The sequence below is a fragment of the Scytonema sp. NUACC21 genome (genome assembly GCF_054684315.1).
This window is the reverse complement of record NZ_BAAFZH010000100.1, coordinates 57672-115342: the sequence shown is the minus strand read 5'-3', so window position 1 is coordinate 115342 and position 57671 is coordinate 57672. Positions and strand designations below refer to the sequence as shown.

Genomic DNA, 57671 nt, shown 5'->3' with positions numbered 1-57671 from the left:
TCAGCCAAGCTAGCCTGAATCATGCAGACTTGAATGGGGCGAATTTATCGGAGGCTAACCTAAGTGGAGCCAATTTAAGTGGAGCCGTATTAGATGGAGCAGTTCTAGATGGAGCTATACTTGATAACGCCAATCTCAGTCAGTCTGATTTAACTGTTGCTAACCTGATAACTGCAACTATGAGCGAGGCTAACCTACATGAAGCTAATCTGAGCGCTGCCAACCTAGATGGAGCCGATTTAAGCGGAGCCGATTTAGTTGTAGCCGATTTGAAAGATGCTAATTTGAGTCAGGCTGAGCTTCAGGACGCTAATTTAAATGGAGCCAATTTGGAGGGCGCTAATTTGGAAGGAACGATTCTGGATTCCGAGCAATCATAACTTCATTCTGTCGCTCTGAAGAAAGAATAATCGTAGGTTGGGTTGAACAAAGAGAAACCCAAAGTTTATCCAATTGTTGGGTTTCGTGGATGGAGTTGTTGGGTTTCGTTCCTCAACCCAACCTACGGGGTTAAAAATCGGTAGATGATTAAGTAATTTTGCTGTAATTTATGCCATAAAGCTAGAATTTCAACAAGACTATGGGACGAATGCCACGTTACAGCAACTGAAAGATGAGTGCTGATTTAGCCAAGCAGGTTAAGCAACTGCAAGCAACCCTAACGAAAATGCAAGTGACGCTGGATGCCGTACAATCATCATAGCACTGACAGCAAGCGCTTTTGAAGAACAACAAGCAAGTATCTTGGCTGCGGGGTGTGATGATTTAGTTCGCAAACCATTTCGGGAACAGATTATTTTTGAAAAGCTAGCTGAGCATTTGGGTGTACGCTATCTGTATGCAGAGGAGCAGGAAAGTACACAAGTCCAAGAACAGAGAAATGGGGAGCTACAGCAAAGCGTGAAACTTTCAGATCTCGGTAACATCATGCCTGCTGAATGGATGGTACAACTACACCAAGCAGCTATTGAAGTTGATGGAAATCGAATTGCTCATCTTATCGCAGAAATTCCTGAAACTTATTCAGAAACAGCAGAGGTTTTGATGGATTTATTGCGTCACTTCTGCTTTGACGAAATTCTGAACTTAGTTGAAGGGAGGATGGCTTAGTATTTCACCATTGAATTGAGAGTGTCAACTTTCTGCTGTTTCGCCTTGAGATCCCTCAGAAACAACTTCCGATGCAGTTTCCGGCTCTGTAATGACATCGGGTTTTGGCTTAGCGGGTTTTGGACCACGCGCTAAGGCAGGATTAACCTGCTGCTTGGATTCCTTGGCAAAAGATCCTTTCTTACCTTTACCCGAAGAGCGACGCTCAGAAGAATCTGCTTTGCGATCGCCAATTCGTTTTATGGGTTTAGCATTTGACTCTACAGGAGGCAGAGAATCTGAATTTTCAGAGGTGTTGTCTGAATCAACTTTAGGCTGACGATCTGATTTTTTAATTGGGCGTTCTACCATTGTTCACTTTTGTTTACTCCTTATATATAGTACAGCACTTCAGCAATAGCAACGAATATCTTCGCCGCATTCATCAGCCAAATAGCAAAGGGCACGAAATCGCAAACTGGTAACTTGCTCATAGAAAGGATTTAGTTTACACAGGGGTGGAATATGTGCTAATTTGCGACCAAACAGGTAAATATCCCGCTCAAAGGGACATTGAACTGGAATGACTTTACATAAAAAGTGTGCAATTTTGGGGTTAGCGATCTCAATACAATCAAGCCATTGACGAATGGGTTCAAGTACAGCCTTACTGTCAAATTTCAACTTAGTAAAGTAGTTGTGGCGATAATTGTTTCTGGGGAAATCAAGCATTGCGGTGTCTCCTTTAACTGCTGCTACTAAGCAGTTTAAATATAAATTCATAAAATAGCACTATCCGTAAAATATAAGTTGTTTTTATAATCTATAACTTTAACTAATTTCAACAGAAGTTCACTTCTCATCCGATAGACTACCGTGTCACACAAGTTGGATTTACCCCCCTTAATCCACGCCACTTGCTACAAGTCACCGAAACCCCGTTCTTGGGGGGAAACAAGAAATCAAGTTCCCAAACCTCGATTGGGTAGCTTGTTCTGTTTGTGGCAAAATACAGCATCCCAAACAGAAGAAACAAGAAATTAACTTCCCTCCCCCTCTCCTCGAAAGGGCTAGGGAGGGGTAAAACTAACGCTAAAACTTTCGTCTGTGAGCTATTTCAGCAAGCGGTAGTAGTAGGGTGGGCAGTGTCCACCATTCATTCAAATGGCTTATGATTGATGTTTCATTTGTTTAACCATAAGAAACCATTTCATGTTGCCAATCGCTGGAATAATGTTTTTACTGTTCTTGCCTGCTTGTCTTTGCATATTGAGACAAGTTATTTGGGGTCAAGAAATAACGCATCAACTCCTGGCTGTAGGGATGTTTTTGTTTTGTTTAGAGCAAGCCCGGATGGCAACCAAGGATTTGCAACAAATCGCTGATGCCAAGAAGCAAGTTCAAGATACTCGTTTGGATAATTTCTCCACGATCGCGATTAGTACAATTTTTCTAGAACTTTTAGGATTTTATACATCATCAGTTTGGCTGGGATGGGGTTCGTTGTTGATTTTACTGAGTCAAGTTTGGTTTAACTTATTTGCAGGAGTAAAAATTTATCCACTAGCAGAAAATGTCCTTCAAACTTGGAAAATTTCTGAACGTCTGCCAGTATTAATTGCTGATATTCTGGGACTAGTTTTAGTGAGTCTTTGGATGTTGCAGATTGCTTCTTTCTGGATAAGCTGGGCTCTTTTTGGAATGGCGCTCGTCTACTGTAGTATCAAGTTATTTTTGTTTTTCAGGCAGAGTATATTTGTTGGGCAACGAATTATTTGACTGGCACAACAGATAAAATTTTAATGAACTGCCCTAAATGCGGTTTCACAACAAATTGTGATGTCACCACAGTAATACTCATACAATTCCCAACTGTATTGACTTCTTCCTTTATTTCCTCTACCTGCTTCTACTTCTTGCCCTCAGACGAGCATTTTGACCATAAAAAATCTATGTATAAACCACATTTTCTTCATTTAATCTTCATCATATGTTTAGAATATATCCAGGAATTATTGGAGAGATTTTGTTTTTTTTAAGTATGAATTAAATCAAGAAAAATGTAAATTTACTGATGTAAAAAACATTGAAAAAAATGAAAATCATATAATACAAGTTTAGGGTTAGTCAATTGCAAAGTTTTTTAGAATTTCTGCCATACAAACGTTACAACCGAAAAATCAAACATGAAGAAAGCAATTGTAATGAAGAGTTAAGCAAACTCTGCTTTTTAGAAGAAACGCTATTAACGAAATCAATAAATATTTTTTATTGGTAATGAATAGAACCCTTGTTTTACATAAGTTTATAAAACTTTGTAAGCTACTGAGGGTTGTATAAATCTTGAGTCTTCCCCTAATAAACCTACAAAGGTTCAAATAAGGTGAAGTTTCTGAGTGCCGCACTAAATTGACTAAGCAGTTAAAAAAACGAAATCTTGTATTAAATCCAGACGAGAGATCCTATGACTAATCCCAAAGCTCTTTTACAAGGAAGTAATACTGAGTTATTCAAGAACTTTGCGTTTAACAGTACCGGAGGCTCAAAAATAGCCCAACAGATATCAGTTGCAGACGCAACGATCCAAATGCTAGAAAATTTGGGTGTGCGCCGAGCTTTTGGTCTTATGGGAGGTGGTATGGCCCACCTTTGGAGAGCACTATTGAACAGTGATATGCAGGTATTGAATTTTCGCCATGAAGGAGGAGCAGCTTTTGCCGCAGTCGAAGCTTACTTTGCCAGTGGCTGTCCTAATATAGTGTTTACTACAACAGGTCCAGGCATCAGCAACACCCTCACAGGCTTATTGGCTGCTCGTAATGAAGGTGCAAAGGTGATTCTTTTATCGGCTAGTACGTCAGCATCACAGCGCGGACGTCGTGCAATTCAGGAAACCAGTATTGAGACATTGCCCAGTGCAGGAATTTTTACTCCTGGAATGCCGTTCAACTATGCAACCATTGTTGAATCTACAGCTCAACTCCCACAAATTTTTCGCCAACTGGCTACTGGTTTAGCACAACCAGGAGCGTTTGTTGCTCATTTGAGCATTCCCAACGATGTACAGTCAAGTTTAGTTGATAGTATGTCCTTGCCCCAGCTTGATTTTTCTAGTTATCGGGTGACACCTTCCCCGAAAGCGATCGCTCAATCTGTTGAATTATTATCTTCTGGACGCTTTGCTATTTGGGTTGGGTTCGGAGCACGTGATGCAGCAGAAGAAATTCGTCAACTTGCCGAAAGAACAGGTGCAGCAGTTATGTGCTCACCCCGTGGTAAAGGCATTTTTCCTGAAAATCATCCCCAGTTTGTCGGTGTCACAGGTTGGGGTGGTCAAGATTCTGTCATCACTTATATGCAAGAGCAAACTCCTTTACGTACACTCGTACTAGGAACACGTCTTGGTGAAGCAACTTCTTTCTGGCGTCAAGAGATGCTTCCCCCGAGAGGCTTTGTACATGTAGACATTAACCCAGAAGTACCAGGAGTAGCATATCCCCATGCTGAAACTTTCCCCGTTCAATCTGATATCAAAACTTTTGTACAAGAACTCTTGAAGCAATTACCAGCTTCTTCTTGTACAACAACATTATCGTTACCTCGTCCAGAACGCAAAGTAATGGAACCTAGTCCAGACTATCTAGTACGACCAGAAGTTTTAATGGAGGAAATTCAAAAAGTAATTGTTGAGGGTAGCGATGCCCTAGTTATATCAGAGGCGGGCAATTCGTTTATTTGGGCAAATCATCTACTGCAATTTTCGCAACCAAATCGTTACCGAGTCAGCACCGGATTTGCCGCAATGGGTCAAGCCGTCACCGGAGTTGTAGGTGCAGCACTAGCCCGCAATAGTAAAGCTGTAGCTATTGTTGGGGATGGAGCAATGCTAATGAATAACGAAATTAGTACAGCTGTAAGATACAAAATTCCTGCCGTCTGGATTGTACTCAACGATGGCTATTACAATATGTGCTATCAAGGCATGACATCGTTGGGATTTCAGGGTGCAGATGCGACAATTCCACAGACAGATTTCGTCTTAATTGCCCGTGGTATGGGAGCAGCTGGTATCAGAGTCGAGAAAGAGTCAGATTTGCACGCAGCGCTGGAGCAAGCGATCGCCTCCTCTGTTCCTTTTGTAGTAGATGTAGTAATCGATCCGAGTCGAAATGCACCTTCTCAAGGACGTAATCAAGCTTTAACAGCACCAGAAGTTCAATCAAGTGTAGTTACGAGCCTCACAAATTTCCATTAGTTGGAACCTTTAGCACGAGCGTTAATCCAGTATCACGCTACTTGCTACAAATTTAAGAACTAAAACAACGCATTAGAAAAGACAGAGTCCCATAATTGTACCCTTCAGCAATGCTACCTCCTGCCTTCTGCCTTCAGCTTTGATTTTTGACTTTTGACTAAGATACATTTAAGGAGTTAACAGTGGAAAAAAATACGTTTGCTGCATCTGCTTTTATTGCCACCTCAGCAGAAAACGCTTTCGAGTACCTTTGCAGCTTAAAAAACTTGGACGATTGGACACTCTTTAGCCGGATGAAAGAGCAAATTGACGAAGATACCTGGCTTGGAACTGCATCTGCCTATCAGAACCATCTCTACTATCACGTAAAAAAGCTGAAACACCCTCTATTTTACGGCATTGAGTGGCACTGCGGGTTTGAATATAATAAGTACTTCCAAGTATACCCTGTTCTGCTATTTCCTCCAAGCTACATCGAAACGGGAACAGATGAGGAGGGTGTATACTTCCATTGGGTAAGCTTTGTCGATCCCAAACGACGGACTCCGATGATGGGCGAGGCAGTTGGTACAATACATACTTCTGAGTGTCGTTCTCTCAAGGCTATTTTGGAGCGCAAAGCCGGTCATACCGCAGCAGTGATGGGACGCAATTATATAGATAGTGAAACTATCTATATTGATGCTCCTATTGAAACGGGAGTCGAATACTTATCAAACCTGCGAAACATGAACGAATGGTCACATCTGCTCCGTCCATATGGTGAGATTTCCCCTCAATCAGGTGAGTTTCTCGATGAATACGACCAGAAGGTAAAAGTCACACTGCAATTGCATCATATGGATAAATACTACTTGCTTGAACAAGACTACTTCTATCCTGACTGCGGATTTCTTCAGCGCTCCCCCGTGCTGCTTGTCCCCACTGCCTATGCTTTTGGTGATTCTTCTGCCTCTGGCTTCATCCAGCATCGGATCTCATTCTGGAAAGTAAACCAGCCTTTACCTCGCGGCAAACTTCAGATTGAGGACTTTATGTCTGAGAGCATAAATATCAAGCGTTTGCTAGAAGGCAAAGCTGGCAACTTGGATACATTTGCCCGTGGAAGAAGCTATGTACCAAAAGCTTAGTGGGGCTTTGAAACTTTCTCATCTAGTCAATCGCATCAATGTTTTGATTTAAGTATTTGGATAAAATTTTAATTTTTTGGACATATGAAGAATAAGCAATTTCCTATTCTATTTCTCACATTTTGTGTTGCCTTTATTTTTGGATCGCAAGCCGCCAAAGCTGCATCGTTGACAGTAATTGCCGATGGTCTCGATAATCCACGGGGTCTCAGTTTCGGTCCTGATGGTAGTCTGTACATTACAGAAGCCGGTACTGGAGGAAATGGTGCTTGCATACCATCACCTAGTGTCCAATTGGCTCCTTTATGTATGGGCAACAGTGGTGCAATTACTAGAATTAAGGATGGTAAACAAGAACGTATATTGACAGGGTTCTACTCTCTTGGATATCAGCCCACGGGTAGTGAAGCCAGTGGAATCCAGGATATCAAATTTGATTCCGAAGGAAACGCTTATCTTATTTATGGTTTTGCAGGCGATCCAGGACGTCGTAATTCTCTACTCAACGCTCCTGAAATGGGACAATTCCACAAAATAGATTTGAACACAGGTTTGTTGACAAGTATTGCAGACCTGGCAAATTTTGAACTCAATTACAATCCGGATCGAGGTGATTTGATTAGTAACCCCTATTCTGTAACAATTAAAGGCAATCTAGCTTATATAGCTGAAGCGGGCGCGAACATTGTATTTACTGTGGGACTTGATGGTACTAACTTGACACCAATTCCATTCCCCCGTCAAACCGTAGAAAATGCCGACTTCCCACCTTCTATTCCTCTTTCAGAGCAACCAGATGAGCTTGTTCTTCAATCAGTGCCTACAGCTATTGCAATTGGTCCTGATGGTGCTGTATATGTCAGTGAATTAACTGGTTATCCCTATCAAGAAGGTGTAGCACGTATTTTTAGACTTGGGGATGATAATAAACCAGTAGTTTACGCTGATGGCTTTACACAATTAATTGACTTGGACTTCGATACTGCCGGAAACTTGTATGCCTTGCAGTACAATAATGAGTCGCCTTGGAAAGGTAGTACAGAGGGTTCTCTGATCCAACTTGCGCCTGATGGTACTCGCACAACTCTTTGGAGTGGCAATGGCATAGAGTCAGCCGGTGCCTTTACTATCGGTCCTGATGGCGCTTTTTACATCACCACCGGAGCCGATCTCCCGGCTACAGGGAAAGTAGTCAGACTTGATACTAAATCGGTTCCCGAATCTAGTTCTACAGCAGCTTTATTAGCAGCTAGCGCTATAGGTACTGTTCTGATACTGAAGCGCAAACCCAAACAACTATCCCAGACATTATCCCTGACTCACGACAACCAGGTTAAGGATGCTGATATTGCTTATTTCCAAGCTTGACATAAAAGGGATCGTCAGCTAAGCAACACAACAATGCTAAACTACCCATACTGAACTTACGTTACACCGGCTCCGCCCCAACATGAATGACGTATGAGTATCAATTCCTTTAATTCCTTGATACTCATACTTTGGGGCTACTTGCTTCCCGTGTTATTAAGGTGTGGGCTTTTAGTAGCCCTAATGATTTAAAGTGTAAATTAATACTTTATTGCTGGCGCGATCGCGGTACTATTTGTACGTGCTCTTTATAAACAAACCAGGTTTGTTGCCTAACCCGATTGCTGGAATTGTTGCATCTAGAAGGTAAATTCTGAAAAGTGACTTCCCAGTAATCTTGAGACCTCTCGACGTTACCATAGTAATTTGACCTGCGTTCGCTGTCTCGAACTGCTGCTTGTCTTGGGTCTTGATAAGACAAGACAACCAATCTTGTATTTGGGTTAGCAAAACACCTTTCACTCTCCAAATAGATTTCAGGTGATTGTCTAAACCAGTTTCCCGGTCTCTTGAAATAAGTTCCTTGAGGTGAAGTCACCGTTAAAAACCATGATGAAGTCGTTTGCGAAGATACGCTACTGGGACTCATGACACCCAGTACTCCACAAGTTGCAACCAGACAAGAAAGCAATCGTTTTGGATGCAAACGGGTATTATTAAGACTCATAAACACATTTCTTAAGTACACGAAAAATTATTTGTGTATTAGAAAAGATACTACAGTTTATCGCTTCTGTGACTACTGTTTTGAATAATGAGCAGATCTTCCAGTACACATCGGCAAAGATAAGGCTACTGTTGCACGCTGATTGTAAAGCTGGTTGTATTAGCGTGCTACTTTCATACTTTAGCCTTTATACTTCTCCGGAGGAGACGCTACGCGAACAGCCTTTTTGTACTAGCCTCGAAGTGACTCGACAGCCGCACTACTGGATTGATGCTGTTGCAGGGATTTGTGAAATGTTATGAACGCTAGGGCACTAACTGCTATTAGGTAGATACGCTGCAACCAGGCATTACTTAGCTTGAGAGTCATACGACCTCCGATAACTCCACCTATAAACATGGCAAGACTAAGAATTACTCCTAACTGGTAATCTATGATTCCTTGTTTCATAAAAATAAGGGTAGCTATCAGTGAGGAAAACACATTAATCAGTTTAGTTGTTGCTATTGCTTCAACAAAGGTCATCCGGAATAGCATAATGTATGTTGCTGTGAGTAAAGTTACGTAACCACCGCTGAAAAATCCTCCATAAATTCCCAGTATAAAAGTCGCTAAATAGCCTCCAATTTCTGTTATTGTTGAAGGGATATTATCAAGTAGAATCACTCCAGTATTTCGATTTATAACTGAAAACACAGCGGCGGCGATCGCCGATATAGAAATAATAAATGGCATTGACTGAGATGGAATAATAAAAACAAGCAATGCCCCCAAAATTGAACCAGCTATTGTTAAAACTATCAGTAGTGGTAAGCGTCTAGTATTAATCACTTTTTTCCCAACAAAAGGTAATGTTCCCCCAATACTCATAAATGTTAAGGCCATCATATTAGTAGCAATAGCTGTTCGGGGCTCGACTCCAAATTCAAACATTAATGGCACAGTAATCAGAGATGTGCTACCAGCAATTACGCTAATAATGCTTGTTATCAGAAAAATTCCAGCAAGAATAATGACTTGAGAAACAGTCATAAAATGAATGATTTATCTAAAATTTCAATTAGTATTTTGAAAGTTAATTCAAGATTTAGCAAGTACTTAAAGACTAAAACTTATTTTTACCAACGTGGTTGGAAAAATAAGTAAAGTTGGTAACAACTAAATTGGTAAAAAAAAAGAGATGCTGATAAATTTATCAGCATCTTGACTAAGGGAAAATCAAAAAATGCAAGTTAGTACTTATAAAGTATCTTGAAAATGGACAAAATTTTAAGTTCTTAATTGCAAATTAAACATCTGCTCTGGCTGCATATACAAAAGCACAGGGGTTGCCGCATCAAAAAATTACTACTTTTGATAGATGTAAAAAACCTGGCTTAAGATGATTTAGCCAGGGGTAGTTCATAAAGCCAAAGCGATAAGTATTTATATCGGAAATTATCAATGTGTCATTCACTATGGCTCCTTACACAAACGAGCAGGTAAGATTTCGCTATAACGGCGGAACTCTGACAGATACTGCTCTAAAACAACAAACTGAGGTAGATTAAGGCTGTAGTAAATCCAACGTCCTTCTTGTCGCGAGCGAACTAAACTTGCTTCCCGAAGAGTTTTCAGGTGAAAAGATAATTTTGACTGCGTGACCCCTAAGACATCACACAAGTCACACACACAAAGTTCTTTGTCTCGCAAGAGTTCCACTACACTAACCCTAAGTGGGTCGGAAAGGGCATGAAAACCAGAGACGATGAGATCGGAAATAATAGCTGGGGAGCTTTGCATCAATTACTTTTGATGGTAGGGGTGTCTGATTCTATTCTGAACCAGAAATGGTGACTTGTCTGTTGAACAGATATGTCGAGGACTAACTGTAAACAGAGAGATCGCTCTATGTTGCTGTAGGATAAATACTAACGGAACCTATGCCTCTAAAGAAGTGGAGTTTTTTATTCTTCAAGTGCAAAATCTTCTTTACGAGCACCACAAACGGGACATATCCAATCTTCTGGTATATCTTCAAATGGTGTCCCCGGTTCTATACCACTATCTGGATCGCCTACTTCTGGATCGTATTCATAGCCACAAAGCGTGCATACATACTTTTCCATAGCTCCTCCACTGATGATTGGTTGGCTGTGCCTCAATATTACTTTATACTTTGTAAGTTGTAATTTGTAATTATTCATTTAATTACAAATTACAACTTAGGAATTACAAATTATTCAGAGGTGTGCCCAACCATCCACTAAAGTTTTTCTTTTGTGTGGGAGATGGTTTTGCTTGTGGTTTTACCTGATATTTACTGGGACGTGGAGAACCCAAGATAACAGGTAGAGTGCGGAGTTCTTCATGATGGAAAACTGTCACTTGGATGGTATCGTTTGGTTGGTAATCTTTCAGCCTCTCGCTTAACTCATTTCCCGTGACCCGTAGACCATCAATAGCGAGCAACTCATCTCCAGGGTCAATTCCTGCTAATTGTGCTGGTGAACCTGCTTCAACGAACTTGATAATTTCCCGTCCGCGATCGCTACTGACTTTTGTACCCAGGTATGGTTCCTCGTCAGTTTCCACAACTAGTTGCAAGCCAAAGGGTTCTAGGTACTCATTGAAAGGCAAATCTTCAGTTCCATCAATATAGCGTTTGAAGAAATCAGTCAAATCTACTCCTGCAACGGACTCAATCGCTTCCTGCAACTGTTCTGGAGTATAACCGATTTCATCTTTGCCAAATTCATGCCACATTTTGACCATGACATCATCAAGAGATTGCTGATTGCCATTGTGAGAACGAATCAGCAAATCTAGCAATAACGACACCAATTCGCCTTTGAGATAGTAGGATATTTGGGAATTACCGCTATTTGCATCCTGACGGTATAGTTTAATCCAGGCATCAAAACTTGATTCTGATAGGGGTTGTACTTTGCGCCCTGGAGTGCTTTCGTGGCGGGTGATTTCCTTACTCAAATTGCTCAGAAAGGATTTCGCATCATAAATTCCTGCCCGTAGGGGTATCAGTAAGTCGTAGTAACTTGTTGTACCCTCACAGAACCATAATGAAGGCGTATAGTTTTCTTGGTCGTAGTCAAAAACTTCCAATGCCTGAGGACGAATGCGCTTGACGTTCCACAAGTGAAAAAACTCGTGTGCTACGAGTTGCATAAAGCGTTCGTACTTGTCGCGATCGCGAAATCCGAACCGGTGATAAATCAGAGAGCAGCTGTTTTTGTGTTCTAATCCACCATGAGCCTGATTGAATAAATGCAGCAAAAAGACGTATTTTTGATATGGCAATCCCCCAAACATTTGCGCTTCTGTACAGACAATTTTTTTTATGTCCGCTATCATTTGCTGCACGTGAAAATTTCCTTTTCCCCAGATGGCTAGTTCATGAGGTTTTCCTAAAACATCAAACTGATATAACTGATGGTTGCCAATTTCAAAAGGGTTATCTACAAGAGTATCAAAATCTGAAGCATAAAAACAAAATTCTTTTTCTGGGACTGGTGGTAATGCTGTAGTTACCCGCCAGTCTGGGTGTGGTGGTACAACGGTCACCTCAATTGGGAATTCTTCCCAACCCGGTATTCTAAAAAACAGCGCTGCACCATTAAAATAGCCGTGGCTACCGTCCAAGTGATTGGTTCGCACTGTGAGTTCGTTAGCAAAAATGCGATAAGTAATGGTTACTTCTGATGCACCATTTGTTTCGATCTGCCAATGATTTTTACTTATTTTCTGCCAAGGCAACGCCTTATCTTGAGCAAATGCAGTAAGATCCTGCAAATGTCTGGCATATTCCCGCACTAAGTATGAGCCTGGAGTCCATACTGGAAATTTCAGATCCAAAATTGAGGATGGGTAGCCCGCAATTTTCAGAGTCACCTCAAAGAGATGCGTTTCTGGTTGGGGCATTGCCACCTGATCGTGAATTGTGGGTGCGGTTTGTGCCTGATAAGTATTGCTCCGCAGTACAGTTGCTTTAGTCATCAGTGGTTGTGTGTTAGGAGATATGAATTACTAGTTACGATTTACTAGTTAATAGTCATTAGTCAACAATCAATAGTCAACAGTCAATAGTTACGAGTAAAAAAACTTGCTCTCTTATACAGTCTTCAGTACTGTTTTTAAAGTTTTTAGTTAAATAAAGCACTTGATAAAATCAAGAGTGGAACTGTACGCAGTCGTGTGACTGGCGAACAGATACAGCGTCTTTTAGTTGTATCATATTAACCTATTGTATGGTGAGTATCTTACTTTTAAAAGTATAAAAATTAACTTTTATTGGAAAAAATTATGTGAAATAGAAAAATCGGCGTGCGATCTTAAAACCAGCTTAATGTATAAAGATGTACAGATAGTCTAACAACGACGTTAGAGCATAAAAACAGGTGAGACGGACATCAAAGGCATTATATGAAGAAATGTAAATATAGTTAAAACCTTATTAAGAATAAATGACAAATGACGACCACAGCTTGTTGACTATCTACTGATAGATGTAATGATCAAGATTTTTGAAGAAAAAAAGATAATGTTTTTTTCCTTGAAAGTTTTCCGTACTTTACTTTGCACTAACTTACACTTTGCCAGCTAGATTTATCAACTGTTTAAAATTAATCAAATGAATAAGCTGATTGACATTATCTATTTTAATCCAACCCTTTTCATGTAGTTTTTCCATAATTTTTTTAGTTTCTTCGACGCTTATTTCCGTAACATCTGCTAAATCTTTGTAAGGAATATTATATATTTCTTTCCCTTTTTCTAAAGACTGACCATAACTTTCACCCAGGGTCACAAGAGTGTGGGCTAATTTCACTGCTGGTGGAGAAGAGCGCATTTGCAAGCGGACGTTAATTTGCCGCAATCGCCGCACCATCAGTTGCAGCATCCGGTGATGTAATTGAGGGTCTTTAAATAATATTTGAATAAAGCGTTCTCTTGAAACACTCAGCAACTTGACAGGTGAAAGAGCAATGACATCAGTCGAGCGCGGAGATTCATCCAAAATTGCCATTTCTCCAAAAAAATCGCCCCGACCCAGGATTGCTATGGCTACAGAATCTTCACCTATTGTCCGGCGGACTTTAACCCAACCAGACACCAGAAAATAAAGTGCATTACCCCAGGCATCTTCCATGAGAACAGCTCTTCCAGCGGGATATTCGTGGTCAATAGCAACAGAAAGCAGCCATTCTATTGTTTGCGGGTTGGCTGTGCTCATCAAAGGAAAAAGTTCACTAAAAACCTCTGTCTGCATTGAAATATCTATAAAAATAAAAATGTACTAAGTTAGCATGAAATTTCATACAAGCCCCGTACCAAGTCATAATTTGGCATCGGGATCGATTTTGGTGAGAATGGCTATAGCCCAAGCATCAGCCATCTAAACCTCCCTTGGTACTCCTGCCTGTGGAGGGTACTGGGATGCCAGCCCGATGGAATCAGGAAGTTTTAACAGTGAGGTTAAAAGCTCCCGACCACATTGCTTGTGGTTGGCGGGAGAGGGTCACAGACATCAATACCTCCTTTTGGCGATCCCTGGCTAACAGCTAGGTTTCTATTACAACACAATAATTATCGAATCGAAATCAGCGGTTTTACCGAGTTTATCCGTTGTCCGTTGTCCGTTGTCAAAAGTCCTTTTTCTTTAGTCCAATTGGTCTCTAACTAATGACCAATGACTAATGACTAATCACCAAAATCAGCCTTCATGAGTCAACAGTCAGTGCTATTTTTATTTTTTTTTTGGGCTGCTAGTTCTGGAATATCTGTCAGTATCTTAATCTGTTGATCTAAATTTTCCAGTACTTTGTTTAAGGTGTTGAAAGCTTCTAATTGCCCATTATCGAGTTTGTAATTGAGAGCAAGACGTTCTTTGAGTTCCCGTAACTTGTAGCTCAATTGCTGGGAAATTCCTACAGCATCACGGCTAAGACGTGCTAACTGTTGTTGTTGATAAAACTTTAATGCTGCTCCCCGCAAAACCTGTAGCGTTGCCTCTTCGCCATACATTCCTGGCATGACTCGCAAGCGAAGTAATAAGCGGTTTTGTTGATAGAGGCATTCTTTCTCTACTTGTTTTGGCTCTACAACAGTCATCATGGGTAGAGAGGCAAAACGCTTCAATTCATTTAGGACTCCTTGAAAAACGGAGAGTGGTACTTTTTCTAAGACGGATTGCAAAACTCCATTCTCACTCCAGAGTATTCTGCCGTGGTAAGGTCTTCTTTCCAAGTACAAACGACCTATTCCGTCTGCTAAAACTCGCCCTAGCAACTGTTCGAGTAATTTTTTTGGTGGTAACGCTGCCAATTCCTCTAGGGGACTGACTGTAGCTGGTGTTGGTAAGTGAAAGATATGTAGGTTGGTAGGTTCTGTGTCTTGATTATCTCTCTCTTTTTCCTGGTGGAGCGGGCTTTGATGATGGGGAGTTCGTCCCAAGCTTTCTGACTCTTTCAAGGGTGAATAACCAAACTGCCAGACCGTTTCTTCATTCTGTGGAATTTGCCCCTGAATTACTGTCTTTTCTGGCGATCGCCGCTCTGTTTTTTGGGGGATGATACTGTCAGATTGAGTATCAATTTTATGTGGGAGTTCGGCTGGGTTTTTCTCTTGAGCAATGTCTTCCCAGGATTTCGGTATTGGTTTGCCAGCAGTTGCCGCTGTATTCTTATGGTTTAGGTACGCTGAGAGTATGGTACGGTGGGCGTCGCCGCTTATCGGTTGGGTTTCCATCGTACAGTTTATATATGGCAGTATACGGTTAACGTAATCTATAGCCCCACTGTCTTGGGGATTTACCATTCCCAATACCAAATTGTTGTCTTTTATATTGAAGGGCAAAATCTGGTGATACAGGCAAGCCTCAAAGGACAAAGTACTTTCAATCAACCGAAAGATTTGCTCCCGGTCTAGCCCTTGTTCCCACTGAGTTTGTGTGCTGGGTAGCACTTGCTCACCACTTCCTGTGGCATCAGCTGGTTTACCCTCTGAAGACAACATACGGTTTAAATGCTAGATGTTTCTTTATATCCTATACTGCCCACTCATGAGTTGACATCATACAGCTCGTTATCCTTAAGTAAAAAAAACTTAAATAAATTACCTGTAAACCGATGGGTTGGGGAAGGAGTTGTATTAACTCATGGTCATTAGCTGACTGTTGACTCTTGAGCGTTGACTCGAAAGCCTTAACTGCCAATTGTCAATCAGTAGCAATTACTATTGACCATTTCCCTTGCCCCCTACACTTGGGTTCTCAAACCTTGGGCTGTCAGATAGACTTTCGTCCATTCGCCCATAGCTTGGTGATTTTTTAGTTTTAACTGTGGAGCAATTTCCTCAATAGAAAGACCTGATTTTCTTAATGCCAGAATCTGACGCTGTATTGGGGTCAATTTCTCGTGTAAGATTTCCCATTGTTTTGATGTCAGACCCAGGTTGTTTTCTTGCAAAGAGGTTGACAACCAGTTATCCACAAGTTCTGGTCTATCTTTGAGTGCAAACACCCGCACCGCATGGTAGCTTATTTTTTCCCGCAGGCGGTACACTTCTTTGATTGGCTTATTGAGTTCTTTAGCTATCGCATCTTGTGACTTCCCTTGCAAGTAGAGTTGCAGCCAAACTACAGCTTCTTGTCCGAGATGTTCTAGCAAATAGCTTTGAAATTCCTGCTTGACTGCTTGACGCAGTGTTTGCTGTTCCTCTGCTGCCTGTGCCTCTTGATATTCCGCAATTGCCTGAGTATCAACCAAGCTCACTCGAGTATCGCTGTCATCCGCCAGAATTTCTTCCGAGACCAGTTTCACCAAGTCACTACTTGGCACTTGGGTTAAGCCTCCACGTTGAGTCCGTCGTAGGTAGTTTACAAAACGATAAACTAGCAGTGGTTGGTTGCGTACTGGTCGCAAACAATACTCTTCTACACTAGCAAACAGTAGGGCGTTTTTGAGCCTGTCATCAGTCGTACACTCTGCAATGACTGCCATCTGCTGTTGTATGTAGTTATCACTTTGCAGCAATTCTTGGATAACTTCTTGTAACACATCTAGCACGCTTCGCTGGCGATCTCGGCTTAACGCTACCCAAGTTTGGATTTTGTTACGTAACGTTACCAGACTTCCGAGCCGAGTTATCAAGTTACGATAAGCACGTTCTCTAGCGATCCCCAAGTAGCGTTGACGCAAAATACGGTATCGGTACTCCATTGCCTGTCGGGCAATATCTAGCTCCTTTGCTGTGAGTACCTCAAATCTTTGTACATCACATCCTAGGAGCCAATCAACTATACTTTCTCTGTTGACTTGGTTTTGTTCTGGGCACTCTGTGGCCAATCGTTTGCGCCAAGATTGTGCCAGTTTTTCCGCCTCCGAAGCCATAGTGAGATTGCGCTCCTCGAAACCCTGTTTTAAAGTTTGCATCACAACCCCCTGTTTTCCCACTTAACTTTTTCACTGGCAGTTGCCCCTGATAAAATCATGTCCGTCATGACATTGACCTGGTTTCTACTCTTATTTACGTTCTGGCTGGCTTAAGTTATGCAGAAAGTTTTGCCTCTGTTATGCATCTTCTCTAGCTTGAACTACAGAAGATAGCGTTTTCTGCGGTTTTTGTAACTTTACAAAAATTTACATTTTCTAACTACGACAAGTAGTCTTAACCCTGAAAAACGCGCTTCTTGAAATGTACGAATATGTACGGTCTGAAAGATGAGGGTTTTGAAAAAACTGACATTTTGATTCCAATCTAGCTGGAGAAGAAAACTTTCCCTTGGCTAGACGCGGTTTTGTCAATATATGTTTCGCCTTTCAACAGTTACTTGAGTTATGAGCGATGGACGTTCGGTTATCACTGTTAACTGTGTACTGTTGTGGTATTTGTTATAACCTCGCCTAGATTGCCAGTGTGTTTTGAGTGATTTAGGGATTATACCATTTTGAATGTTAAATTAAAGACTAACGCAGACAGACGCGGACAATTGTATCTGTTCTATCGTCGCAAATCAGTACTTATAGCCACAGATGACAACAGTTGGATTTTGAAATCATCCTTGATAGGATGTTGCCAAAAAACAGAAGTCGCGTACCTACAACAAAATGGTATTGGTGAAAAATAAGAAAAAGCAATAGGTTTTATTATTTCTTCGGAGAATTTATTTGAGAGATACAAAAATCAACGAATATCGTCATAGAACCGCTTGAGGTATTGTGGTGAAACACCCACACCCCAAAGAAACCCAATGTAAAGATATATTGCTGTTGCTTTAAAAAAACCCCAATGTGCTACACGGCGATCGCTACTTTGGACAATGCGATTCACAAGACGGATGTGCCCGGTTTGTACCAACTTCAAGCATAAGTCTGCTTCTTCCATAATCGGGAGATTGCTATCAAATCCGCCACACTTCCAAAAATCAGAGCGACGCGTAAATATGACTTGATCCCCAAACAACAAACGCAGTCCTCGAAAAAACAGGTGTGGGCGAAATAGCAGTGGCGCATAATAAGTTTTCAACAAATTATGTAGCGACACTCCCCAACGAGTGGTTTTCTCTCCTGTCATTAGAGAAATAAAACCCCCAGCAGCAACGGTTTTTGTAGCGAGTGTCTGTTCAATGAGGGTCACCAGGTCATCGGGAACTAATGTATCGGCGTGCAAAAAGCACAAAAACTCCCCTTTTGCAGCCTCTGCACCTTGGTTCATTTGTGCAGCACGCCCGCGTTTTTGGGCAATCAGGACAGAAGCCCCTAGTTCTTTGGCTATAGAGACGGTTTCGTCAGAACTTCCGCCATCTACAATCAGCACTTCCCTTGCAGGAGGTGTTAATAGGCTAAGATGGCGCAGGGTGCGTCCCAAACACTTCGCCTCATTTAAAGTGGGAATAATAATGGAGACTTTAGACATAAGATTAGCCTTTTGTCCTTTGTCCTTTGTCCCTTGTCCTTAGATACAAATGACAAATGACAAATGACAAATGACAAATGACTATTACCTACGTACAATAGGATTTTCTACGGCTTGACGGTACTGTTCAACTTGCTCTGTATAACCGATAGGTAGAACAGCTTCGACGTTTTCATGGGGACGAGGAATAATAACCCATGATTCCAGAGTACCGCCATGAACCTTCTCTACGGCGTCAATACCGGCTGCCATTGCAGTTTTTACCTCTTGAACATCACCCCGTATATTAACAGTAAAGCGGGCGCTACCCACTCTGATATATCCAACCAGGGTGACTCGACCTGCTTTCACCATCGCATCTGCCGCTGCTAGTACGGCAGGAAAACCTTTAGTTTCAATCGATCCAACTGCCTGTAGTGGCATTGGTTATCTCCTGTATCAGTAAATGTATATGTCGCAACAAGATAATTGTACAAATGTTCATACCCATGCGATCGGTATGCGATCGGATTTTCTCTTAGTATACGAAACAAAAGTTATGGCAACGAATGAGAGCAGCCTTGGGGGATGACATGGATCTGTTCTGGATGAAAGAGACGGCGCAAGCAAGGTGCTGACCTCATAAGAACTGAATTGGCAATTATAGAATAAAAGTAAAGATTAGTTGCAATAGAAATACCAATCTCACTTGCAGTGTTAATTTAGTAATTGAAGCTAATAGCTTCCCTGGCAGATTTTAGCAGCCTTGAGTAAAAAGTTGAATTAAGTAAAGAGGTAAAAAGCTGTTTTCTTATCTGTCTCGTCAACTAACAACAACACCCAAGTCAAACGCTTATATTTCCTCAAAGTAGTAAAACGAGGGCGATGTCACTGATGTCAAGTAAGCTTTCAATTGGAAGCTGCGATCGGTACAACCCTGAATAGGATGACAAAGAGGAGGAAATCATTAGGCAAGTGGAGACTTGGGTGTTGTTGTTTTGTTATCCTCTTGATTTAGAGGTAATTAAAAATTATCAACTTTCATAAGTCAGCTACTTATTTGCTAGGGGTGATTCACAATTATAAACTTTCATAAGTCAGCTCCTTATTTGCCCAACTGGTTTCTTCTAAAAATTCACTAAATGTTGTTAAAAGCCCAGGAAACTCTTCTCGCAAGCGCTGAACATTTGCTTGATAACCTTTGTGACGATACCACTGAATTAAATCAAAAAGTTCTTTTCTCAAGAGAAGCAAAAAGATCCATGCGGGCGTCTCTCTGTAAACAACTGGAATTCCCTGTGCTTTAGAAAAAGCTTCTGCCATTTGCTTGGGAGTCAAGACATCTCCAGCCAGTTCAATGTCTTGCCCAATGTACTTGGAAGGATTTTCCATCACCCAGGCAGCAACGCGACCCATATCCTTTGTTGTAATCAAATGCATGGGTCTGTCTGGCTGAATAGAAAATGGAAAAACACCCTTAAGAATAGATGGACGAGTGTATTTCTTCCAAAATTCCTCCATAAACAAGCATGCCCGCAGCATTGTTGTGGCTAAGCCTGCCTCTTTGAAAATCTGCTCTACCTTGTATTTTTGCTCAATGTGCCCGATTCTAGAATTTCTATCTGCCCCGCCTGCTGAGTTATAGACAAAGTGCTTGATTTGACTTTGAACAGCAACTCGTGCAACTCTTTTTGCCCTCTCAATTTCTTGTGGGTCTGGTTTGGCAGAATCAGCCGCAGTGGCGTGGCAATAAACAGCTGAAATTCCAGCAAAGGCTGCTGCTAGTGAAGCTTCATCATCTAAATTTGCCTCAACCAGTTCAACTCCTGCATCATTCATCTTTAACAGAGATGGACGCGCAAGGTCAATTTTCCTCGTGATGGCACGTAAGTTGGTAACCCCTTGTTCGAGAAACCCCTTGACAACATGTGCTCCAGTGCCTCCAGTGACTCCAATAAGTAAGATATTACTCATGTTTTACCTGTCTGGGGGAAAAATAGTATGACATTTAGAAAAAAATTAAAACTCCTACGGATACCATTTAACCCGGTAGAAATTAGTAACTAGTACTAAAATCTACTGTGTATTGAGGTGTATCCTCCTCAGCCTTAACTGAAGTTAAGGCATTTACCAAATCATTGATTGATTTAATAAAAATATTAATTGCCCCATTCCAATCTCTTGGAATCTCATGTCCACAATTAGGACACTTGAATTTTTTGCTTCCACCCAATTTTTGGTGAACCTGTCCACACTTACTACAAGTTTTGCTGGTGTACTCTTCTGTAACGTCATGGACAATGCAGCTTCTTTTTAAGGCGTGGAATTTTAGTGTTTGTTTAAATCTGTAGTGAGACCAAGTCAGCAGATTTCTGGCTGTTTTGGAAGTGAACTTACGCTGCTTTTTTACAACCATTTGAGATGTCTCAAAAGTTGGCAAGAAAATGTGTTTGTAGTTTTTGGTTAAGAAAACCGAAGCTTTGTTATGAATCTCGTTAGTAAGATTTCTAATCCTAGTTCTTAACGCTTCTGATTGTCGTCTTAACTTCCACCTTAATCTTTTGTTAACTCTCCCTTTGGCTTTTGCGATTTGAGATTGCAGTTTGTCCAACCTTTGACACAACACAGCTATTTTAGCAATAGACCCGTCGCCTATTTCTACTAACCGTCCACCATCAAAACCAGTTAAAAATCTTCTGACACCAGGATCTAAGCCAATGCAGTTGCTTAGACTATTTGCTTCTATTTCCAATGGAATTGCAAAACAAATAAACCATCGTCCTTTATCAAGTAAAACGGTAAACTCTGATGGCATTTCTTCACATAAAGGCTCTGATGGATTTATCTGTAAGCTTTTCATAGCAATGCTTTCACCGTTTACATTAGCTTTGCTACTTGCATAATGAGTAAAACCTGCAATTTGCTTACCTTTACCTTTACCAGAATAAAAGACACCCCAGTATTTAGCACTTATTCGCAAACTTTTTACGGGTTCTCTACACGATTTAAATCTAGGACTTGTCTTATCCTTGGTTTTAGAAAAAGCTATTTTAGCATCAAAAACTGCTTCTTCTCTTGGAGAATATGGACATTCTGACACCCAATTAGGACAAGACTTAAGAATAGTTTCTCTTAGTTGAAATTTGCTAGGTTGTTTTTCTTTGTTTACAAAACAATCTCTTTGGTAAGCAATCGCTGCATTGTAGCACCAACGACAAGCCCCATACCATTTTCTATAAACTAGCCTTAAGTTAGCTTCTGGGTAAATCCGAATCTTCTTTGATTTTTTGTTTATACTTCCTGAGCCCGTAAAGCTTTGAACTGAAGACATGGATAATTGCCAAGATGTCTTCAACGAATTCTCGTTCACAAGACAAATCAATGCGGTTGAGAACCACGAGTTTTGTATTGTTGTGGGTGCAGATGTAATCGAGGATTTCAATTCCAAATCTTGCGAGTCTATCTTTATAGCTGCATACAACTTGCTCGACGTCTCCAGACAAAATTTGTCCCAAAAGGGTTTGTAAACCTTTTCGTTTGTAGTTGAGTCCAGAGCCAATTTCTTTAATGACTTCGCCTTTGGGAAAGAGTGATTGGAGGTAATCTGCTTGTCTGTTGAGGTCGTCTCGTTGCTTATGAGAACTGACTCTGCAATAGAGAATGGTTTTTCGCTGCTTGGTGAATTGTGGTGTAAGGACTGAATCGATATCATATCGTCTGTGTCCCGCCGGAGTTCTAATGGTAGAGATTTTTCCGGCTTTGTCCCAGTCTCTAAGAGTTTTTTCTGAGACTTGGAGGATTTGCATCGCTTCTCGCGGTGTAACATACCTAGTCATGAACTGTATTTGCCAAAATATGCTGTTGCACTTGAGAATCAGCAGCAGATTGGTACAAACGAGTCACATTTGCCTCAACAGGAATAGTTTCAGAAAGTAACCCTGTCTGGTTGAGAGATGGATCGTCATAGCGAACCTGCAATTTAGCGATGGTTTGTCTACCTTCCGCTAACTGTCCCAAGTAAATGTTCGCCAGAATCACTCGTTCTGCATCCTTCATCAAATCGCCCAAACGTACAGAGTAACGCCCATCAACCTCTAATTGTACTGGCAATTCAATTGTGTCTGGAGCAACTTGGGCTACGGGTTTTAGTTCTGCAAATCGCACATTAGGCATGAGAGAGAAAAGCAGATAAGCATTAGTCAATCCCACCGTTTGAGCACGGGTAAAGAGACGGCTAAACTCATCGACCACCTGTTCTGCTTGCTGAACGTAAGATAAAGTCCCACCGCCAGCATCGGCGATTTTTTCCAGAACATCCTGGTTCCAGTTATCGCCAAATCCTAAAGTGTTCAAAGTCAAACTATAGCCAGCAGCTAATTGAGCAAATTTCAAACAACGGTTGTTATCACCGTGCTCGTTTTCACCATCAGTAAGTAAGAAGGCTTGAGAAATAGTTTCTTTTTTTCCTTTTGCCAGTTCCTCTATACCCAAACGCAACCCCTCGTCAATTGCAGTACCACCGTCAGCAGTAAGACGGTTGATTTGTTGCTTAACGCGTTCTGGGTTTTCGATAATTTGATTCGGTACCAGAACTTTAGCACGGTGGTCAAAAACAACGATACTGAGACGGTCCCCAGGATTGAGTCTGTCAACAAGGCGAATTGCCGCTTTTTTGACAATTTCCAGTGGTCGTCCGCTCATAGAACCACTATGGTCGAGAATGAGGCATAGATTCAGAGGGACGTTACGATCCATAATTTCCGGCATTGCAGAAATGGAAATCGCCAACTGACGTTGACTGCTAGATTGATTTGCATCTAAATTGCCATCATTGAGAGCTGGCTGTAGGCTAACCTTCATAATCCCCCAAACTTCTTACACGGGATATACTAATTTATAGATAACTTCAATCTCCAGTTTCAGCTCTTCGGAAAACCTCCGCGACAAGAACTTTAACAAAAACGTAATAAGTTAGGAGTTAGAGGAATCCACACCTCCAACATACCTAGCATCGCGCTAGGATGTACTACAGTTAACGGAATTAATTGAGCAACAGTTGCTATGGAAACCTCCCCCATCAAGGCTGTTCAAGCCCCCTACTACGGCGATAGCTTCTACCGGTCTCCGCCGCCAGATTTGCCTTCCCTCATGTTGAAGGAACGAATCATATACCTGGGACTGCCCTTGGTTTCACCGGATGAGTATAAACAGCAACTGGGAGTAGACGTAACAGAACTGATTATTGCTCAGCTTCTCTACCTGCAGTACGACGATCCGGAAAAGCCAATTTACATTTACATCAACTCCACAGGCACTTCTTGGTACACTGGGGATGCCATAGGCGCTGAAACGGAAGCATTTGCTATTTGCGACACCCTAAATTACATTAAGCCTCCCGTCCACACCATCTGTATCGGTCAGGCGATGGGTACGGCAGCTATGATTCTATCTTCAGGAACCAAAGGCTACCGCGCCAGTTTACCCAATGGGTCAATTGTATTGCACCAAGCAAAACGCCGTACTGGCTACGGGCAAGCAACAGACATTCAAATTCAAGCACAAGAGGTGCTAACGAACAAGCAAATGATCCTGAAAATTTTCTCCAAGAATACGGGGCAACCTCCGGAGAAAATTGCCAAAGATATGGATCGCATGTACTATATGACACCTCAAGAGGCAAAAGAATACGGCTTGATTGACCGGGTTTTGGAAAGTACCAAAGAACTTCCTCAAGCAGTGGCTGCGACCCTTCCTCGTTAAATCTTAATTTTTCACTCAACCCAAGAGAAAACCACTATGCCAATTGGTATTCCTAGAGTCCCTTATCGTTTCCCTGGGGAACCTTATACCCAGTGGATTAATATCTACGAACGCCTTGCCCTCGAACGAATCATTTTCCTGAGTGGAGAAGTCACCGATGGTATGGCTAATGCCATTATTGCCAGACTGCTTTACATGGATTCCGACGACCCAACCAAGGACATCAGCATTTACATCAACTCTCCTGGTGGTTCGGTGACAGCAGGTCTTGCCATTTATGACACCATGCAGCATATCAAAGCTAATGTCGTTACCATCTGCGTGGGTATGGCAGCCTCAATGGGATCTTTCCTCCTAGCTGCTGGCACAAAGGGCAAACGTCTTGCTTTGCCCAATACTCGAATTCTCATTCACCAACCTCTTGGCGGCGCTCAAGGTCAAGCTACTGATATTGAAATTGAAGCTAAGCAAATTCTTAGAATGCGGCAGCAACTCAATGAAATGTTAGCAGCTCGCACAGGTCAACCTATTGAGAAAATTCAAAAAGATACAGACCGTGACTACTGGATGTCTGCTCAAGAGGCGAAGGAATACGGTTTGATTGACCGTGTGATTGAAGAACGGTAGAGGACGAGGGGAGTGAGGGAGTGAGGGAGTGAGGGAGTTTCTAATACAAATAGTTCATTTTTTTCTCTTAATCCCCCACAGCCCCCAAGCCCCCAAGCCCCAAGCCCCTATTCTCCATTATTAAAAATGTAAATTATGGACTTTAAACTAAAAATTAAGTCATTATCATAAAAACTTCATGCTTAGGCTTTAAGCTAATAGCTGATATTCGTCATAGCTGATAGCTCAGATGGATCTAGGAGATTGCTACCGTTTATTAGGTCTCAGGTCGGGAGCCTCGTTTTCCGACATCAAAGCGTCATATCGCCGTTTGGCGCAGCAATACCATCCCGATATCAACCCAAATGACAAAAAAGCTCAAGAAAAGTTTATTGCTGTAACCGAGGCATACAAGCTATTGTTGCAGGTGGTTCCACAGCAAGAAACATTCCGGCAGGTCACTCCGTCACCAACAGTTGAACGTCAGGAAACAGTAACGCGCCCAGAACCTCCAAGAAAGGAAAAACCAAAGCCAAAACCAAAGCCAAAACCGCCTAATGTTGTGGACATCGAAAGGCGGTTGAAGTGGCGGACTTACGAGCAATTGCAGCAGTTCTTGAAACAAAAGCGCTTCCCTCAAGCAACTGCCCTGGCGGAAGCATTGGCACAGCGTCTACCAGATGATGCAGAAGTGCGCCAGTGGCAAGCTATTTCCTATCAGCTTTGGGGGCGATCTTTAATTGCTGACAACCAGCCGTTGAAAGCTAGGATTTATCTTAAAAAAGCGCTGAAGACTGACCCCAATAATAAAGCTTTATGGCTTGAGGTGCAGCGAGATTTCGAGCGCTTAGAGCAGATTTTTTAAACTGAGTTGGATCTAAAAAACGGACGCTGCTTTTCAATTCGTCGGACTCGACCAATTAACTCGGGTGGATATGCTTCATAAGAATTGGGGTTACGCTCCACAGCTTGCACGTGATACTTTGAGGTGTGAGTAAAAGCGTTTTTTCCAACCACGGGTCTAAGTTCGTCTGGTTCGTAGCCTGTAGCAAGTTGTACGGCATGAGCTAATTTGGGAATTTTTTCTAAGGGAAAGCGTTTTTCTCCTCTTTTTTGGTGCAGAACAACAGCAAGTTGAAGTAAATCCGCGATCCCGGTTCTTTCTCCAATTCCCAATATCGATGTATCTACAACAGCAGCTCCTGCATCTATTGCTACCAGTGTGTTTGCTAGTGCTAAACCAAAGTCATTGTGTAAATGCACTTCAACTTCACAACCAAAGGTTTTGACAACACGCGATACTAGTTCTGCACAGGTCGATGGTTCCAGAATACCAACTGTATCGGCTAAGCTTATGCGTTCTGCTCCTGCAAGGAGCGCTATCTCACTCACCCATTCAATATCATCCCACTGCGTTCGGGATGCATCCTCAATCGTGAAACGCACTTTTAAATCTAACTGTTTTGCCTCTGCGATCGCCACTTTTATTTTCTCGCTAATATAACCTTTGTGGTGGTTCACAAATTTAGTTTCTGTTGCTAGGTGATTCACTGCAGCCCAAATTCCCACCCAGTCAGCTTTTGCTCGCTTGGCGGCTCGTATCTCTTCCACGTTTGCTCTAGCATGCATTAAGATTTGCGTAGAGCGGGCTGCTTGCGCTACTTCCAGACAAATCTGCTCATCTTCTGCTGAAATCCCCGGATGACCGACTTCAACGCAGTCAATTTGAAACTCTTCTAAAAGATGAAGAATTTGGATTTTATCTTGGCAGCTAAAACGAACCCCTGCCTGCTGCTCTCCTTCTCGCAAAGTGGCATCTAAAATTTGGACATTAGACTTCTTTTCGTACTTAATTTCCTTTGACATTAGTTGCTTTTTTACAACCTTACTTATTCAGCAAATCGATCGAGAGCATACCTTGTAAGCAGTAACAAATTTGTGCGAGCATAAACTATCACTTAATTCTCTTTAATTATAAATTTTTTCTTAAAATTTTTTTCGACTGATTGCAGGAGTTTATGTAAAGACGCGCCATGGCTCGTCTCTACATTCGCCTTCTCATCAGGCTTTTAGTTTTATCTAAACCGTATTGTCCTATGTTTAGCGAGGTTATTGTATTTTTTTATACAAAAAATAACCATCTTTGCCCCGGTCAAGAACTGCTATTTTCAAGACAGGTGGATGGGAAGAAAAACACTAATATTAAGGAATGTACAAATAACTGGAAGCCTTGACTGAACTTTTGATTAATAACCAATGACAACTTTAACGAGTTAACTTTAATTTGTGTCAATCTACTGAATGATTTTACTTAAGGAAAATTATGTCATCTTTAGTTATTCTTATTGCTGCACTAATTGTTGCCTTGATAGTTTTCAGGGCTTTGTTCAGTTTGTTTAAAACAGTTGTTAGTAGTGCGATCGCTATCTTTGTTATTATCGTCATCTTGACGTTTTTTGGCTTTAGTCCCGAAGATTTGTTGCAAGAAATTACCAAATTGCCAGAAACTTTACAGGAGTTACTCAAAGGGGGCTCGTAAAAATTTAGAACTAGTCAAATTATCTGAGAGGAACAAATTGTAGCTGTCCCGTAGTCGGATGAGGCTTGGCTCTTACTAATTGTTGAATGTTGTGTTCTTTGCGATCGCCATTATCTAAAAAGGAAATTTTTCCTGTAGCACCGCTTGCTGTAAAATTAGGAGATGCCATTGTCTGTTCCAAATTTACACGATTGGGAGATGAAAGCTGTTCCGTTGCTGCCATAAATACGCGAGTCGCATCATAAGATAATGCTGTACGCCAATTAACAATTTCTCCCCATAATTTTATGGCTGCTGTTGCATATTCTTGGTTGGGGCTACTCAAATAATGCCAAGGTATCCCCACCACCATTCCTTCTACATTATTGCCTGCACGTTCAAGTATGTTGGGTATAAAAAGACCATCGCCACCAACAATTGGGTAGCGTAACTGATTAGCACGAATCAGGCGAAAAACAGTATCCGAGATAAGACCATCGCTATTAGGAAGTATCACAAGCACATCTGCATTTTTTGTTTGTACCTCATTCATAGCGTCACTTACATTAAAACTTGGATCTTTTAAATCGAACTCTCTGACAACTATTCCTCCACCCGCACTCAAGCTTCTTTCTATTGTGTCTCGCATGGAACGACTGTAATTGCTGCGTGAATTAAAAAATACTGCTGCTCTCCGTTTCCTAGCATTTGTTAATATATAGCTTGTAAGATTTTGGGCAATATCTCTGTCAGTGTAAGCAACTCGGCGAAAATAACAATGGGATTGTCCGCATACAGTTGATAAGTCCTTTGATGTAGCGGTGGGAGAAATGGATGGCAATTTGTGTTGTTGATACGTACCGACACTGGCGATGGTCGTATCACTTGTAAAGTGACCAACAACACCTAGAACATCCCGTTTTTTCACCAAAGTTTCTGCTATTTTCTTAGCTTGGAAAGTGTTATTGTTGTCAGTAGCAATGAGAATTTTGATACCGTACTTGTTCTGATGGCTCTTATTAAACTCGTCTTGAGCGTGAGCAACTCCCCGCAGAATTTCTTTACTTAAGTTTATACTATCGTTATTATTTGTCATTGGAACAACAACTGCAAAAGTGTAGCTTTTTGGCACTTGATGAAAAATTCGGGCGTTATTCAAGTAAATTAAGGTTTCGGGATCGCGGTTCTTTTTCCACGAATTTTCTAAAAACTTTACAGCATCCTGATATCTTCCCTCAGCAAATGCCTTGACTCCCTCCTCTTTCTCTATATTTGTACTTTGTGTAATAATAATTTGTTCTCCACAACTTATGTTGTCATCTGTTGGAAATTCACGCAAGCTGCTCTTGGAACAACCATCAACTCTATTTAAGAAAGACCAAGCGGTACCTCCAAGGGATACAGCGAAAGCCAAAACTACTGTACCTGCTAACAGTTTTTTTATCGGTAGTCTCTTATTTTCAATAATATTGGAATGAAGACCATCTCTTGGCCTGGAAGATGGTAAAGTATCAAAAAATGCCAAAGTTCTAATGCTATTGTCAATTTGGCTGTGCCCGTTATTTTCATAGTAAGTAGATTGAACGAATGTTGGTTCAGACAAGGTTTTTTTTACACTTTCTGCTGGTTCACATCCAATGCTTATTTCACTTTTCTGTTCCAACTTGTTTTCGTCGTTTTTTTTGATTTTTGCTAATTTATGCAGAATTTCCTTTGTATCTTGTGGACGATTTCTTGGCAAGGTTTCCATCAAATCATCTATGAAATTTGCCAGACCCTCAGCAATCTGTAGCTCATCTCGCCATATTTTTTTTTCCCTATCTCTAAAGTCATAGGGAAGCTCGTAAGGTTCTTTCCCAGTTAGTAGATAGACAAATGTACGACCTAGAGAAAAAAAATCTGATTGAGGAACAGCTTGACCTTGGCGTTGCTCTGGAGCAGTATATCCTTGTGAAGAAATTGTTGTCACTTCTTCTTTCGCTAAAGCTTCCGGGTAAGTATCTGTCATTTCTCTCACCGCCCCAAAATCTATCAGCACAAGTTCCCCATCGGCTCTTAACATAATATTGGATGGTTTAATATCCCTATGAAACAGTTTGTTCTCATGCACTGTATCCAAGATATTTACCAATTTAATCAACCATTCAACAGCTAAATCTTCCTCAATAGGACGGTTTTCTCTTTGTTTAATATACTCTTGTAAATTTAATCCCTCGACTTTTTCCATAACAAAGCAAGGGAACAAATCTTGTCTGTCTTTGACTTTGAAGTGAAAATATCTATATCCTTTAGGAATTCCAGGATGATTGAGTTCCTGCAGCACTTTCGCTTCTTTCTCAAATAACTCCGCCAATTTGTTGTGTGGTTGTTCTAGAACTTTGAGTATTTTGACTCTTCCCTTCTCTAAAACTTCATAGACTGCTGTATATGGTCGTTTTTCCAAAATTTCCACGACACGATAGCGACCTTCTAGCAGCAATTCTGACCCACAGCTACAACAGAACAGCCTACCATCAGGGTTATGAGGATTTCTACATATAGGATTGATACAGTATGTCATAGGTTTTTCAATATGGACGATCCTTAAAGTTCCTCGCGCCTCTGTAACCCTACAAACTTATTTTCCTGTAGAAACGCTTTCCTGAAAAGTCCATTGTATAGTTAATATAGCAAACCTATTGAATTTGTGAAGTTGATTTGTCTGAATTGCAAGTCACAACTTAAAGCTTTTTTACGTTAATTTTCTCCAAATACAATAAAAATGATTGCTACTCTTGTTGCTACTACACGCAAGAAAGGTTAATGCGAAATATTGACGAAATTGGTTTGTAAACTGCTGCTACTGTACTTCATAAACCTGCAATCGCCTGTAAGCTCAATTTGTGATGCCGTTTTTCATTATTGCCTGACACCAGCTAAGATGAACGCGATCGCTTCTTTGGTATGCTGTTCTAACATTGCTTTCCCAAGTGGGCGCTTACCTTGGGCAAGATGCTTGAAGTTTCCATGACCAATAAAGTAAAATAAACAAGTTCCCATAATATTGATAGCCGTTTGCAAGGGGTCGAGCGATCGAAATACACCAACTTCAACGCCTCGCTTCAGAATCGCCAACAAAGTTGTATCAATAGCTAAGGAACTAGCGTGCTTGTAGTATTGCCCCTGATTCTGTACTGCTTCGTGGAACATAATCATCGGCAGTTTTGGGTTACGCGACACACAACCTAATAACGCAAGTAGAAACTTTTCCAAAGCGACTTCTGGTGAGAGTTGCTCCCAGTCTAGCTGTTGATTGGTTTGCAAAAGTTCCCCATGCGATCGCTCCAACACTGCCCGATACAACCCTTCTTTATCTTTAAAGTAATAATAAATCATAGATTTTGCCACACCAGTTTTAGCGGCGATTGCTTCTGTTCGGGTGGCAGTTAAACCATGTTTAGCAAACTCCTCTTCTGCTGCTGCTAAGATGACAGCTTGGGTTGCTTCAGCATCTCGAACCTGCTTGGTACTGGATAACTTCTCTGCTTTCGTTCTTCGAGTCACGGCATTTTTAACTTGTCAACAGACTTGTCAGTTAGTATACCCTGCCTACCTTCCTAACTTTTCACGGTATCTGAAAAACCCCACTTCCATTCCTCTCACGCCAGTTGCTACAACTCCCGAAGAGCAACGCACTGGCTCCCCTACAAGGACAGAGGTGTTGATTTCTCCCCCTTCCCTTGTAGGGAAGGGGGCTGGGGGGTTAGGTTTTCCTTCCACATGACGTGAAAAGTTAGGCCTACCTTCTTACCACCACAGAGACTGTTTATCTGGAAGTTTCCCACGCGCTTTTAGCCGTGGGAGAAGTCAATAATTTCCTCCCCTTTATAAGGGGAGGTTAGGAGGGGTAAATACCCAGAGCAAGATACAAATTTTGTATATTTATTTACTAATACTTGCTTAACATCAAGCTTTGTAGACCAAACAGTCAGTTGACATAAATTGTTTTATAGTCAATAATCGACTGACTAGTCAGTTGATTATTAATTTCAGAGGAGGTAACAAAGGTGCAAACAGGCAAGGACATTAACTCTCCAAGGGGTGAAGAGTTAATGTCCTTGCCCGTTGACTGCTTTGAGGTTCCTGCTCTCTGTATCCATCGCGCCGATTTACATGCTCTACTGTGGCGTAACTTGCCACGGGAACAGTGTGTTTTGGGTCAAACGTTTGAGCGGTTTCAGCAAGTAGGTAACAAAGTTCATGTTCATTTCGCTTCCGGCTTAACAATCGAGGGTGATGCTTTGATTGGAGCTGATGGTCTCAATTCACGTGTACGAGCACAACTGTTGGGCGATGGCAAACCGATTTATCGTGGTTTTACGGCTTGGCGTGGTCTCACCGATTGCATCCCTAGCGGGCACCGTCATGATTACATCCGCGAATTCTTAGGCTGTGGTAAAGGTTTTGGGTTTGTTACACTCGGCAAAGGGCGGATTTACTGGTATGTAGCAGCCAAGGCTTGTGAGGGAAAACCTGACGCCGCGACAGGACATAAAAGAGAGCTTGAGTTGATGTTTCAAGATTGGTGTAAACCTATTCCTGAATTGATTGCAGCCACAGATGAAGCAAACATTTTGAAGAACGATCTCTATGACCGCGTACCGACTCAACCTTGGAGTCAACAGAACATTACATTGCTGGGTGATGCTGCTCATCCAACAATGCCGACCTTGGGACAGGGTGCATGCATGGCACTTGAAGATGCGCTTGTGATTACGAAGTGTTTGCTTGCACAGTCCGATCCGGTGGCTGCTTTCCAACAGTACGAAGCACAAAGGTTTGCTCGCACCAAAATGATTGTTGAAGAATCTTTGCAGGCAGGAAAACTTGGTCAATGGGAGAACTATGCTGCTGTAAGACTAAGAGAAATATTCATGAAGCTTTTACCTAAACGAGTTTTGAAAAACAAATATCTTTGGGAGATGGCTCAAGAAAAAATTTTGTGCGCAATTGCGCACAAAATTTTTTGCTTTAGGGCGCGGCTAGAGACCCATCGCTAAGACCTGCTTCGCGCAATCGCTGGGCACCGATATTCCGGCTGAGGACTGCCAGCCCTGCTAGGTGAGCCTGTAAGCCTGCGGTGCTAGCGCAGCAATCGGTAAATACGATTGGTTCAATGCCGAGATCGAAAACGTCCATTGCAACTTTTAATACACACATATCTGTATCGATACCGACGATAAAAACCCGTTTGACATGAGAATTGCGAAGGTAGGAAGCCAAGTCATCTGTAATACCGCACAGCCCCGGTTTAGAAAACACCAAGCCTTGTTGAGCAAAGGTTTCTAGTTCTGGGACAATGCTAGTTTCGGGTTCGCGATCGCAGTTGTGCCAGTCGAGAAATCGTTGGTACGGGCCATCTGCTGAGTTAATGAAACGAGTAAAAAGCAGTGATGCATACCCATTGCGCTGAATCAAATGGGTAACTCGTTGGGGGATATGATGTGTAAATTCGTTGATGAAACCGGGTTGCACATCAACTATGAGTAGCGGTTCCGACATTAGAATTTTGTAGTTAAAGGGAATCTTTCATCTTTTAGGGTAAGCATTTGTTTTTGCGGTATAACCTATAGTTACGAAAATGCCCGATCGCCAATGTCGTTGCGCCGAACACCGTAGCAAAACGCTCACCCTCTTCACCCAGAGCCTCATGACCGATAATTGTGGTTGCCATCAGAACCCCCAACCCCAAGACGCCAAACGCGACCACTATTCGATCTTTATGGCATCGGCAACCCTGTGCCAGAGCTAATCCACTTATGGGAAAGACGAACCACAGTATTATACGGTGAAAGCTTTCGTTCCCAAGAGCAGTCGTTGCCAGTGCGGGAAGCATCAAGACGACAACTGGTAGAAAGAGACAATGGATTGCACATGCAGTGGAAAGTCCGATCGCAGTTCTATCCATCAACATCTGCATTCTTCTGCTAAGCACAAGTGGTACTCCTTTACAATGGATTGCGGTTGAAACTAAGGGATTTCCAAGAAATAAATTATCTGGTAACCCTTGAGTGGTATCCTCAAAAGGCAAGACTGAAGGCTCGTGCCCCCATCCCACTCACAGGTTGCAGGGTGTTTTTTCATTTGAAAGCCCCTAAAACGAAACAATGCTTAAGCCTTTAGGTATAGACAAGCTCCTTCAATAGTAGTATCTTCTCTGATTTTTCTCCAGCTAAACCGTCATTTCAGAATCTTTTTCAGCTATATTCAGATCTTGCAGTAATGTAGTCGCCATAACAAACTAACGTGCTATCAGGAAAAAACGATTTCCAATAACCGAAGTGTGTACTTTTGTGAAATCATAGAGAAAAGTCGATAAATCCTGAAACGACTCATGTGGCTGCCCTATTCAGCAAACGATACTGGTAACGGCTTATGACGCGTTCTCCCAATTCAGGAAATGAACAGGAGCCCTCTAACCCTCGCAATCCTCGTTTGTGGCTCCTTTTGTTAGGACGTAGCAGTCTTGTGCTTGGCGTCATTTTGCTGATTGGACTGGCTGCTGGTGCTTGGTGGGTTAGGAACTTTGTCTATCAAGATTTAGTCCCTCTAGTTGAAAGAAATCTCGAACAATTGTTAGGCAGACCCATCAAAATAGGAAAAGTAGAGCGGTTTTCCCTCACAAGCCTGAGATTTGCCTCCCTATCGATACCAGCAACTCCCACAGATCCAGACAGAGTGGCAGCAAAAGCTGTAGAAGTACAATTCTCTCCCCTGCGACTCCTGTTTACGAGAACACTGGCATTGAATGTCTCTCTCGTCCAACCTGATGTTTACGTCCAACAGGACAAGCAGGGAAACTGGGTCACAACTCAACTCAAAGGCGTAGAAGGAAGCGGTTTTATTCAAACAGACTTAGAGACGCTTCGGATTCAAGATGCAGATGTGGTGTTAGATCCAATACCAAGACCGGGCAAACCTCAGGGTTCTGTGGTGTTAGATCGCGTCAATGGAATCGCCCGAATTCAGTCACAAAATCAGATAATTAGCTATGAAGTTGGCGGTCAACCTACCAGGGGAGGTACCTTTCAACTTGATGGCAGCACTCAAATCAAAACACTACAGACCAAGCTCAAAGTCAAGGCACAAAATTTTCAAGCAGCCGATTTGAGCCGATTGATTGAGTTGCCAACTGTTTTACAAGCAGGTCTTGTAGATGGGGACTTGACAGTTCAATTACAACAGTCCGACCCGGAAATTTCCGTAACAGGAATAGCTAATATCAATCAAGTTACTGCCCAAATTCAAAACGTTCCACAAAAATTTACCAACGCTAATGGCAGATTGACATTTCAGGGACAACAGATTTCTCTGGAAAACCTGAGTGCAAACTATGGCAAAGCACCTTTAGTAGCAAGTGGCGCAGTGAATCTCCAAACAGGTTTTAACATCGCAGCCCAAGTCAAGGCAGTTAGTGCCAAAAATGCCTTGGACACGCTGAATATTAGTTTACCCGTTCCTGTGGCTGGGGACTTTCAAGCAAATATTCAGTTGACAGGACCCCTCCGACAACCAAGCTTAAGTGGAACTGCCAGTACGATAAAAGCTGCTCAAGTCGATCGCGTTCTCTTTAATACCATTAGCACTGGTTTCCAACTCAATATATCTGAACAAGCTTCTCAACTTAACATTTCTAACCTGCGGTTAATCCCCACAACAGGAGGAGAAATTGCAGGACTTGGTCAAGTTAAACTGGGAAAGCAAAGTGATGTAAAATTCGATCTTCAAGCAGAAGGTATTTCCGCAGATACACTTGCAAGCGCTTACGGCTTCACACCCCCCATCACCGTGGGCAATGTTTCAGCAACCGCCCAAATCACTGGTTCACTGAACAACCGACCACCCCTTGCCATTAATTTTTCTAACATTCAGGCAACCCCATCGGCTGGGGGAAAAATCAACGTCAACGGCCAAATTCAACTGGTTCCTCAAGGAAACATAGCTTTAAACGTTCAAGCTCAAGGTTTGCCAGGAAATGCGATCGCCCAAGGATACAATTTATCAGTTCCCATTAACATTGGTGGTGTCTCAGCAAATGCCAAAGTTGTTGGTTCCCTGGGTCAGTCCCTAGCACTGAATGTCTCTCAAGTTCTGGCAACACCAGAAGTGGGAGGACGAATCTCAGCCAACGGTCAACTTCAACTAGTACCCCAAGGTAGGGTATCCTTCAACGTAGCAGCCGATAATCTTCCAGGGGATGCCATTGCAAAAGCTTACAACACGTCACCTGCCATCACCATTGGCAATGTATCCGCAGATGCTAAAATTACTGGTGTACTTGGTAACTTACGGGCAGTAGCCCAAGTCCAAGCACCTACAGCCACTTATCCCACAACCGGGCAAGCCGTTATTTCTCAACAAGGGGAAAATATTCTCTTGAGGGATGCTGTTGCCAACATAGCAGGCAGTACTGTTAGGGCACGGGGTCGGCTAGAACAAGGACGCTGGCAAGCTTTTGTTGATGCCGAAAGAATTCAATTGAGTCGTTTTGCACAGGTACCGCCCCAAATCCAACAAGGCATCTTGAGCAGTGAGTTAAACCTGTCGGGAACGACCGCATCCTTCCAACCCGAAACCATTCAAGCTGCAGGTCAGGCAAGTTTGAGCGGTGTAGCGGGAGGCAGGGTTAACTTGAGGGATATTAGCTTAAATAATGGACGCTGGCAAGCAGTAGCAAATGTTTCCCAAGTTCAACTCAACCGTTTTTCCGAACAGTTAAAGGGACGACTCAGTTCTAATTTACTTGTAGCGGGGACGACTCAATCTTTTCAGCTTGCAGATATACGCGCTGCAGGGCAAGTGCGCTTTTCCCAAGGTTTAGCCGTTCTCGAACAACCACTGACAGCGCAAGTGCAGTGGAATGGGCAACAGATTGTTGTTGAACGCGCAACGGCACCCGGACTGAATGCTGCCGGTACAATTGCCCTCCAGGTGCCGGAAACGGGCACACCCCAAATCTCTGCGTTTAATCTAGATGTCCGGGCACGGGGTTACAACTTAGGACAAACTCCTGTAAACCTTCCTGGCAATGTTGCGCTGGGTGGGCTGCTGGACTTCCGGGGACAAGTGACGGGAACCCCAGATGCCCCCAATGCTGCAGGTAACATTCTTCTGCGAAATCTGAAGGTCAATGATTTAGCCTTCGATCCACTGCTAAGTGGAAGAGTCAATTTTGCAGGAGGACAAGGGGGAGAACTGCAACTCGCAGGTCAGCAAGACCGAATTGCAGTTAACCTAAATGCAAATTATCGCCCTACCTCATTTCTTGTCCGTCTTGACGAAGCTGTAGCAACTGGCAAAACCGAGGGAGACAACCTACTTGTTAACGTGCAAAGTTTTCCTGTCGCTCTTTTAGAAAGCTTTGTTCCCAGTGATAATTTGAATGTAAAACCTCTTTCGGGACAAATATCTGGAGATTTAGCAATTAACCTAGAACAGTTTACCGTGGTTGGAGATGTGGCAATTGCCAAACCTCAAGTTGGCAGGGTCACGGCAGATACATTCCAAGGACAAATCAGTTTTGCTAATGGAACTGCTTCGTTAAATAATGGTGAATTGCGAATAGGTGACAGCCTCATATCCCTCAGTGGAAATTTCCAAACTGGTAATAACCCCCAATTTCAAGCCCAAGCTAATTTTAATCAACTGAACATCCAAAGATTATTACAAGCCGCTAATATCTTCGATTTTCAAGACTTTGCTGGAGGAGTACAAGGTTCAGAATTGGCAGGAGCAGAAGTTCTGCAAACACAACCAGTAGGTCTGCCTAATGCAGATTTGTTAACGCAACTACGGCGTTTCTCGGAAATTGAACAGACTTTAGCACGGCAACAGCAACAGCGTGACGAAACCCAGTCTTTGCCGACACTTGCAGAATTACAAGGTGCTTTGAGCGGGCAAATTGAGGTTGCTGGTTCTTTACAGTCAGGATTGAATGCTAGTTTTAATTTTCAGGGTTCCAATTGGCTGTGGGGAGAATACAAGATTGAAGAGGTCATCGCCCAAGGCTCTTTTGCCGATGGAACGCTGACAGTGTTACCCGTTCGTGTAGATTTGGATCAAGGGTTGTTGGCTTTTTCAGGACAGGTAGGCACTGAACAACTGTCGGGGCAGTTGCGTGTTGCTAATTTACCATTATCTTTATTAGAGCCTTTTATAGAAAGATTTCCAGTAGATGTGCAGGGTCAGGTTGATGCGATCGCGACTCTTGCAGGAACTTTAAAAAACCCCAGTGCCATTGGAGAACTGACCCTGGAAAATGCAACTTTAAACCAGCAATCGGTGCAAGCAGGGCAACTCAATTTCAATTATAACAATGCCCGTTTGAATTTTGCAAGTACTTTGTTAGTGATGGGAATACAACCGTTGGAAATTCAAGGCAACGTTCCCGTGCCCTTGCCTTTTGCTTCTGTACAACCAGATAGCGATCGCATCAATGTCACCGCTAATGTCCAAGATGGGGGATTAGCACTGTTAAACGTGTTTACCGACCAAGTCAGTTGGGTAGACGGTCAAGGACAGGTGAACGTACAAGTTGAGGGGACTTTAAAGCAACCAATTATTACAGGAAACGCCACAGTTAATAATGCAACTATTCAAGCACAAGCTTTACCAGACCCATTAACAAATGTAACAGGAACTTTACAATTTAATGGAAATACAGTGGACGTCCAAGGGGTTCAAGGGCAATACAATGAGGGAAGTTTGACTGCTGAGGGAACAATTCCCATATTTGCGAACCAGCAAGCAGCAACCAATCCCCTCTCTGTATCTTTGCAAAACCTCGATGTGAATGTTCAAGGTTTATACCAAGGGGGTGTAAGTGGCAATGTTGTCATTGGGGGAACCGCGTTCAACCCTGACATTGGTGGAGAAATTCAACTGAGTGATGGTCAAGTCACAATCGGACAACAAACAGCTAATACCAACACACAAGCCACAACAGCCCAAAGTGGGGGTAGTTCAACGGGTAATGCAGCCTTACAAGACACAGCAGCTCAAAATACAGGCGGCTCAACGGGTAATGCAGCCTCACAAGGCACAGCAGCTCAAAATACAGGCGGCTCAACAGGTAGTGCTACACCGGCGACCAATTTACCCATCGAGTTTACAAATTTACGGCTAGTTTTGGGTGATGACGTTCGGGTCACCACTCAACCCCTGCTTGGCGGTTTTATACCGGGAGGAGCAGATCCAACTCAATCAATCCTGAGCTTTGAAGCAAAGGGAGACCTTACTATCAATGGCACTTTAGCAAAGCCTCTTCCTGATGGCACTGTTCGTCTTACAGGCGGACAAGTCAACTTATTTACAACTCAATTCACCTTAGAGCGAGGTTACGAACAAACGGCAGAATTTATTCCCAGTCGGGGGCTTGACCCTGTTTTAGATGTCCGGCTTGTTGCCATTGTGCCAGAAGCAAGGGGCAGCAGAATTTTGGCTTCTCCTCTGAGTTCTTCGGCGACTTCTCCTCTGAGTTCTTCTGAAATTAGCGATGTCCCTTCGACAAGCATTGGCACCTTACGAACCGTCCGTGTCAGAGCGAGAGCAGAAGGCCCAGCCAGTCAATTATCCGATAATTTGGAATTAACTAGCGAACCGGGTCGCAGTGAAGCAGAAATTATTTCTCTACTCGGTGGTTCGATTATTAATACACTTGGTGGGTCAGATGCAGCCTTAGGAATCGCTACCTTTGCAGGTTCTACTGTATTGGGTGGGCTGCAAGGAAGTATTACTTCACTAGGACAAGCAATAGGCTTTAGTGAATTTCGTATATTTCCCACAAATGTTGCCAATGAAGCATCAAGGGCTTCGGTGTTGGGTTTAGCAGCAGAAGGGGCATTTGATATTACTAGGAATTTCTCTGTTTCACTATCACGAGTTTTCCTGACAAATGAGCCCTTTCGTTACGGTATACTTTACCGCGTTAATGATAATACTCTTGTGCGAGGCTCAACGGATTTGGAAGATGAAAGTCGATTGGAAGTTGAGTATGAAGCACGGTTTTAGCTTTTACAGCAATTTTCAGACAATTAAACCACAGCCGTAGGGGCGAACGGCTGTTCGCCCTTATAAACTGATTCGTATTTTTATGCAAAATCTACGCAGTATTGGTTCTTATTGAAGGAAAAGGCTGTTGGTGGGCAGTGCCCACCCTACGTCTCTACAACCTACGTATTTTCGTATTTTTATGCAAAATCTACGCAGTATTGGTTCCTATTAAAGGAAAAGGCTGTTGGTGGGCAGTGCCCACCCTACGTCTACGTCTATTGAAGGAACAGAAAATAGCTGATATTCTGATTAACATTTAGAATTCAACACTTTTGATACATGAACGATAAACTCACATATAGATGGGCAATTCTTCCCATCCAGCTAAGATTTTTAATCATAACTTTGCTAGTTCTAGGAATTTTTTTTCGCTTCTTTAATCTAGATGGCAAAGTTTTCTGGCAGGATGAAGTTTTTACTTCATTGCGAAGTTCTGGATATTCTACAGAAGAAATAGTTAAAGAAAGTTTTGATGGTCGTCTTCTCGGTATAGAAGATTTACAGAAATACCAATATCTTAGCCCTGAAAAAAGCTTAATTGACACCATAAATGCTTTAAAAAAAGCTCCCGAACATCCACCTCTGTACTACCTAATGGTGAGATTTTGGAATCAGCTATTCAGTCATTCTGTGACACCTAGAGCTTTATCCGCTTTTATCAGCTTATTAGTTTTTCCGTGTATCTATTGGTTATGTCTGGAATTATTTGAGTCCCCCTTGATTGGATGGATTGCGGTTATTCTCACTGCCGTTTCTCCCATTCACGTCCTTTATGCCCAGGAAGCACGACAATATAGCTTGTGGACAGTGGCTGTTTTGCTATCCAGTGCATCTCTGCTAAGAGCCATACGCATTCATACAAAACTAAACTGGGGAATATATGCCACAACTTTGTCACTTGGTTTTTATTCTCATTTGCTTTCTACATTGATTGCTATTGGGCATGGAATTTATGTATTTGCTATAAATCGTTTTCAGTTAAACAAAACAACGGCTGCTTATCTACTCGCTTTACTTACAGGACTGATAGCTTTTACTCCCTGGCTGTTTGTAATTAATAGTTTTCAAACTATTGAGAACAGAAATAATTGGATGCTTACACCAGTACTGATGTCAAATCTTGTTAAATCTTGGGGAAGCCATCTAAATTGTATTTTTTTTGATTTCAATTTAAGTCAAGACCATCCATTTACCTATTTAATCCTTTGTTTTATATTAGGGCTTACAGGCTATTCAATTTATTTTCTTTATAATTCGGCTTCTTTCAAAGTTTGTTTGTTTCTTTGTCTATTAATTGGTCTTGTACCTATAGCCCTAATTATACCTGACTTAATTTGGGGTGGAATGCGATCGGTATCAAGTCGGTATTTTATACCTTTTTTCCTAGGAATTCAACTTTCTGTTGCTTATCTACTTTCCATGAAGATATTTGGCATTCATTTTTTACAACAGAAATTATGGCGGGGAATAATGGTATTACTGATTTCGGGGGGCCTTGCTTCTTGTATTGTTAGTTCTCAAGCGAACAGTTGGTGGATTAAATCAATTAGCTTTCACAATCCTCAAATCGCTGCCATTATTAACAAAGCAACTAAACCTCTTTTAATTAGCAATGAAGGTGGTAATAATCTGGGTAATGTAATATCTCTAAGCTACCTACTTGAGCCAAAGGTCAAGTTTCAGTTAGTAGTCGAGCCAAATATTCCCAACCTTCCTGATGGCTTTAGTGATATATTTGTGCTTTCACCCTCACCAACATTGCAACAGGGGCTGGAAAAAAAGTATCAAGCCAAGTTAACACCTATTGAGAGTACTTCTGAGCCACGTTTGTGGAAACTTAACTTAACAAATTGATAGATTATTTTTACTGGAGCAACTCTTCCACCTGATGCTGGCTCCATAATTGTCTGTAGAGACCTGGTTGTTGTAAAAGCTCTAGCTGTGTTCCTATCTGAACAATCCTACCTTTATCCATAACAAAAATCCGGTCAGCTACTGCTGCTGCAGACAACTGATGAGTAATGAAAACGATTGTCTTCTTTTGCTTACCACGAGAAAGATTGTTCAAGATTGCGGTAGCGGTTTGATTATCAACGCTAGAGAGGGCATCATCCAAAATTAACACGGGAGCATCAACTAGCATTGCCCTAGCTAAAGCAGTACGCTGTCGCTGACCACCAGACAAAGTTATCCCACGTTCTCCCACTATTGTTTCATAGTGTTGGGGAAAATTCATAATTTCTGGATGAATTTGTGCTAGTTTTGCTGCTGATTCTACCTCTGGTTGCTCGCTAATCGGATCGCCATAACGGATGTTATTTTTGATTGTGGTACTGAACAGAAAACTATCTTGGGGGACGTAAGCAATAGCACTTCTTAAATCAACCAATGGGATTTTGGTAATGTCTATTCCATCCAAAAACAACTGTCCCGGTTCAACGTCTAACAATCTTGGCAAAGCATTTGCTAATGTTGATTTTCCAGAACCAATGGCTCCTACAATTGCTACTGTTTCTCCTGGGGCTATGGTAAAGTTAACGTCTGCCAGTGCGGGAGTCGAGTAACCAGGGTAGGTAAACCTTAGATTTTTAGCTGTTAGTTGTCCTTTAACTTGCTCTTTAGGTAGATGAATGGCATCCGATTCGTCTCTAATTTTAGGCGTGACGGAGAAAATCGCCTCAATGCGATCGATACTCACTTCGCCCCGCTGATATGCAGTAATTGTAAACCCCAATAGGGCGGTGGGAAAACTCAGACGCTCTACATAAAGTAAGAGTGCAACAAAATCTCCAACAGCCATAGTTCCAGCAGCAATCCGATTTGCTCCCAGCCAGATAATAATCAAGGAACTCACAGTGGCTAGTCCACCAATCAGTGGAAACAGCGTATTCCTGCTTTTTGCTAGGTTGAGGTTAGCCTGCAATAACTGTTGATTTTTGTCGCCAAAAGCACGTCGCTCGTTATCCTCTTGAGCATAAATTTTTATCGGGGCAATGCCGCTGACATCCTCTTGAATGAGTTCACTCATATCGGATAGTCTCTCTTGTACGGCAAGTTGTTCGTTACGGAGGCGATCGCTAAATAGATGTACTAAAAAAAACATCAAGGGATAGACTGCCAATGCAGCTAATGTGAGGTTCACACTTATGCCGAGCATCACTGGCAAAGTGAGAGCGTATGCAAAGAATGTATTTGCCATACTCAGCACCGCAAAACCCAACAGCCGTCGAATGTTGTCTACATCACTTGTAGCCCGACTGATTAAGTCCCCTGAGGTATTCGTGGCAAAATATGACGGTTCTAACTTAAGAATGTGTTCAAAAATCCTTTGTTTCAGGTCAAATTCAACCTGACGCCCCACTCCAAACAGCCAAATCCGAGAGGACATACGGATGAGCCACATTGCCGTAGTGAATAATACAATTCTTATGACAAAATTCGTGATTTGGCTGAAGGTAAATTCGGTGGAGAGCTTATCAATAGAGTCCCGAATCAACAACGGGATGTAAACACCCAACCCGTTAACGATTAATAAAGCAATAACCCCCAGCCCTGTTTCCCGCCAATGAGGACGCAGATACTGAGCCACTTTAACTAGCCGTCTTGATGTTGCCATTCAAAAGAAACAGAGTAACTTTTTGATTTTAAACCAACCGTAAATAAACTGTCTTCTCACCACAGGCGCAAGCCAACTCCAGTTGAAAGAATGAAAAAAGAACTGGGTACCGATATAAACCTGCTCTATATTAACCAGACATCCTAAGACATCCTTCAACATTTCTTGCTTCCTCCAGCGCCGTCGGCGGCTAACTGTCCACAAGCGTGTTTGTTCGGATCGAGCCTATCCTACTACATTTATCAATGGGAGCATTCGCCAAATTTATTGCCGCTTGTAAATCCCTATCTTCTGTATGAGAACACTTTGGACATACAAACACTCGGTCTGATAATCTAAAAGCCTCCGGGAGCGCGGAAACCTTGCGGCTTTAGCCCAAGGAGGAAGCGCGACACAACCCGTTTTAACAGGCGTGAAAGTTGCGAACGAGTTAATTGCACGGACTAAGGCTCCTGTGCTATAATTAGATGATTTTTTATAACTTTGAAATGCAGACTATATCCGTAAAATGCAAGCTTATAGTCCCCTCCGATATTCGGGCTGAAATTAACCGGATTTTGGAGGGGTTTGCTGATGCTTGCAACCGGATATATGAAGTAGCGTCCCGTGACTCATGCTGGAACTCGGCAGGCGCGACATTGCCACCACGAGCACTGGCAAATCGTGGAGCGGCAAACAGATTCAATCGGTTCGTGACCGCTACAGCAAGGTCAGGGCAAACGTTCAATCCAAACGCACGCGCAGTTCCAAGCGACTGTTGCGAAGGCTCTCTGGGAGAGAACAACGCTTTCAGAAATGGTTGAATCACAACATTGCCAAAGAAATCGTTAACGACGCAAAGCAACACAATGCCACACTTGCCTTTGAGGACTTGACCAATATTCGAGAATCTCTTAACCAGAAACCTCAAAGCAAAACGGAACGGCGCAGAACCAATAATTGGGCATTTTATCAGTTGCGAATATTTACCCAATACAAGGCGAATATCGCAGGCGTGCCCATCGTTCTGGTGCCAAAAGCATACACGAGTCAAACTTGCTCTCGGTGTCACCACGTACACCCGGAGAAAGGGAAATCGTATCGTTCTGGCAAGTCTTTTAAGTGTGGCCATTGTGGTATGACGTGTGATAGCGATTTCAATGCATCTGCGAATATCGCAGTTTTGGGGTTGTCTGTAATCCAGCCCGAAAGTCCGGGGATGAGTTGCTTGTTGGAAGGACAACTTAGTTTGTTTCCAACGAACACTGTAAACTGGGCTAAAGCTCCCGGCTTCTAGCCGGGGTGGCTTACAACTTTATCCTTCTAGTTAATAATTACCTACCCACGCAAGAAGCCAGAAATAAAGGTGAGATAACTCTCCCAAACTCGCGTTGTAAGTGAAAGTGTTTCGGCATTGGGTACAAAGTCTTCAAGCCGCAATCCCCTCCTGGGAATATCCTGAGGAGTTGGGGCTTGCATGAGGTATGGTGCAGTTCCTAAATCAGGTAGTCTGGTAGCGACGATCGCATCTCCTACATCTGACAGCCCTGCACTTAAACTCATGTTTGCCGATGCTACAAGTGTTTCATATCTTGGCACGGAATTGGATACATCAGAAGAAACAAGGCGAGGGTTCTGGTACACCGCTAGACTTGCTATAGATGGATCTCTGAGTGCCGTTGCTGCAACTGGCGATCGCACTAGGAAATAAGCGACTGCTGGTGTGCTGGACAACAACAAAATAGTCAGTGCCCAACCAATTAAATAACCCCCAGGTGCGTCCAACTTTCCTCCACCTTGCATCCTTTGAGCGGCAAGAATCAACAGCAGAATCGATGCTCCCAAAGGCTTGAGCGGAAAAGACACCACTCTCCACAAGGAGGCGACAGCTGGTTCATTGGGGTTGATAAACGAGAGTAAAACAACAACGAACAGAACGACCAAGAATAATCGGGCGACGAAATTTCCTTGAGGATAAAATCTCTGGAACAAAGAGTATATGATGGCTCCCACAAGCAGCCAAAGTAATACCCGGCTTAACAGTACAAACATAGATTGACTCTCAAATCTTCTTTTTTGGCAGTTAAGGTTTTAGGTAGTGGGGTTATTGTACTGCCAAATTGTAAAAGTACTGTTATTTGACATCGAACACCTCACATCCAGAACAAAACGACTACCGTCGTAGTGATTTTAGAGCAATTTCTTTCACATGAGACGATGTATCTGTAATTTTTCCGATCGGTAAATCGCTTCGTGTAGACTAGATTAATTTAATAAGTAGTTTCACAACCGTGAAGGAAACACTATGTCACCTGGAAAACAAACCATTTTGGTTACAGGGGGAGCTGGATATATCGGTTCCCATACAGTGCTTGCCCTGAAGAAGGCAGGTTTTGACGTTATAGTACTGGACAATTTGGTTTACGGTCACCGGGACTTGGTAGAAAAAGTTTTACAGGTAAAACTTGTAGAGGGAGACACAACTGACCAAGCACTGTTAAACGATTTATTTAAAACACACGACATTGCAGCAGTGATGCACTTTTCAGCCTACGCATATGTAGGGGAATCGGTCAGCGATCCTGCCAAATACTACCGCAAAGAAGTAGGTAACGTGGGCATATTTTTCTGTTTCCGCAGTACGGAACTGCTTCAAACCGTTCTTTGAAATGACTTCGCCAAGAATATTACTTAAATTTTGAGGTTCAAAGGCAACCCCAACTCGTAATTCTGGGTCGTACTGTGTGAAGGTGACAAAAGACAGAGGCGTAAGAAGCTGTCTTTCAAAACCGTCAAATTTGGGGTTGACAAATGCTTGGCTCAGTTGTCTGGCGCGGTCGGGGCGGAAATTAAAGAAAATGACCCCATCTCCTGGTTCGATTGCTCCAGGTGCGATTCTGACTGGAACAACGAATTCGTCGGTGACACCTTCTGCGTAGGACGCTTGCAGAGTTTCCACTGCTGTGCGATCGCTACCCGGTCCATCCTGTGTCATCACATCATAGGCACGTTTGACACGATCCCAACGGCGATCGCGATCCATTGCGTAATAGCGACCGCTGACGGTCACTATCCGCCCAACACCACGACGGTCAATGTAATCTTGAATTTGTCCTAACGCTTTTACACCCTCCGTTGGGGTAGTATCCCGACCGTCGGTGATGGCGTGGATACAAACTTGTGAAATTAAGTGTACTTTGGCTAAGTCAATTAATCCGAACAGATGATCGATGTGCGAATGCACTCCACCCTCGGAACAAAGCCCGACTAAATGCAACTTGCTCTGGCGACTGCACACTTCCTGGCAGATTTTAACAAGTGCTGGGTTTCTCAGGATGGAACCGTCTTCTACAGCATCTGAGATGCGTACTAGTTCTTGGGGTACAACTCTTCCAGCGCCCAGATTCAAATGACCAACTTCTGAGTTGCCCATTTGACTTTCTGGTAACCCCACCGCTTTCCCTGATGTTCGGATGAGGGTATGGGGATAAACTGCCCATAAGCTGTCCATTACCGGAGTTTTAGCAGCGGCAATAGCGTTTCCATGAGTCTCCTCGCAGTAGCCCCATCCGTCTAAAATGACTCGCACCACGGGAGCAACAGGTGCTTTGGTCATAGTATAATTGCCCTTTACTTTTTGTAATACCCGAATGATACCACTGCTAACCACAACCGCAAGTGAATTTCTGCTTATCTTGCTAATAGCTAATTGCTAATTCCTAATAGCTAATTGCTAATTGTTCTCATCATATTAACCATTAACCATCAGCCATTAGCCATTAACCATTAGCCATGCCCTATTTTTTCTTTGCAGACGCTTTTGCTGCTTTTGCCGCTTTTTTCGCCGCTTTCTCAGCTGATATCGCCGCCAACCTTGCCTGTTCTTTTTCCTCGGCTAACTTCTCCAGATAATAGTGATAATTCCCCAGGTAAACACGAAATTCACCATCGCGAATTTCCACAATTTTGTTGGCGACTTTGGTTATAAAATAACGGTCGTGAGATACGACTAGCACCGTGCCTTCATAATTCTGGATAGCTTCCTCTAGCATTTCTTTTGCGGGAATATCCAAGTGGTTGGTGGGCTCATCTAGAATCAACAAATTCACTGGTTGTAAAAGCATTTTTGCCAGTGCTAAACGTGCCTTTTCTCCACCGCTTAAAGCTGATACCTGCTTAAATACAGTGTCACCGCTAAATAGAAATCGTCCCAAGATTGTGCGAACTTCTTCGTTTTTCCAATCTGGAACCTCATCATGGATAGTTTCCATGACAGTTTTCTTTAAATCCAAAGCTTCCGCTTGGTTTTGTTCAAAGTAACCGGGGATAACATTATGTTCGCCCAATTGTACTTTACCTTCCGTGGGTTTTTCAAGACCCATAATAAGACGTAATAAAGTAGACTTACCCGCACCATTGGGAGCAATAAAAGCGATACGATCCCCGCGCTCTACCAAAAGATTTGCACCTAGGAATAATATCTTGTCATCGTAAGTATGGGTTAAATCTTTAATTTCCACCACCTCACGTCCGCTACGGGGTGCTGGAGGAAAACGGAATTGTAGAGTTCTGACATCAGATGTTGGTGCTTCTATCCGCTCTACCTTTTCCAGTTGTTTTTCCCGGCTTTTTGCTTGAGTACTGCGGGTAGCACTAGCTCGGAAGCGATCGACAAACGCCTGTTGCTTTTCCAGTTCTTTTTGCTGGCGTTCGTAAGCCGATATTTGTGCTGCTTGATTTTCTGCTTTTTGTTGCAAATATGACGAATAGTTGCCAAGGTATGTAGTAGAGACTCCACGTTCGGTTTCCACAATTTGGGTGCAGAGTCGGTCTAAGAATTCCCGGTCATGAGAAACAATTACCATTGGGGTCGTTAGACCTTTGAGATAGTTTTCCAACCACTCAATGGTTTCAAGGTCTAAGTGGTTGGTAGGCTCGTCCAGTAGCAACAAATCCGGTTCTTGTAAAAGAATTTTGCCCAAACCCATCCGCATTTGCCAACCGCCACTAAAAGCACTCACCAGACGGTCGCCATCTTCTAACTGAAAACCCATTTCTGGTAAGATTTTCCCGATTCTTGTTTCTAAGACGTAGCCATCTAATGCTTCAAACTGTCGGTGGAGGCGGTCTAACTTGTTAATCAGTCGGTCGAGTTCCTCTGGATTGGCGCTTTCCATGTCCCGCTGCACCTGCGCCAATTCTTGCTGCACTTGATTTGCTGCTTTGAAAACTGTCCAAAATTCTTCTCGAACGGTGCGAGTCGGATCGACCTCAAACTCTTGATTGAGATAAGCAATGTGTAAGCTAGCAGGACGAATCACTTCGCCCGCAGTTGGGTCGATTTCCCCAGAGATAATCTTGAGTTGAGTCGATTTTCCGGCACCGTTGACCCCAACTAAACCTATGCGATCGCCTGGTTTTACTTCCCAGTTGATATCCTTGAGAACTTCGCCTGTAGGGTAAATTTTACTTATATGTTCGAGTCGCAGCATTGAATGTCTCCAAGGTAGAGTATAGGCTCTTTAGGCGAAAGTGTGAGTACCGAGTTTAATCTTAACAAAATTTAACTGATAATTTGTGGCAGGAAATACTTTAAACGCCGACAAACAGGAAGATGCAGGCAATATAACAAAAATTATCACTAGACGAATTTCATGGTGCTGGCGTTAACCACTCATTACAGGGTAGCTCTAATGACAAATTAATAAATATAGGTGGGCAGTATATCCAGACACAGAATATACTGAACTTTTACACAACCGTGAGTGCTGCTTTATATGCCTAACTCATCCTTCACTCACCCCGAACGCAACCCCGTTTTTGGCAAGCGAGACGTCAAAGACGTCCCCTTTGTTGAACTGTTTAACGGGCGCTTGCAGGGAGTGGTTTCCAGCGGTTCTGATATTGAACGGGTGTATGTTTCCTTTTTTGAAGCCAAAACTCTAGATTACTATTGCAGCACCAATAACAATCGTCCCTGTGGCGGTTTGCGCGGCTACCCGTGCAAGCATTTGCAAGCCTTGCTCACAGAAGCTACTGTCTCCTATGGCATTGAGCAAGTTGCCAATACTCTCAAAGTTCCTGGCGACCTCAGTCAAATTAAGACAACAAACGATATTCTTGCCCGCGCAGGTACATTGAAAAAAGAACCTGCTAGCGAAGTTTTTAGCCGTTTTCTCAATTACCTCCGTTACCTCGAACTAGAGACCAACAACCATCCCCTACCCGAAATGAGTTGGTTTATTTAAAGGAAAAAAACTATGGCTTTTCCAGGTGCCCTGAACCAACTTCCCCAAGGTACTCAAGAAACCTTCGACTTGATTGCCGAATTTGACCGATGCTTCCTCACGGGTTTTGCAAATCTTGATACTCCACACCAGCAAACACTCAATAGTCTTCAGCAAATATTTACAGGTACACCACTCCAGCAACCCCTCTCTAAAACCTGCGCTGCTATTCAAAGCAATGAGTTCGTAGAGCAACATTTCACGGTTTTGGCAGCTGTACGGGCAAGTTTGCAAGGGTCACTTTTTGATATCTTGCAACAGCAGGCTAGAAGTGTCATGGGACGGGTAGATGAGGGAGATAAGGGAGACAAGCAGGAGAAGGGGGATAAGGAAAATGAACATTTGCGAGTTTGGTTGGAGAGTATTCGCCATTGGCTGATGGAAATTGCCTTAATGGGATTTGCCCGCCTTGAAGCATCAACTTTAATCCCCTTCATGTCAACCCTTGAGCAAATTCAATCAGAACCACTGCTGATACGGCAAGCTGCTCTATTAACAGGATTTTTTAACGAACTCATGAATTGGGTTCCCATGACTGACAGCAGCACTACTCCCGTTTACCGCTGGGTTGATTTGTGGACGCAGGCGATGGTAGGTGCTTTACGCCCGCCAGTCACTCACGAGCCAAAGCTTGTCTCGGGCAAACTAGAACTATTGGGTTTAGATTTGCGCCATCACGCCAATTTAGTCAGCTTTACCGCCTATGGGCTATTGACGGTTGATGCTCAAGTTCAATTGGTGAGAACTACCCTTTCTGCTTACAAAGTCGATGTCATCAGTAAAGACCAAATCTGGTTGTTATTTCCCAAAGCTAGTGTTCTGCTCAATGCCTTTACAGAAAATAGAGCGCTACATCTCAAGGATGTTCCTTTGTTACCAACAGGGGATCTGCTTTGGCAAGGTGAAGCCCAGCTAGGCGATTACTATAACTTGATGAAAAAAGCATCTGAGTTCTTTGCAGTCAATGCCACAAATAGCACCACCCCCCCTCTCATTCCTCCTGTCGATCGCCATCCCGTACAACTTGCCGAACCTGTATTTTTAAATAATTATGCGATCGCTCAAACGAACAACATCTTGAACCTGTCTTGGAAAGATGCAGGCTTGCTACCAATTGCCACTGAACGCATCAGCCCGTTATCAGAACTCAACCTAGAGGCTATTTGTAAATCCAATGAAATTTTTGGTCTCCTCCGCTTTGATGGTGGACGCTGGGCCGTACAACCATTAGCAGCAACCGTACAAGGTAAAACCATGTTTACAGGTCAAAGCGCTGCCAAGATATTCAAGACACCGCCAAAAACCAACACGGTTGCTACTTTACAGGAACGAGCCAGCCGTTTGCTTCGGAAAAAGAGCTAAAAAATACGTCAGCCAGCTTTACCAATGACCAATGACAAATGACAAATGACATTATTCAAAGGCGTCAAGTCCTGTATTGGAGAATGCTCGCGGCTATGTTTGGGTATACCGAACAAGGGGCAAACTTTGAGCGAATGAGCATTGAAATTGCAGACGAACTGGGCTTACCAAGGCTCATTCTCGATCCCAACATCAGCATAGAAAACCTGCTGCATCGTTACCCAGAACTAGAGCCTGATTTTACACAGCTAGTTCCTCTGCTAGAAAAGACCACGGGAAATGGAGAACTCTCCGCGTCTGATGAGACAGCCACCCTGCGCCGTGGGTTAGTCTTTTCCAAACTCCTGCTAAATGCCTTTGGTCCCAATACCCAAAACAGCGTCATCACCGCACAACAATACGCTCAATGGTTAAAAGATGTGGGTTATCTAGAAAAAGCACTTGGCTGTGCGCCAGGTAGCCTGCGAGGACAAAAGCCAGGAAATGGTACAGGTACAAGTGTACCAGGACGTGGTGCGGGTACAAGTGTAGGTGGAGGTGGTAATAGGGTTCCAGGTCAGGGTAGTAGTAGTGGTGGAATGGGTGCAGGGCTGGGCATCGGAGAAGGTTTTACCGTTGATGAAGAACAGTTACGTGCCACCCTCAAAGCACTGGAAGGCGAACTCATTGAACGGATGGCGCTGCGGGAAGTGCTCAAAGACGACCGACTAGCCAGCCAACTCACTCCCTCAATGGCATTAGTCGAGCAACTCCTACGGGATAAAGCTAATTTGTCAGGTACTTCCCTGAAAAATGCCAAACGACTGATTCAGCAATTTATTAACGAATTAGCGGAAGTTCTGAAGCTACAAGTGGCACAAACAGTGACTGGCAAAATCGATCGCTCAGTTCCCCCCAAAAGAGTTTTCCGCAATCTAGATTTAAAGCGCACCATCTGGAAAAACCTAACCAACTGGAGTCCCCAAGAGCAGCGATTATTAGTAGACCGCCTTTACTATCACCATACTGCTAAAAAGAAAACACCAACCCGGATGATTGTTGTCGTCGATCAATCAGGCTCGATGGTAGACGCAATGGTGCAATGTACAATTCTTGCCTCAATTTTTGCTGGAATTCCCAACGTAGATGTACACTTAATCGCCTTCGATACACAAGTGCTAGACCTAACACCCTGGGTACATGACCCATTTGAAGTTTTGTTACGCACTCAATTAGGAGGCGGAACCTACATTTATGGAGCACTCGTAGAAGCAGCACAGAAAATTCTTGAGCCACAAAATACAGCCCTCGTCCTCATCTCCGACTTTTACGAAGGTGGTAGCGACCAAGCCCTGTATGACTACATTAAATCACTCAAAGAATCGGGTTTGCATTTTATTCCAGTCGGGGCTGTCACCAGTTCTGGGTACTTTAGTGTAAACCAATGGTTTCGCGACAAACTCAAAGAATTGGGCACGCCAATTTTAACTGGCAGCCCCAAGAAATTAATACAAGAATTAAAGAAGGTAATAGTGACTTAATGAGATATGCAAGCCAAGCAAGAATACTACTACAAACCAGAAGAGTATCTAGAGCTAGAAACTGCTGCAAATTTTAGAAGTGAATATTACAACGGTCAAATATTTTCTGTAGCGGGCGGAAACCCAAATCACAATAAGATAGCAGGCAACTTTTATGCTGCACTCAACTTTGCTCTCAAAAAGCAACCCTACGATGTCTTTATGAGTGATATGCGCTTGTGGATTCCCAACAATCGCTTATATACATATCCTGATGTTATGGTCGTTTCCGGTCAGATAGAGTTGGCAGAAGGGCGTAGAGATACAATTACCAACCCGATTGCGATCGCAGAACTTATCTCAGAATCTACAGAGAAATATGACAGAGTCGGTAAATTCAAACTCTATCATGCAATTCCCTCATTAAGAGAATATATCCTAATTTCGCAAACAGAAATTTATGCAGAACAGTACTCAAAAGCTGAAGGTGATAAATGGCTATTTTTCAGTTATGAAGGTGACAATGCTGTGCTATCTCTAACTTCAGTTCCTTTCCAAATATCACTTCTCGACCTGTATAACAAAGTTGAGTTTGCATCTGAAACATAAGAATGAGTAAGGGCGAACAACCGTATGCCTCCTTCGTCGGCACGCACTCGCGAACGCCCCCACTACTATAAATCTTTCACACAAATTAAAAAAATGGCAAAAACAAAAACCCCCACCTCCACCACAACCATGCTACGGCAACCCGCCGAAACCAAATACAAAGAAGAACTCGACTATCTAGCCTCTATCGACAAAGGAAGCAAACCTTTCTCCTGGCGACTTTCGCCACAAATGGTAAGAACATTTGTCCTGGGCAGCACTCCCTCCCAAAAACTCGATCGCCCTATAGAACAAAAATGGTATGGCGACCCAGGAATAGCCGAAAGAGCGATCGTCACCCTTGCTTCCGATAGAGGATTATTACTCATTGGCGATCCCGGTACGGGAAAAAGCTGGCTGGCGGAACTACTTGCTGCAGCCATTTCCGGTAACTCCACCTACGTCGTTCAGGGAACCGCCGGAACCACTGAAGACCAAATTAAATATTCTTGGAACGTCGCAATGGTGATTGCTGCCGGTCAATCCCGCGAATCCCTCATTCCCTCCCCAATTATGACAGCCATGCACGCTGGTGCAATGGGACGTTTTGAGGAATTAACCCGGTGTACATCTGACGTACAAGACGCCCTCATTTCCATCTTGAGCGAAAAGTATATCTCTATTCCGGAACTCAAGGCAGACAACATTGCCTTTGCCCAACCAGGCTTTAATGTCATAGCCACAGCTAACAGCCGAGATAGAGGTGTGAATGAACTCTCTTCTGCCCTAAAACGCCGCTTCAACTTTGTTCACATGCCTGTGGTGACAAACAAAAAACAAGAGAAAGAAATTATCCTCTTCCGCACCAAGGAACTGATGAGCCGACATGGTTTTGACGTTGACATCCCACCGACATTACTCGACGTACTGCTGCAAACCTTTGCCGATTTACGAGAAACCAGCGCGGCTGCAAGTTCTGACGACCAACGATTGGAATCTGCCCTATCAACAGCCGAGCAAATTGGCGTGTTAGAAGATGCTATTCTCCACAGTCGCTACTTTGGCGCAACAACTTTAGATGCAGGGACACTGGCGAGTTCCCTTGTTGGGACACTGGTGCGTCGCTTACCTGAAGATGTTTCCGTACTTAACCAGTTTTGGCATGCGGTTGTCGAGAAACGCAGCAAAGAACAAAAGGGAGAGTGGGCGCAATTTCTGGAAGGCGGTAAGCAGGCGATGGGATTGGTCAAGAAATAACTCAATCAAAGCAAATTTTTTACGCTCTACAAACAATGGTCAAACTTCCTCAAACACTGGCACCTCTCCAACAACAGCTACTTGATGCCGCAGAAAAGTTTGCGACAGATGCTCAACCTTTGAGCGAATTCCTAGCAGCTATGGTTAAGGATGTGGAAAGGGCTGCGGCTGAACCGTTAGAAATTTTTCCCGTGTGTCACCACTCACCATCCTCAGCTTTACAAATGGTGCGACGGCTGCACGAAAAGCCTTTGAAAGCAATTTACCTGGAAATGTGTGAGGATTTGCTGCCTGTTGTAGAGCATTTGCAAGATTGTAAATTACCTGTGGCGTTACAAGCTTTTGCTGCTGAATCCAAAACTTTTTCGCCCAAGTTAATGCCCTTGAGTGCAGTTGCTCCTTTAACGGAAGCTTCCGCTGAGTATCAAGCGATCGCTTATACCTTACAGCACCCAAAAACCCAACTGGTGTTTGTGGATCGGGCAGTTGATTTTATCTTTCAATGGGAACCTCAAGAGGTTGAAAATCGGGAAGAGCCAGAAGAACCAGAAGAACCGCCCTCAGATGAAGCCAAGATGCACGGTACGGCTGTTGGGGTGGAAGTTGGCAGCCTTGTGCCCAAGTTTGACCAGTTTCTGATGTTTTTGCTGCGAAATTCCAATACGCGGCACTTTGCGGAATGGTGGGATCAATATGTTGAGCAGGCAATTATCGGTGCTGATTATGAAACTTACCGTCAGGTGATGTTTCTGATTGGTAGTTTGATGCGGCGATTGGGGAGAAACGAAAAAGATGTAGAAAACGATCGCCTGCGGGAGCGATATATGTGGACTCGCATTAAGCAGCACATGAAGGCTAATAAGATTGCTCCTCATGAAGCTATCTATATATGTGGAGCCGCCCACGCTGCTAGTGAAGTTGCTGAGTTTGGAGTTGCAAATGATACTATTTGGGAAATTCCAGAAGTCACTCAAACAAAATGGCTGTATGGGTTAATTCCTTCTAGTTTTGCGGCAATTGAATACCAGTTCAGCCATCCGGCTGGTACGATTTCTCTGGCTGAAACCACTTGGAAAAAGAGTTTAAAGGTGTCTAAGTTACAACCTTTTATCCTGAAGAAAAAAGGAGATAAGGAAATAAGGCAACTCAAAGACGCAAACACTCAAGAAGAATCTTCCCCCCAACCCCAAAGGGAACGCCTAGCCTCCTCGCTTGTGAGTTTCCTCTCTCGTCCGCCGGAATTTGCAGAAGCAGATACAGAACAGTTATTACAGTGGTGTGCCAGTATTGTCGCCTCGGCACGTAATAATGGATACCTCGCAAGTACGGCTGATTCTATAGCCGTATATCAAACATCTATGCTGCTGGCTGCAATGCGAAATCGGCTCCATCCAACCCCCTATGATTTCCAAGATGCAGCTATTACCTGTTTGGAAAAAGACCGTACCCCGAAGAAACGCAATATCTATCAACTTTGTCAAATTCTTTTGGGGGGCGATCGCATTGGTACGGTGGGCTATGCGTCCCTACCGCCATTAGCCCAGGATGTCTACAATCGGTTAACACCACTTGGAGTGGACTTACTGAGTCAAACCAATCAACGCGCCTTAATGGACTTCAAGCAACAACCTGAATTGTTGGCGTGTTCTGACGTTCTGTGGCGGCTTCATTATTTGGTGGGCGATCGTCTCGTGCAACCGATTATGGGAGAGAGGGCTCTTGGTTCCAAGCCATTGCAGGAATCCTGGGAGATTCGCATTGGTAAGAACCAGCGCGACATTATCATGCTGGGTTATGAAGGGGTGACTATCGAGCAAGTCTTGGAACAAAGGCTCAAGCAGTTTGCTTTCGCAAATCAAGCAAAAACCAGCGCTGTTTTAGAAGCTGCTGAAGATAGTATTTTATACCTTTACAGCCCACGGTTAACTCAAGAGTTGGGAGAACACGCGATCGCATTACTGAAACAGGAAACAGGGGCAGAAGACGCACCTAAAATCTTTGAGCGAGTGCGTCGTTTGGTACATTACTATCGCACCACACCAACAGGATTGCCAAATTGGATTGAACGGTTTGTCGTTACAGGTTACGGACACTACGCAACCCTTCTCCCCCAAGCCTTTGTAGACCGGGGAACTTCACCCGAACAAATTGCCGGGATGCTGGGCTTTATTTTCACCTTGGAAAGTTTGGCACTATCCCTAGGCTGCAACCGAAGCCAGTTATTAATTGGCGTACAACAAGCAAGTCAGGAATTGGAAGATCCGGCAAAACTGGGTTTGTTATGGACAACCGAATGGCTGCTTTCTTTGCGAACCTTAGAACAAATTCGCGACTTCTTTAACCAAGTCCTCAACAACGAAATGTTGATACCAGCATTTCCCGATTATCTCAATGGGTTTATCCTAGCGTTGAACTTTGCCCCTCGGATAAATCGGTTTGTCGTAGAACTTTTGAGTAAACTATTTGCTTCAGTTCCAGACCCAGTTTTGCTGCCCTGGCTACCCAGCTTAATTTTACGTTTGCGACCCCATACCCAGATTTTGCCCGTGTTGCTTAAAGAAGCAGCAACAAATTTCCCGCAACAATTAAGTGATTTTGACAAATGGCAACCTTCTTGGATTGCTAGGGAACAAAATTCTCAGCAGGCGACTTCTGAGGGAGAAAATATTCAAGTAGAAGCTATGCCCGCACTTAATGACCAGCAAATACAGGTGCGGCAATTACTGTTTAACACGAAACAAACAACTGAAGCATTGGCAAGATTGTTGGACGTGGAAACTGTTATTTGGGAAGAAATTTTGCCATCTAATGTGAAATCAAATGCTAGCCATTGCCCATCGGAAAAAGAAACACAAATTCAAACATTGCTTTTGTCTCAGCCAGCAACAATGACTTCTTTAGCTGCTTTTTTAAGCTGATATAAAAAATCAGTCAAGTATCGTAGGGTGGGCACTGCCCACCGTTCACTAATTAAGAAGTTGCAAAATGTCAGCTAACAGAAAAAGTCAGTCGAGCACACATAATCCCATTACCATGCTCAGATACTTTTTCTGAAGTAGCCTGGAGAAATTATCTGATACCTCACCTCGTCACCCAGCTTAGAATCAAGATGATTTCGCCCTGGGTGAGGTCGTTATGAGGAGGGTATGGGGAATATTAATTATTAAGCTAAAATAAAGTTTTATGTGCGGGTTTCTTAACTGTCTTAACTGTCTTAACTGTCCTTGCATTTTTGTAAAAGCTATGGAAATATGTAATCGACAAAGTTGAGTCAATAAATATCATGAAATTTCTGACCAAAATTAAACAATATTTAACGTTTTTGTTCGTAGTGTTAATTGCAAGTAGCTTTATGGCATTCACCCCTTCTGCAATTGCAGATTCATCAAATGCATTAACACCTGTAGCGATCGCATTCAATGTTTCAACGAATCTAACAAGTATTGATAAAAGCAATTTTGACACTGAAGTACTAAAGTCTGGCTCACCTGTGTTTATACTTCTTACAAGAGAGGATGAAACCGAGGCTAATAACAACTTAATTACTAGTTTAACTGATGCTATTAATTCATCTGTACCTAATTTTTTTGATAAATATAAAATTGGTGAAGTTAACTTCAGTAAAGACACAGAATACTGGAACAGCAGCATTAACTTAAGCAAAGATGTCTTTGGCAGATACGCAGATTTATTGAAAAGAGACGGGGAA

46 protein-coding genes and 4 pseudogenes (2 of these 50 cut by a window edge) are annotated in these 57671 nt (G+C 42.9%); 24 read left to right on the top strand and 26 right to left on the bottom strand.

The features are described 5' to 3' along the window. Window positions 1–380 carry the 3' portion of a pentapeptide repeat-containing protein gene (locus ACYRY3_RS32090; RefSeq protein ID WP_460205713.1) on the top strand. 154 nt of this gene lie to the left of the window's left edge, so only the last 380 of its 534 coding nucleotides appear in the window; its start codon lies beyond the left edge, outside the window; it ends in the stop codon at window positions 378–380. Window positions 381–744: 364 nt separating this feature from the next. Then, on the top strand, window positions 745–1110 hold the full coding sequence (locus ACYRY3_RS32085) for a response regulator (RefSeq protein WP_460205712.1): 366 nt from the start codon (window positions 745–747) through the stop codon (window positions 1108–1110). A gap of 24 nt (window positions 1111–1134) precedes the next feature. On the opposite strand, the gene ACYRY3_RS32080 is transcribed toward ACYRY3_RS32085, so the two are convergent. Next, the gene (locus ACYRY3_RS32080; RefSeq protein WP_460205711.1) at window positions 1135–1461 is read right to left on the bottom strand and encodes a hypothetical protein; all 327 of its coding nucleotides are present in this window, start codon (window positions 1459–1461) and stop codon (window positions 1135–1137) included. A gap of 39 nt (window positions 1462–1500) precedes the next feature. Further along, window positions 1501–1773 (bottom strand): Mo-dependent nitrogenase C-terminal domain-containing protein, encoded by a 273-nt coding sequence (locus ACYRY3_RS32075; RefSeq protein WP_460205802.1) that lies wholly within the window; start codon window positions 1771–1773, stop codon window positions 1501–1503. Window positions 1774–2322: 549 nt separating this feature from the next. On the opposite strand from ACYRY3_RS32075, the gene ACYRY3_RS32070 reads away from it, so the two are divergent. The 4 genes from ACYRY3_RS32070 (at window position 2323) to ACYRY3_RS32055 (ending at window position 7842) form a co-directional block, all read left to right on the top strand. Then, entirely contained in the window at window positions 2323–2868 is a 546-nt protein-coding gene (locus tag ACYRY3_RS32070) for a hypothetical protein (RefSeq protein ID WP_460205710.1), read from the top strand. Window positions 2869–3553: 685 nt separating this feature from the next. Continuing rightward, entirely contained in the window at window positions 3554–5344 is a 1791-nt protein-coding gene (locus ACYRY3_RS32065; RefSeq protein WP_460205709.1) for a thiamine pyrophosphate-dependent enzyme, read from the top strand. A 182-nt stretch (window positions 5345–5526) separates the two neighbouring features. After that, window positions 5527–6474, top strand: a complete 948-nt coding sequence (gene scyC, locus ACYRY3_RS32060; RefSeq protein WP_460205708.1) for a scytonemin biosynthesis cyclase/decarboxylase ScyC — start codon at window positions 5527–5529, stop codon at window positions 6472–6474. An 84-nt stretch (window positions 6475–6558) separates the two neighbouring features. Beyond that, window positions 6559–7842 carry a ScyD/ScyE family protein gene (locus tag ACYRY3_RS32055; protein WP_460205707.1) on the top strand — a complete coding sequence of 428 codons (1284 nt, stop codon included), beginning with the start codon at window positions 6559–6561 and terminating at the stop codon, window positions 7840–7842. Between the two features lie 208 nt (window positions 7843–8050). On the opposite strand, the gene ACYRY3_RS32050 is transcribed toward ACYRY3_RS32055, so the two are convergent. The 6 genes from ACYRY3_RS32050 to ACYRY3_RS32025 form a co-directional block, all read right to left on the bottom strand. Then, window positions 8051–8509, bottom strand: coding sequence for a hypothetical protein (locus ACYRY3_RS32050; RefSeq protein ID WP_460205706.1), 459 nt, complete (start codon window positions 8507–8509; stop codon window positions 8051–8053). A gap of 231 nt (window positions 8510–8740) precedes the next feature. Then, window positions 8741–9541, bottom strand: a complete 801-nt coding sequence (locus ACYRY3_RS32045) for a sulfite exporter TauE/SafE family protein (RefSeq protein ID WP_460205705.1) — start codon at window positions 9539–9541, stop codon at window positions 8741–8743. 423 nt (window positions 9542–9964) lie between these two features. Further along, window positions 9965–10291: an ArsR/SmtB family transcription factor gene (locus tag ACYRY3_RS32040; RefSeq protein ID WP_460205704.1), complete on the bottom strand. Its 327-nt coding sequence runs from the start codon at window positions 10289–10291 to the stop codon at window positions 9965–9967. A gap of 164 nt (window positions 10292–10455) precedes the next feature. Then, window positions 10456–10617, bottom strand: coding sequence for a rubredoxin (rd, locus tag ACYRY3_RS32035; protein ID WP_460205801.1), 162 nt, complete (start codon window positions 10615–10617; stop codon window positions 10456–10458). A gap of 103 nt (window positions 10618–10720) precedes the next feature. Beyond that, complete coding sequence (locus tag ACYRY3_RS32030; protein ID WP_460205703.1) at window positions 10721–12502, bottom strand: M61 family metallopeptidase; 1782 nt, start codon at window positions 12500–12502, stop codon at window positions 10721–10723. Window positions 12503–13091: 589 nt separating this feature from the next. Further along, window positions 13092–13775 carry a Crp/Fnr family transcriptional regulator gene (locus tag ACYRY3_RS32025; RefSeq protein WP_460205701.1) on the bottom strand — a complete coding sequence of 228 codons (684 nt, stop codon included), beginning with the start codon at window positions 13773–13775 and terminating at the stop codon, window positions 13092–13094. Between the two features lie 167 nt (window positions 13776–13942). On the opposite strand from ACYRY3_RS32025, the gene ACYRY3_RS32020 reads away from it, so the two are divergent. Further along, window positions 13943–14071, top strand: a complete 129-nt coding sequence (locus ACYRY3_RS32020) for a hypothetical protein (protein ID WP_460205700.1) — start codon at window positions 13943–13945, stop codon at window positions 14069–14071. A 162-nt stretch (window positions 14072–14233) separates the two neighbouring features. Here ACYRY3_RS32020 and ACYRY3_RS32015 read toward each other — a convergent pair whose 3' ends face one another. Further along, complete coding sequence (locus ACYRY3_RS32015; protein WP_460205699.1) at window positions 14234–15520, bottom strand: GspE/PulE/PilB domain-containing protein; 1287 nt, start codon at window positions 15518–15520, stop codon at window positions 14234–14236. A gap of 242 nt (window positions 15521–15762) precedes the next feature. After that, window positions 15763–16938: a HetZ-related protein 2 gene (locus ACYRY3_RS32010; protein ID WP_460205698.1), complete on the bottom strand. Its 1176-nt coding sequence runs from the start codon at window positions 16936–16938 to the stop codon at window positions 15763–15765. A 515-nt stretch (window positions 16939–17453) separates the two neighbouring features. On the opposite strand from ACYRY3_RS32010, the gene ACYRY3_RS32005 reads away from it, so the two are divergent. Then, window positions 17454–17633 carry a hypothetical protein gene (locus ACYRY3_RS32005; protein WP_460205697.1) on the top strand — a complete coding sequence of 60 codons (180 nt, stop codon included), beginning with the start codon at window positions 17454–17456 and terminating at the stop codon, window positions 17631–17633. 56 nt (window positions 17634–17689) lie between these two features. On the opposite strand, the gene ACYRY3_RS32000 is transcribed toward ACYRY3_RS32005, so the two are convergent. The 6 genes and pseudogenes from ACYRY3_RS32000 to ACYRY3_RS31975 form a co-directional block, all read right to left on the bottom strand. Beyond that, a complete protein-coding gene (locus ACYRY3_RS32000) occupies window positions 17690–18421 on the bottom strand; it encodes a TIGR04283 family arsenosugar biosynthesis glycosyltransferase (protein WP_460205696.1) in 732 nt (243 codons plus the stop codon). 84 nt (window positions 18422–18505) lie between these two features. After that, window positions 18506–18844, bottom strand: coding sequence for a carbon dioxide-concentrating mechanism protein CcmK (locus ACYRY3_RS31995; RefSeq protein ID WP_460205695.1), 339 nt, complete (start codon window positions 18842–18844; stop codon window positions 18506–18508). Between the two features lie 636 nt (window positions 18845–19480). Beyond that, entirely contained in the window at window positions 19481–20374 is an 894-nt protein-coding gene (locus ACYRY3_RS31990; protein ID WP_460205694.1) for an NmrA/HSCARG family protein, read from the bottom strand. Between the two features lie 82 nt (window positions 20375–20456). Next, entirely contained in the window at window positions 20457–21731 is a 1275-nt protein-coding gene (locus ACYRY3_RS31985; RefSeq protein WP_460205693.1) for an RNA-guided endonuclease InsQ/TnpB family protein, read from the bottom strand. After that, a complete protein-coding gene (locus ACYRY3_RS31980; protein WP_460205692.1) occupies window positions 21652–22236 on the bottom strand; it encodes an IS607 family transposase in 585 nt (194 codons plus the stop codon). The genes ACYRY3_RS31985 and ACYRY3_RS31980 overlap by 80 nt, the downstream gene beginning before the upstream one ends. Before the next feature lie 10 nt (window positions 22237–22246). After that, window positions 22247–23260 (bottom strand): annotated as a pseudogene (locus ACYRY3_RS31975) (vWA domain-containing protein); the annotation flags it as partial. Window positions 23261–23461: 201 nt separating this feature from the next. Between ACYRY3_RS31975 and ACYRY3_RS31970 the strand changes: the two are divergent. The 3 genes from ACYRY3_RS31970 to ACYRY3_RS31960 all read left to right on the top strand — a co-directional run bounded on the left by ACYRY3_RS31970 (window position 23462) and on the right by ACYRY3_RS31960 (window position 25631). Continuing rightward, a complete protein-coding gene (locus ACYRY3_RS31970) occupies window positions 23462–24160 on the top strand; it encodes an ATP-dependent Clp protease proteolytic subunit (RefSeq protein WP_460205691.1) in 699 nt (232 codons plus the stop codon). Between the two features lie 36 nt (window positions 24161–24196). Continuing rightward, the gene (locus tag ACYRY3_RS31965; RefSeq protein WP_460205690.1) at window positions 24197–24787 is read left to right on the top strand and encodes an ATP-dependent Clp protease proteolytic subunit; all 591 of its coding nucleotides are present in this window, start codon (window positions 24197–24199) and stop codon (window positions 24785–24787) included. Window positions 24788–25016: 229 nt separating this feature from the next. After that, window positions 25017–25631: a J domain-containing protein gene (locus ACYRY3_RS31960; RefSeq protein WP_460205689.1), complete on the top strand. Its 615-nt coding sequence runs from the start codon at window positions 25017–25019 to the stop codon at window positions 25629–25631. Here ACYRY3_RS31960 and ACYRY3_RS31955 read toward each other — a convergent pair. Then, window positions 25628–26632 carry a homocitrate synthase/isopropylmalate synthase family protein gene (locus ACYRY3_RS31955; RefSeq protein WP_460205688.1) on the bottom strand — a complete coding sequence of 335 codons (1005 nt, stop codon included), beginning with the start codon at window positions 26630–26632 and terminating at the stop codon, window positions 25628–25630. The genes ACYRY3_RS31960 and ACYRY3_RS31955 overlap by 4 nt on opposite strands. A 457-nt stretch (window positions 26633–27089) precedes the next feature. On the opposite strand from ACYRY3_RS31955, the gene ACYRY3_RS31950 reads away from it, so the two are divergent. After that, window positions 27090–27305 (top strand): hypothetical protein, encoded by a 216-nt coding sequence (locus ACYRY3_RS31950; RefSeq protein WP_460205687.1) that lies wholly within the window; start codon window positions 27090–27092, stop codon window positions 27303–27305. A gap of 19 nt (window positions 27306–27324) precedes the next feature. On the opposite strand, the gene ACYRY3_RS31945 is transcribed toward ACYRY3_RS31950, so the two are convergent. Both ACYRY3_RS31945 and ACYRY3_RS31940 read right to left on the bottom strand, forming a co-directional pair. Continuing rightward, complete coding sequence (locus ACYRY3_RS31945; protein ID WP_460205686.1) at window positions 27325–29844, bottom strand: bifunctional serine/threonine-protein kinase/ABC transporter substrate-binding protein; 2520 nt, start codon at window positions 29842–29844, stop codon at window positions 27325–27327. Between the two features lie 338 nt (window positions 29845–30182). Further along, window positions 30183–30827: a TetR/AcrR family transcriptional regulator gene (locus ACYRY3_RS31940; protein ID WP_460205685.1), complete on the bottom strand. Its 645-nt coding sequence runs from the start codon at window positions 30825–30827 to the stop codon at window positions 30183–30185. Between the two features lie 503 nt (window positions 30828–31330). Between ACYRY3_RS31940 and ACYRY3_RS31935 the strand changes: the two genes are divergently transcribed. Next, on the top strand, window positions 31331–32323 hold the full coding sequence (locus ACYRY3_RS31935) for an FAD-dependent monooxygenase (protein ID WP_460205684.1): 993 nt from the start codon (window positions 31331–31333) through the stop codon (window positions 32321–32323). Here ACYRY3_RS31935 and ACYRY3_RS31930 read toward each other — a convergent pair. Together ACYRY3_RS31930 and ACYRY3_RS31925 are read right to left on the bottom strand one after the other, a co-directional pair. Then, the gene (locus tag ACYRY3_RS31930; protein ID WP_460205683.1) at window positions 32295–32825 is read right to left on the bottom strand and encodes a cysteine hydrolase family protein; all 531 of its coding nucleotides are present in this window, start codon (window positions 32823–32825) and stop codon (window positions 32295–32297) included. The two genes, ACYRY3_RS31935 and ACYRY3_RS31930, sit on opposite strands and share 29 nt — an antisense overlap. Window positions 32826–32859: 34 nt before the next feature. After that, complete coding sequence (locus ACYRY3_RS31925) at window positions 32860–33258, bottom strand: MerC domain-containing protein (RefSeq protein ID WP_460205682.1); 399 nt, start codon at window positions 33256–33258, stop codon at window positions 32860–32862. 440 nt (window positions 33259–33698) lie between these two features. Between ACYRY3_RS31925 and ACYRY3_RS31920 the strand changes: the two genes are divergently transcribed. Next, complete coding sequence (locus ACYRY3_RS31920; RefSeq protein ID WP_460205681.1) at window positions 33699–39332, top strand: translocation/assembly module TamB domain-containing protein; 5634 nt, start codon at window positions 33699–33701, stop codon at window positions 39330–39332. A gap of 321 nt (window positions 39333–39653) precedes the next feature. Then, window positions 39654–41228, top strand: coding sequence for a glycosyltransferase family 39 protein (locus ACYRY3_RS31915; RefSeq protein ID WP_460205680.1), 1575 nt, complete (start codon window positions 39654–39656; stop codon window positions 41226–41228). Between the two features lie 10 nt (window positions 41229–41238). Here ACYRY3_RS31915 and ACYRY3_RS31910 read toward each other — a convergent pair whose 3' ends face one another. Both ACYRY3_RS31910 and ACYRY3_RS31905 read right to left on the bottom strand, forming a co-directional pair. Then, entirely contained in the window at window positions 41239–42990 is a 1752-nt protein-coding gene (locus ACYRY3_RS31910) for an ABC transporter ATP-binding protein (protein WP_460205679.1), read from the bottom strand. Window positions 42991–43180: 190 nt separating this feature from the next. After that, window positions 43181–43315, bottom strand: a pseudogene (locus ACYRY3_RS31905) (zinc ribbon domain-containing protein); the annotation flags it as partial. A 288-nt stretch (window positions 43316–43603) separates the two neighbouring features. Between ACYRY3_RS31905 and ACYRY3_RS31900 the strand changes: the two are divergent. Beyond that, window positions 43604–44266 (top strand): RNA-guided endonuclease InsQ/TnpB family protein, encoded by a 663-nt coding sequence (locus ACYRY3_RS31900; RefSeq protein ID WP_460205678.1) that lies wholly within the window; start codon window positions 43604–43606, stop codon window positions 44264–44266. Window positions 44267–44307: 41 nt separating this feature from the next. Here the strand turns inward: ACYRY3_RS31900 and fraI are convergent, their stop codons facing one another. After that, window positions 44308–45021, bottom strand: a complete 714-nt coding sequence (gene fraI / locus ACYRY3_RS31895) for a septal nanopore formation protein FraI (RefSeq protein ID WP_460205677.1) — start codon at window positions 45019–45021, stop codon at window positions 44308–44310. A 253-nt stretch (window positions 45022–45274) separates the two neighbouring features. On the opposite strand from fraI, the pseudogene ACYRY3_RS31890 reads away from it, so the two are divergent. Continuing rightward, window positions 45275–45577, top strand: a pseudogene (locus tag ACYRY3_RS31890) (NAD-dependent epimerase/dehydratase family protein); the annotation flags it as partial. Here ACYRY3_RS31890 and gpmI read toward each other — a convergent pair. Both gpmI and ACYRY3_RS31880 read right to left on the bottom strand, forming a co-directional pair. Then, window positions 45569–46585, bottom strand: a pseudogene (gene gpmI / locus ACYRY3_RS31885) (2,3-bisphosphoglycerate-independent phosphoglycerate mutase); the annotation flags it as partial. The pseudogenes ACYRY3_RS31890 and gpmI overlap by 9 nt on opposite strands. Window positions 46586–46766: 181 nt before the next feature. Beyond that, on the bottom strand, window positions 46767–48461 hold the full coding sequence (locus tag ACYRY3_RS31880) for an ABC-F family ATP-binding cassette domain-containing protein (protein ID WP_460205676.1): 1695 nt from the start codon (window positions 48459–48461) through the stop codon (window positions 46767–46769). A gap of 285 nt (window positions 48462–48746) precedes the next feature. On the opposite strand from ACYRY3_RS31880, the gene ACYRY3_RS31875 reads away from it, so the two are divergent. From ACYRY3_RS31875 to ACYRY3_RS31845, 7 genes are all read left to right on the top strand, one after another. Beyond that, window positions 48747–49217 carry a hypothetical protein gene (locus ACYRY3_RS31875; protein ID WP_460205675.1) on the top strand — a complete coding sequence of 157 codons (471 nt, stop codon included), beginning with the start codon at window positions 48747–48749 and terminating at the stop codon, window positions 49215–49217. Between the two features lie 12 nt (window positions 49218–49229). After that, window positions 49230–50618, top strand: coding sequence for a hypothetical protein (locus tag ACYRY3_RS31870; protein WP_460205673.1), 1389 nt, complete (start codon window positions 49230–49232; stop codon window positions 50616–50618). A 38-nt stretch (window positions 50619–50656) separates the two neighbouring features. After that, window positions 50657–52138, top strand: a complete 1482-nt coding sequence (locus ACYRY3_RS31865) for a VWA domain-containing protein (RefSeq protein WP_460205672.1) — start codon at window positions 50657–50659, stop codon at window positions 52136–52138. 6 nt (window positions 52139–52144) lie between these two features. Beyond that, window positions 52145–52726 (top strand): Uma2 family endonuclease, encoded by a 582-nt coding sequence (locus ACYRY3_RS31860; RefSeq protein ID WP_460205671.1) that lies wholly within the window; start codon window positions 52145–52147, stop codon window positions 52724–52726. Between the two features lie 93 nt (window positions 52727–52819). After that, on the top strand, window positions 52820–53962 hold the full coding sequence (locus ACYRY3_RS31855) for an ATP-binding protein (protein WP_460205670.1): 1143 nt from the start codon (window positions 52820–52822) through the stop codon (window positions 53960–53962). 35 nt (window positions 53963–53997) lie between these two features. Next, complete coding sequence (locus tag ACYRY3_RS31850) at window positions 53998–56880, top strand: DUF5682 family protein (protein WP_460205669.1); 2883 nt, start codon at window positions 53998–54000, stop codon at window positions 56878–56880. Between the two features lie 365 nt (window positions 56881–57245). Beyond that, window positions 57246–57671, top strand: the 5' portion of a protein-coding gene (locus ACYRY3_RS31845) for a hypothetical protein (RefSeq protein WP_460205668.1). Its footprint extends 114 nt past the window's final position; 426 of the gene's 540 nt are visible here — the first part of the coding sequence; the start codon lies at window positions 57246–57248; its stop codon lies beyond the right edge, outside the window.

Excerpts from the sequence above, each read along its gene's own strand:
- ACYRY3_RS31920 (WP_460205681.1), top strand. The coding sequence starts at position 33,699 with ATGACGCGTTCTCCCAATTCAGGAAATGAACAGGAGCCCTCTAACCCT.
- ACYRY3_RS31900 (WP_460205678.1), top strand. The coding sequence starts at position 43,604 with ATGCTGGAACTCGGCAGGCGCGACATTGCCACCACGAGCACTGGCAAA.
- ACYRY3_RS31985 (WP_460205693.1), bottom strand. The coding sequence starts at position 21,731 with ATGTCTTCAGTTCAAAGCTTTACGGGCTCAGGAAGTATAAACAAAAAA.
- ACYRY3_RS31945 (WP_460205686.1), bottom strand. The coding sequence starts at position 29,844 with ATGACATACTGTATCAATCCTATATGTAGAAATCCTCATAACCCTGAT.
- ACYRY3_RS31930 (WP_460205683.1), bottom strand. The coding sequence starts at position 32,825 with ATGTCGGAACCGCTACTCATAGTTGATGTGCAACCCGGTTTCATCAAC.
- ACYRY3_RS31955 (WP_460205688.1), bottom strand. The coding sequence starts at position 26,632 with ATGTCAAAGGAAATTAAGTACGAAAAGAAGTCTAATGTCCAAATTTTA.
- ACYRY3_RS32040 (WP_460205704.1), bottom strand. The coding sequence starts at position 10,291 with ATGCAAAGCTCCCCAGCTATTATTTCCGATCTCATCGTCTCTGGTTTT.
- ACYRY3_RS32015 (WP_460205699.1), bottom strand. The coding sequence starts at position 15,520 with ATGTTGTCTTCAGAGGGTAAACCAGCTGATGCCACAGGAAGTGGTGAG.
- rd (WP_460205801.1), bottom strand. The coding sequence starts at position 10,617 with ATGGAAAAGTATGTATGCACGCTTTGTGGCTATGAATACGATCCAGAA.
- ACYRY3_RS31880 (WP_460205676.1), bottom strand. The coding sequence starts at position 48,461 with ATGCTGCGACTCGAACATATAAGTAAAATTTACCCTACAGGCGAAGTT.
- ACYRY3_RS31860 (WP_460205671.1), top strand. The coding sequence starts at position 52,145 with ATGCAAGCCAAGCAAGAATACTACTACAAACCAGAAGAGTATCTAGAG.
- fraI (WP_460205677.1), bottom strand. The coding sequence starts at position 45,021 with ATGTTTGTACTGTTAAGCCGGGTATTACTTTGGCTGCTTGTGGGAGCC.
- ACYRY3_RS32025 (WP_460205701.1), bottom strand. The coding sequence starts at position 13,775 with ATGCAGACAGAGGTTTTTAGTGAACTTTTTCCTTTGATGAGCACAGCC.
- ACYRY3_RS31910 (WP_460205679.1), bottom strand. The coding sequence starts at position 42,990 with ATGGCAACATCAAGACGGCTAGTTAAAGTGGCTCAGTATCTGCGTCCT.
- ACYRY3_RS31865 (WP_460205672.1), top strand. The coding sequence starts at position 50,657 with ATGACAAATGACATTATTCAAAGGCGTCAAGTCCTGTATTGGAGAATG.
- ACYRY3_RS32050 (WP_460205706.1), bottom strand. The coding sequence starts at position 8,509 with ATGAGTCTTAATAATACCCGTTTGCATCCAAAACGATTGCTTTCTTGT.
- ACYRY3_RS32045 (WP_460205705.1), bottom strand. The coding sequence starts at position 9,541 with ATGACTGTTTCTCAAGTCATTATTCTTGCTGGAATTTTTCTGATAACA.
- ACYRY3_RS31855 (WP_460205670.1), top strand. The coding sequence starts at position 52,820 with ATGGCAAAAACAAAAACCCCCACCTCCACCACAACCATGCTACGGCAA.
- ACYRY3_RS32080 (WP_460205711.1), bottom strand. The coding sequence starts at position 1,461 with ATGGTAGAACGCCCAATTAAAAAATCAGATCGTCAGCCTAAAGTTGAT.
- ACYRY3_RS31980 (WP_460205692.1), bottom strand. The coding sequence starts at position 22,236 with ATGACTAGGTATGTTACACCGCGAGAAGCGATGCAAATCCTCCAAGTC.
- ACYRY3_RS31965 (WP_460205690.1), top strand. The coding sequence starts at position 24,197 with ATGCCAATTGGTATTCCTAGAGTCCCTTATCGTTTCCCTGGGGAACCT.
- ACYRY3_RS32030 (WP_460205703.1), bottom strand. The coding sequence starts at position 12,502 with ATGACTAAAGCAACTGTACTGCGGAGCAATACTTATCAGGCACAAACC.
- ACYRY3_RS32065 (WP_460205709.1), top strand. The coding sequence starts at position 3,554 with ATGACTAATCCCAAAGCTCTTTTACAAGGAAGTAATACTGAGTTATTC.
- ACYRY3_RS31915 (WP_460205680.1), top strand. The coding sequence starts at position 39,654 with ATGAACGATAAACTCACATATAGATGGGCAATTCTTCCCATCCAGCTA.
- ACYRY3_RS32000 (WP_460205696.1), bottom strand. The coding sequence starts at position 18,421 with ATGTCTAAAGTCTCCATTATTATTCCCACTTTAAATGAGGCGAAGTGT.
- ACYRY3_RS32055 (WP_460205707.1), top strand. The coding sequence starts at position 6,559 with ATGAAGAATAAGCAATTTCCTATTCTATTTCTCACATTTTGTGTTGCC.
- ACYRY3_RS31970 (WP_460205691.1), top strand. The coding sequence starts at position 23,462 with ATGGAAACCTCCCCCATCAAGGCTGTTCAAGCCCCCTACTACGGCGAT.
- ACYRY3_RS31850 (WP_460205669.1), top strand. The coding sequence starts at position 53,998 with ATGGTCAAACTTCCTCAAACACTGGCACCTCTCCAACAACAGCTACTT.
- ACYRY3_RS31875 (WP_460205675.1), top strand. The coding sequence starts at position 48,747 with ATGCCTAACTCATCCTTCACTCACCCCGAACGCAACCCCGTTTTTGGC.
- ACYRY3_RS31950 (WP_460205687.1), top strand. The coding sequence starts at position 27,090 with ATGTCATCTTTAGTTATTCTTATTGCTGCACTAATTGTTGCCTTGATA.
- ACYRY3_RS31990 (WP_460205694.1), bottom strand. The coding sequence starts at position 20,374 with ATGAGTAATATCTTACTTATTGGAGTCACTGGAGGCACTGGAGCACAT.
- ACYRY3_RS31995 (WP_460205695.1), bottom strand. The coding sequence starts at position 18,844 with ATGCCACTACAGGCAGTTGGATCGATTGAAACTAAAGGTTTTCCTGCC.
- ACYRY3_RS32070 (WP_460205710.1), top strand. The coding sequence starts at position 2,323 with ATGTTTTTACTGTTCTTGCCTGCTTGTCTTTGCATATTGAGACAAGTT.
- ACYRY3_RS32010 (WP_460205698.1), bottom strand. The coding sequence starts at position 16,938 with ATGCAAACTTTAAAACAGGGTTTCGAGGAGCGCAATCTCACTATGGCT.
- ACYRY3_RS31870 (WP_460205673.1), top strand. The coding sequence starts at position 49,230 with ATGGCTTTTCCAGGTGCCCTGAACCAACTTCCCCAAGGTACTCAAGAA.
- ACYRY3_RS32020 (WP_460205700.1), top strand. The coding sequence starts at position 13,943 with ATGCCAGCCCGATGGAATCAGGAAGTTTTAACAGTGAGGTTAAAAGCT.
- ACYRY3_RS31960 (WP_460205689.1), top strand. The coding sequence starts at position 25,017 with ATGGATCTAGGAGATTGCTACCGTTTATTAGGTCTCAGGTCGGGAGCC.